This is a genomic window from Phocaeicola fibrisolvens (assembly GCF_025567125.1).
Taxonomy (GTDB): domain Bacteria; phylum Bacteroidota; class Bacteroidia; order Bacteroidales; family Bacteroidaceae; genus Phocaeicola; species Phocaeicola fibrisolvens.
The window spans coordinates 1-53,285 of record NZ_JAOQJI010000027.1 but is presented as its reverse complement, the minus strand read 5'-3'; the positions used below and the strand labels follow the sequence as shown (position 1 = coordinate 53,285).

Below are 53,285 nucleotides of genomic sequence, written 5' to 3'. Positions count from 1 at the left end.
CTCGACTTTACATTCTTGGGTGTAAAACTGGGTGTTTGTTTTGCAATTTGCTGATTTTCAGCGTTTGTTGCGGAGAGACAGGGATTCGAACCCGTGATACGCTTTTGGCGTATACACGCTTTCCAGGCGTGCCTCTTCAACCACTCGAGCACCTCTCCTTTTTCCAATCAGCCGGAGGCTCCTTTCAACGTTTTTTATCCCCTTGCTGATTTCAGTCACAAATGTATTCTTTTTTTTCGTCTTACATAACATCAAGCCTGCAAAAGTTTACTTTTGAAGTCGAAATTAATAAACTTTAAAAACTTTTCTCCGCATTTGTGAAGACTTTTAAGGCATTTTCCGTAGTCTGAGAAGCGATGTCCGACAAGGGTATCCCATAAATGAAGGAAAGACATTCTGCCACCTTCACCAGATTCGCACTTTCATTCCGCTTGCCACGATAGGGTACCGGAGCCAGATAAGGAGAATCGGTTTCGAGCACGACACGTTTCAAAGGCACCTCTTTCAGGACTTCCGGAAGACAGCTTTTTTTGAAAGTGACCACCCCGTTTATTCCCAGCATGAAGGATTCGAATTCCAGCAACCGCTCCGCATCTTCTCCGGTTCCGGTAAAACTATGGAAAATTCCCCGCAACGCCGTATGTTTATAGCCGGACAACACTTCCAGCAGTTCCGGATAAGCTTCCCGGCAATGTATAATCAAGGGCAGGCCGTATTCTAAAGCCCACTTCACTTGTTCTTCAAACACCCACATCTGCTCCTTGCGGAACGTCTTGTCCCAATACAAGTCGATGCCGACCTCACCGATTCCATAAAAACGATGAGAAGAAGTCAGATAGCCTTTCACTTTTTCCAGCCGTTTCTTCCAGTTTTCATCCACCGAAGTGGGATGGAGGCCAATCATCGGATAACAACACTCGTGTGCATCACACAGCCGGAGCATTGCCTCCACCGTAGTGTCATCAATATTAGGCATGAACAAGCGCGTCACACCTGCTTCGACCGCACGAATCACCGCAAGCTCACGATCCGCGTCAAACTCTTCCACATAAAGATGGGTATGGGTATCAATCAGGGCATTCATCTCTTTACAGTTTACGTTCCATCAAGTGACAGACAAACTTTTTCAGTTCCTCTTTAAGAGACGGCTCCACACTCACCTTCTCCAGCAGCAACAGCCCTTCTTCATAATATGCATCAATGCGAGCCTGACAAAGTTCCGGCACTCCTACCTTATTATATAGAGCTGTAACCGACCGGATTTTTTCTTCAGCCACATAGTCCGTAGCACGAAGCCAGTTCAGTAACGTTTCCTTATCTTCTCCTTCAGCCAGGCTCAAGGCGGTAATCAGCATAAAGGTCTTCTTATTGCAAAGAATATCTCCTCCAATCTTCTTTCCAAAGACAGCCGGATCACCATACACATCCAGGTAATCATCCTGCAACTGGAAAGCCAGTCCCATCTTAATGCCAAAATCATAGAGCAACTGCGCATCCTTTTCGGGAGCACCTCCCAAGATGGCAGCAATTTTCAAGGCTGCCGCAAGCAACACGGAAGTCTTCAGACGAATCATTTCGATATACTCGTCGACCGTCACATCCAGACGATGTTCGAACTCCATGTCCCACTGCTGTCCTTCGCATACCTCAAGAGCGGTACGGCCAAACACTTCCATCACCCTTCCCACGTATTCTGCCGGACATTGCTGCATCATGAACTGATAAGCAAGAATCAGCATGGCGTCTCCCGAAAGAATCGCCGTATTTTCATCCCATTTCTTATGTACCGTCGGTTTATTCCGGCGCATGTCGGCCTTGTCCATCAAGTCATCATGCAACAAGGTAAAGTTATGGTACGTTTCAATGCCTGCCGCCTGAGAAAAGATACGGGTCACGTCTTCCTTGTATAAATTATAAGCCAGCAGCATCAAAACCGGACGCAGACGTTTGCCACCCAGCCCCAGCACATATTCAATCGGGTCGTAAAGTCCCATCGGATTCCGCATATAAGAAAGGCTTCCAATATATTCGTGAATCTGCTGCAACAATTGTTCACTTGTCTGTTGTTTCATGGAAATGCAATTTTAAAATAAGAGAAAAAAGAAAGGCTGCAAAACGCAGCCTTCACTTTATTATAACGGTCAATAGATTACTGCAACTTAAAGGTTACAGGTACGGTATATTTCACACGTACAGGTTTACCACGCTGCTTACCTGGTTTCCATTTCGGCATCATCTTAATCACACGGAGCGCTTCCTTATCCAAGTACGGGTCTACACTACGCATCACCACCGGGTCAACGATAGAACCATCCTGGTTAACCACAAACTGGATGATTACACGTCCCTGTACACCGTTTTCCTGTGCAATAGTCGGATATTTGATATTCTTACTAATGAACTTCAAACATTCAGCCATACCACCCGGGAATTCCGGCATCTCTTCTACTACCTGGAAAATCTGCTGTTCTTCCGGTTCTTCTTCTTCCACTTCAACCGGCACATACTTGATTTCCACAGCCTGCGTGTTGTCATCCTCACTTGACTGGATGGTAGATTCCTCTACGTTTGCATCATTATCTGCAATCTGCAACACTTCTTCCATTTTCGGAGCTTCAGGAGGAGGCGGTGCCTGCTGCTGTTCCTGCTGTTCAGTGATAGGAATCATTTCTTCCTCAAAAATAGGTTCGACGATACCTGTTTCGGTAACAATCTGCTTGTCACGTTCTGTCCATTCGAACGCTACGAACATCGCTGCCAAGACCAGTATGAAGCCGAACAACAACCACGTGGTTCTTTTTCCCTCGAGGTCCGCTTTAGGCGATTTTTTGACTTCCATAAATGTGTTTATTAAAGGTTAATACTCTATACGCGACAAAGGTAACACAAATCCTTAAAAATTCATCTTCCGGAAGTAAAAATAATGCAAAACCAAGCATATTTTTTATTTCGCCTTGGCAATAAGCGGCAAATGCCTTATTTTTTTTCAGTTTTCACAAGGCGAAAACATACGTTTTCCATACAGGAAACGTACATTTCCCCAAGCAGAGACATACGTTTTCCAGCAGGGAAACATAAAAAATGCCAGGAGCCGTTTCCATCTACTCCACAACGTTTTTTAATCCATCTCAGTTTGTTCTTTCTTTCTGCTTCTCGCCAAACCACCACCCATAAACTTCCAGAAAAAGCATTCGAAATCCAAAGGATTTTCCCTATCTTTGTACACATTATCATTCACATACTCACTGAATCATGAAAAAAATTATTATTGCCATCGACGGATTCTCTTCCTGCGGGAAAAGTACCATGGCTAAAGACTTAGCCAAAGAAATCGGATACATCTATATAGACAGCGGCGCCATGTACCGGGCCGTTACACTGTATTGTCTGGAAAACAGATTGTTTAATGCCGACGGAAGCATTCAGGAAGAAGCGCTCCGCCAGCAGATGGGACAAATCCAGATTTCCTTCCAGCTCAACCCGGAAACCCAGCGCCCGATGACTTTCCTCAACGGGAAAAACGTGGAAGAACGCATCCGTACCATGGAAGTCTCCTCCCATGTCAGCCCGGTAGCCGCTCTCGGTTTCGTACGGGAGGCACTCGTACGTCAGCAACAGGAAATGGGCAAGGAAAAAGGGATTGTCATGGACGGGCGAGACATCGGTACCGCAGTCTTTCCCGACGCCGAACTGAAAATCTTCGTCACAGCTTCCGCCCAGATTCGTGCCCAGCGCCGCTACGAGGAACTCAAGGCCAAAGGACAGGAAGCCTCCTTCGATGAAATCCTGCACAACGTGGAAGAACGCGACCGCATTGACCAAAACCGGACAGTGAGCCCGCTCCGCAAGGCCGACGACGCCATCCTGCTGGACAACAGCGAAATGACGATTCCCGAACAGAAAGAATGGTTAAAGGAACAATTTGAAAAAGCCACCCATGCATCACATTGAAATAGATAAGGAGTCCGGATTTTGTTTCGGAGTGACCACGGCCATCTCCAAGGCAGAAGAAGAACTGGCAAAAGGAGAACCCTTATATTGCCTGGGCGACATCGTGCACAACGGACAGGAATGTGAGCGTCTGAAAAAACTGGGACTGATTACCATCAACCACGAAGAGTTTGCCCGCCTGCGGAATGTAAAGGTACTGCTGCGTGCTCACGGCGAACCACCCGAAACTTACGAACTGGCCCGAAAAAATCAGATTGAAATCATCGATGCCACTTGTCCGGTGGTATTGCGGTTGCAGAAAAGAATCAAGCAGGAATACGACACCACTCCCAACGGTCGGGAACGACAGATTGTCATCTACGGGAAAAACGGTCATGCCGAGGTGCTGGGACTGGTAGGCCAGACAAAAGGAAAAGCCATCGTTATCGAGAAACTGGAAGAAGTGAGCAAGCTCGACATGACAAAAGACATCCGGCTGTATTCACAGACCACCAAGTCGCTCGACGAGTTCCGCCAGATTGTCTCCTATATCGAGGAACACATCTCTCCGGAAGCCTCTTTCCAATATTTCGATACCATCTGCCGGCAGGTGGCCAACCGCATGCCCCACATCCGGGAATTCGCGGCCAGCCATGACCTGATTTTCTTCGTCTGCGGACACAAAAGTTCCAACGGAAAGATTCTCTTTCAGGAATGCAAGAAAGTCAACCCCAACTCCTATCAGATTGACAAACCGGAAGAGATTGACAAGAGCATATTGTCACGTGCACATTCCATTGGAATCTGTGGAGCCACTTCTACGCCTAAATGGCTGATGGAAGCGTGTAAAAAAGTTATAATGAACGAAGAATAAGGAAGAAATTCACCGCAAAATAGCAACAGTTTTTGTACTTTTGCTTCATAAAAATCAAACTAACAACTAACAATTATGGGAACTATTAAATGTATCGGTATTCTGACCTCCGGAGGTGATGCACCAGGCATGAATGCCGCAATCAGAGCCGTCACCCGTTCCGCTATCTACAACGGACTGAAAGTAAAAGGTATTTACAGAGGCTATAAAGGATTGATTACGGGTGAAATCAAGGAATTTAAGACTGAAAATGTCAGCAATATCATACAATTAGGAGGTACAATCCTGAAAACCGCACGTTGTCAGGAATTCCGTACCCCAGAAGGACGTCAAATCGCTTACGAAACCATGCAACGTGAAGGCATCGATGCCCTCATCATCATCGGTGGAGACGGTTCTTTGACCGGTGCCCGTCTGCTGGCACAAGAGTTTGACGTACCTTGCATCGGACTTCCCGGCACCATCGACAATGACCTGTTTGGTACAGACACGACCATCGGTTATGACACTGCCCTGAACACGATTCTGGATGCAGTGGACAAGATTCGTGATACCGCAACTTCTCACGAACGTCTGTTCTTCGTGGAAGTGATGGGACGTGATGCCGGCTTCTTGGCATTGAACGGTGCCATCGCTGCCGGAGCAGAGGCAGCCATCATTCCGGAATTCAACACGGAAGTAGACCAGCTGGAAGAATTCATCAACAACGGATTCCGTAAATCAAAGAACAGTTCCATCGTACTGGTAGCCGAAAGTGAAATCACGGGTGGAGCCATGCACTATGCGGAACGTGTGAAGAACGAATATCCGCAGTATGATGTTCGTGTCACCATTCTGGGACACTTGCAGCGTGGTGGACGTCCGACAGCTCACGACCGTATCATCGCCAGCCGTATGGGTGTAGCCAGCATCCAGGCATTGATGGAAGGCCAGCGCAACGTAATGATCGGTATCGAAAACGACCAGATTGTGTACGTACCGTTTGCCAAGGCTATCAAGAACGACAAGCCGATTGACCGTGAACTGGTGAACGTATTGCATGAATTGTCTATCTGATATTCCCTTATATCACATAAAAAGAAACCTCCTTTTCGGGCGCACCCGGAAAGGAGGTTTCTTTTTGGTTCCCTCAATTTGTGACTTACTTGTGGCGAAGCTTCCGGCGCGAACGCTTGTAATGGCTCCGCTTATAGCGCAGCCAGCGACGACGAATCTGCCAGGCACTCAGTCCGACAAACACCAGCAGAATCAGAATGACCAGCCCACTGTTCAGGTTGTCTCCTTTCACCCGCGACCAAATTTCCAGCACATCTACAGTCTTGTCGCCGAAATCGCGTATCATGGCACAACGGGCTATCACCGACTTGTCGGGATACTGGGTGTTCCGCAATTTCACGTGACGCGCTTCCGAACCGAAGAAGTAACTGGCATCCACTTCCTTGTTCAAAGTAGAATCAATGCAGGCCTCCATAATTTCCGGAGCGGCAATGGAACTGACGTATCCGTTTTCTTCCATGTTCCGCAAGGCAATGTCCGGACGACACAGGAAGTTGATGAAATAGCTGGCAGCCTTCGGATTCTGGGCATACTTGGGAATCACCCAGCCGTCGTACCACACGTTGCTTCCTTCTTCCGGAATGGTATATCCCAAATCCACTCCTACCTCCGCAGCTTCTTCGATGGCCCACTGCGCATCGCCACTCCAGGTCATGTTCATCCATGCCTTCCCCTTGGTCATCATCTCCTTGCCAAAATCGGCTTCCCAACCTGCCACATTAGGCTTCAGCAGTTTCAGATATTTTTCCACCGAGTCCATAGAAGCCGGTGAATAGTCGTTCATCAGACTGGCCACACTGCGAGTACTGTCTTTCAAGTCTTCCCGATGGGCATACAGTAACGCCATGCCATACGCATCCCGGTAAGAGTCCTTCATCAGAATTTTTCCTGCATACCGTTTGTCCCACAGACACCCCCAGGAGCGTAAATCCTGCGCAGAGACATATTTCTTATTGTACAACAGTCCGGCCGTACCCCACATGTAACAGACCGCATAACGGCTGGCCGGCTGGTCGCCCGGCACCGTCAGCTTGTCAATCTGCTGGCGGATATAAGGGGCTACCCCTTTCATGTAATTGGGTGAGTGAGCAAAAACAGTGTCGATGGGCAGCAGCAGTCCTTTGTGCAGCATGCGCTCGATAATGTATTCCGACGGACAGACCACATCAAAATCTTCATGCCCTTTTTCAATCTTGGTCAGCATGATTTCATTGATATCGAACGTCTGATACACAATGCGGATATCCTCTCCCGTCTGTTCCTTATAGTATTGCTGGAAATCTTCCAATACCCCTTCGCCAATGTAATCGGCCCAGTTGTACACCTTCAGCACATTCTCACGCGACTCCCCGGCATTGTAACAGCTTGTCAGCAGGGAGCATACACAGAGCATCGCCCACCAGCTCCACCTTTTCATCTTCTGTTTCATTTGTTCTTTGCTTTGTCAGCTCTACGGTTAATAATTATCAGCAGCACCAGAATCACCACAAAAATCACGGCAGACAACGGACGGAGTTCCGGTGTCAATCCTCCCTTGCGGGCATCCGCATAAATATAGGTAGAAAGCGTCTCCAGTCCCTGGTTGCCGATGGTAAACACCGTCACGGCAAAATCATCGATGGAGATGGTCAGTGCCAGCAGGAAACCGCTGATCATTCCGGGACGGATTTCCGGGATAATCACCTTCCACAAGGCCTGCATGGGAGTAGCTCCTAAATCGAGTGCTGCCTCATACAGGTTCGGATTCATCTGCTTCAGGCGCGGCAATACACTCAACACCACATAGGGCGTGCAGAAAGTGATGTGTGCCAACACCACGGTCGTGAAACCTTGGGTAATACCCAATGACACAAAAAGCAGGAACAAGGAAATACCGGTAATGATATCTCCGTTCAAAATGGGGATGGTATTGATGAATCCCATGGCTTTCCGGCTCCGGGCCTTCAGGTTATAAATGCCGATAGCGGCCACACTGCCCAGCAGGGTAGAAACCGTGGCGGCAATAAAGGCGATGGCAATCGTATTGACCAGCGCATTCATCAGGGAATGATGGGCACCCGTATTACACAACGAGCGATACAGGTTGAACGAGAAACCGGTCCAGTTACCCAGCACCTTGGCCTCGGTAAACGAATAAATCACAATAATCAGAATCGGGGCATACAGCATCAGCAGCAACACCCACAGATAGGTCTGCATCAATATTTTCTTTACCATACCTGTCCTCCTTTCTCCGACTCGTTCTTATCGTCGGCACTGAACAAGGAAGTGGCGGCAATCAGGAAGAGCATAATCAGTGAAAGCGCAGCACCATAGTTCCACAAGCTGTTGTTGATATTCTCCTGAATGGTGGTTCCAAACAATTTAATGTTGTTCATGGTGAGCAGTTCCGCAATGGCAAAGGTCGAGATAGTAGGCATGAACACCATCATGATGCCGCTCACCACTCCTGGCATGGACAGAGGGAAGACCACTTTCCAGAACACTTGAAACGAGTTGGCCCCCAAATCTTGAGCCGCTTCCACGTAACTGGGATCCATCTTCTGAAGCGTATTGTAAATGGGATAAATCATAAACGGGATGAAATTGTAAATCATTCCGAAAATCAAGGCCCCTTCTCCCAACGGAAGACTGGCAAAGTTGAACAAGGCCACGGTAGCCAGCGTACGTATCAGGATGTTAATCCACATGGGAAGGATAAACAGCATAATCAGCGTACGGGAATAGCTGGAACGGCTCCGGCTCAGAATCCAAGCCGCCGGATACCCCAGCACAATACACCCGATGGTAGTAAGCAGAGCAATGCCGATGGAATACACAAAGGTATTGACGGCTTCCGGATGCGCCAGAAACTTCCGAAAGTTATCCAAGGTAATCCGGCCCGTGTCATCCGTAAAGGCATAAATCACAATCAGGACCAGCGGAATAATCACGAAGATGATTGAAAAAATCAGGTAAGGCAAAGTCCAGCTTCTCCGCGACAGAAAAAACAAACGCAGCTTGTTCATCGTTCCTCCCGTTTTACACGTACCCGGATGTCTTCCGGAGCAATGGATATTCCCACATGGTCTCCGTCATCCCATACGTCGTTGGTATCGACAAACACATTCTCATCCCAGTCCGACCAGACGGTCAGGTGATAATGGTTTCCTTTATAAAGAATGAATTTCACTTCTCCCGTCAGTGCTCCGTCTTCGGCATCGTCCTGCAAGTCAATCTTGTCGAAATCCACTTCCACCTGCACTTCGCCCAAAGGCACTTGCTGCAAATCGACTGGAGCACATTCAAATGTACAACCAAGGAACTCCACATGCGTTTCATCCAGCAGTTTTCCATCGAAAGTGTTGCACAAGCGTTCCTTTTTCATAATATGAATGTCGTGAGGCTTCACCAGCAGGCCGACCTCCGTACCTGCTTCAAACGCATGATAATCCTGCACCACGAACTCATACCCTTGGCACAGCACCACCATTTCATAATGCACTCCCTTGAAGATACACGACTGCACCACACCGCGAAGCTGTGCCATGTCCGATACAGGAAAGATATACAGGTCTTCCGGACGAATCACCACATCCACCGGTGTCTGTTCCCCGAAACCTTCGTCCACACACTCGAAATCCCGGTCGCAGAAATGCACCAGTCTGTCTTTCACCATCACCCCGTTCAGGATATTGCTTTCGCCAATGAAATCGGCCACGAACGAATTGATAGGTTCATTGTAAATATCGGTAGGAGTACCAATCTGCTGGATACGTCCCTCGCTCATCACCACGATGGTATCGCTCAGGGTCAAGGCTTCCTCCTGGTCGTGAGTGACATACACAAAAGTGATACCCAATGACTTGTGCATCTCCTTCAGTTCCATCTGCATGTCCTTTCGCATCTTCAGATCGAGTGCAGCCAACGGCTCGTCGAGCAATAACACCTCCGGCTCGTTCACGATGGCCCGCGCAATGGCCACACGCTGTTGCTGTCCACCGGAAAGGGAATTCACGTCACGATACTCATAGTCGGTCATCCCCACCATTTTCAGGGCAGCCTTGACTTTTTTCAATACCACGTCTTTCGGAAGTTTCTTCAGTTTCAATCCGAAAGCAATGTTGTCATACACATTCAGATGGGGAAACAATGCGTACTTCTGGAACACCGTGTTCACCGGACGCTTGTGAGGCGGAGTCTGGGTAATCTCTTTACCCGCAATGCAAATCACTCCTTCGGAAGCCGTCTGGAAACCGGCAATCAGGCGCAGCAAGGTAGTCTTGCCGCAACCTGAAGGTCCCAGTATGGTTACAAACTCTCCTTTTTTAATGGACAGATTGATATGATCCAAGGCCGTTTTCTCGCCAAAAAACTTCGATACGCCCTTTACCTCTATAATCGGTTTAGTTTCACTTTGCATGATTTCTGAAAAATTGGTCCGCAAAGTTACATATTAATTCATTTTGCAGTACGATATCTCCGGCTTTTCTTCTTTATTTTTATTCAGTCCACAAAGGAATGTAAAAGAATTTACATATTTATGCAACATATTCATTTCAAACCCGAAAAATACATGTCGAGCAGTTTCCGTGCCGCAGAGAAAGAGGTAGCTTTTCCTTCCAACACTTCCTGTTCCTGCAAAGGCAATAAAGAGGCAATCTGCGGATTCTGATAGAAACTGTCGCGCAGATGCTCGTTGATGGTTTCGTACATCCAGTATTTAGCCTGTTCATTTCTGCGACGTTCAAAATAGCCGTTTTTGCGGACAAAATCAATGTAGGCATAAATCATGTCCCAGATTTCCTTGATACCGATATTGTAAAAACCGGAATAAGTCAGCACCTGAGGCGTCCAGCCCGATTCGGGAGCCGGGAAAAGATGCAAGGCATTCCGAAAATGAGTGGCTGCCAGCTTGGCTTTCTCAATGTTGTTTCCGTCGGCCTTGTTGATGACAATGCCGTCGGCCATTTCCATAATTCCTCGCTTGATGCCTTGCAGTTCATCACCTGTACCGGCCAGCTGAATCAGCAGGAAAAAATCGACCATGGAATGAACAGCTGTCTCACTCTGCCCGACTCCGACTGTTTCCACAAAGATTTTGTCGAAACCGGCGGCCTCGCACAAGATGATGGTCTCACGGGTTTTGCGGGCTACTCCTCCCAGTGAGCCAGCAGAAGGACTCGGACGGATAAAGGATTTTGGGTGTACAGACAGTTTCTCCATACGGGTCTTATCGCCCAGGATACTTCCTTTGGAACGCTCACTGCTGGGGTCGATAGCCAATACGGCCAACTTTCCACCTTTTTCTTCCAGTACGTGCAAGCCGAACACATCGATTGACGTACTCTTTCCGGCTCCCGGCACCCCACTGATGCCGATACGGATGGAATTGCCGGAATAAGGCAGGCATTTTTCAATCACCTCCTGTGCCAGCACCTGGTGTTCCGGTTTCACACTCTCCACCAGCGTCACTGCCTGGCTCAGCATGGTCACATCGCCTTTCACGATGCCTTCCACATACTCTGCTGCCGTGTACTGACGACGTTTGGGTTTCTTTCTCAGTTTCAGATAAGGATTAACAATGGAGGGCTGTTCCACTCCTTGATTGACAGTTAACCCCTTATAAGCTTCGTTGTTCTCGGGGTGTTCCATACTTCATTTATTTATCAGACGATTTCAGCCGGGCTTTCACACGGATGGTAATCATCGGTTGGTTAGGGTCATTGGTAATCATCAAGACACGTGGCGAACCTTTCACACGGGGAAGGTTCTGCGCCAACACGGTAATCTTCATTTTGGTAGATTCTCCCGGTTTCAGCACCCTCTTATTCAGCTTCACGGCCAAAGCCATACTGAACACCTGCATATCCTGAATATTCAAATCAGATTTACCCGTATTCGAAATGACAATGGTCTGCGACTTTTTCTGTTTGGGTTTCAGGTCTACAAATTCCAGTTCCTTGGCCGACAAGGTAATCTGAGGCGGATTATTCTTCTGCTGTTCTGTCAATTTGGAGAAATCGGGCAACAGGGCTACAGATACCGGAATTTCATTTTCACTTCCCACCTTATCACCCGGGAAACGGGACAGATACACAGAAGCACGCGTAATACCCAGTTTCGGAAGTTTCTCGGAGTCCAGTGTCACTCGGATTTTTCCCGTCTTTCCACGTCCCAGCTTTTCCGGCTCAGCCGTAGCTTCCAAGTAAGGAGGCAAATGCATCAATACAGGAGAATATGCTTTATTGGAAGTATTGGCAACCAGCAATTCAATCACCGGACGGTCGCCTTTGTTCACCGATTTAAAGTCCAGTTCATCCAGATTCAGGCGAATGGCTCCCACAGCATAAGGATGCGTAAACGAGAAGTTCTTCGCATCTGCCGTCACCTCTCCGTTGAAGTCGAGATAAATCGGCATAGGTGAAGCATTGCAGTACACACCCACATCTTTGTAGAAATGCCCGATGGCTTCTGCATCAAACACCACCGTAATCTCTCCTTTCCCTCCTGCCGGCACGGGGTCTTCCGTCCATTTCGCTTTGGCACAACCGCAAGAGGTCGTCACATTGGAAATGACCAGCGGCTTATTGCCTGTATTGGTAAACGAATAAATGACAGTGGCCGGATTTCTCCATAAGACATACCCCAAATCCTTTGTCTGCATGTCGAAAGTGATTTTGGGCTGTGCAAACAAAGAAAAACAGGCAGCCATACACAACAGGAAAAAAGTATATATACGTTTCATTGATTTTATTCTTTCTAAATTATGGAAACAAAGATAAAGAGAAAACAGGAACAAGCAAAATCAAGCCTGAAAATTTATTCTGTCCTGCTTTCTGCATAAAAAACCGGGCAGGACTTACCCACCCGGATTTGCTTATTCCACTTGAAGGCTACGCCCTTCCGTATGGCTTCCAAACTCCGGCGCATATACCGACTGTATGGTGGCCGTTCCGGCCTGATAGGTTCCTGCACGATCTACGTAGACCTCGTATTCTATCACGTAACTGCCTTTCCGCAAGTGGTCGATAAAGAATGAGGTAGCTGCATCTTCCGGAGCCTGATAATATCCCAGCCCATCTTTCCACACATAGCCGGACAATTGTTGCACAGGTTCCATGCAGGCAGCCCGTTCATCTTTCAGGCTGACAAAATCCATATCCCGGTCGGTACGGAAAGTCAATCGGACGGTCAACCGGTCACCCACATGCAAGAGAGACTTCCGGCTCAAGGTCTCACCTTTATATATATATTCACGTGACACCTTCAAGCCGTCTCCTTCAAACTGCTGAATCCGGTCCATATCTTCCAGGTATTGGGTATAAACGGCCCCCCATCCGGCTCCTTTTCCCGCATGACTTACTGTCAGATTCTTTACCTCTGTAGCTTTCCCTGTCCAAGTCTGACGGATATATCCCAGTCCGTCGTCCGGCGTCTCCAGCTGGATACCTGTCGCCTTTGCCTCCATCTTCCCTGTTTCTTGCAAGGCGGTTCCATCGGACAACAACGCATAGAGGGCATCTGCCGTAGCTAACGGGGTACTCCAGCATTGTACCTGCTTCTGCTTCAACAGCCAGTGCTTCATCTCGTTCAGCATCGTTTCATCCTTTTCCACCAGCTGAATGGCCTCCATGGCGGCCACCTGTGTCGGAATCCGATACCCGTTCCAGGCATACAAAGCTTTCGGTGTATCGAAATAACGTCCCATTTCTGGAGTTGCTACAGTATATTCCTTGATGGAATGTACCAAAACTTCCGCCTGCGACTTCTTTCCTTGCGCCTGCAGAATCCGGGCAATCAAAGCCTTCTCATAGATAGAGTATTCATTGGAACGGTTTTCCAGTTTTGCCACCATATATTCCTTGGCGGCCTGCTGTACCCGGCCAGCTGCCGCTTTATCCAGCGAAACAATATACAAGTATCTCACGGCCAGTTCACTGGGCAATTGAACTCCATTCTTTTTCGATTCATTCTCCTTGAGCTGCCGGTATTCCTCACAGAACGCTGCCTCCAAGTAATTTAAGGCTTTCAAGTACATATCCGACACACGTACCTCGCTCATCACTTGCATGAATTTCAGACGAGCCAGCAGTTCCGTCACCTGCGTGGTGACCATCCGGCTTCCCTGCATGCCGCCGAACCAGCTCCAGCCTCCATCCGACTTTTGCAAGGCCTTCAGCTTTGTTACGGCCTGATCCATACGATATTTCATCGTATTCAATTCGAACAGCAACCCAATCCGTTGCCGTTGTTCCTGCTCACTGGCCGCTTCCGCCAGCCAAGGAGTTTCTGCCAGCAACAGATTCTTCAAATCCGGATTCTGTTCCAGCTCACTCCAAAAAATCTCTTTCTTCATGCCCTGCTTCCGCCAGCTGTCAAACACCGTCTGAATCTGAGGATTCAATTCCACAATCTTCTGTGCCAGCGCCTGAGCATAATAAGCCGTAGCCCAAGAAAACGCATCGTCCTGCTGCGGATTGCTAACTACCGGAAGTGCCTGCACGGCATACCAGATCGGATTGGAAGTTAATTCAATGGTCAATCTGCGGTTTTCGGCCGTCTTGCTCTGCCCATTAAACCTGTCCTTCAGGTCCACCTGCTGAGACTGTCCGGCTTCCACCTGCAACGACTGCGTCTCAGTCATCCATTGCTTATCGGTCAGAACAGGCAGGTAGTGCTGTTCACCGTCACTGAACTCACCCGCTTCGGCCTGCATCCGACAAATCAAGACCTCACAATCCGTTTTCACTGGGAAAGCAAAACGTACACTGCCCGTTTCTCCGGCCTTTACTAAAAAATCCTGAGCCGACTGGTAAACCACGCTTCCATCCACCGGATTCACCAGCTCCAACCGGGCCTTTCCTTTTACCTCCTCGGTAGATAAATTTATCAACGAAGCTGCCAGTGAAGCCTCATCCCCCCGACGAAGGAAGCGAGGCAGGTTCGGCTGAACCATAAACGGTTTTTCGGTACGGGTTTCGGTCTGCATGAGTCCATAATCCATGTCCCGCGTATGGGCAAATCCCTGGAACTTCCACTGAGTCAACGCATCCGGTACGGTAAAGACCAACCGTACGGTACCGGTCGAATCGGTCCGCAAATCGGGATAGAAGAAAGCGGTTTCCGCGAAATTTTCCCGTAAAGTCAAATCCGGCTCTGCTTCCAATTCAAAATTCGCAAACTGAAGTTCCACTCTCTCTACACCATCATTTTGAGAAAATCCCTCTTCCGCCAAAGCCACATCTTCTTTCATCATCACATTCGGTACCGCTGCAGCTGCCTTCATCATGACTCCCGCACCTCGAATCATCTGCACATTACGTGTCAGACTTCTATACAGCTGCAAAGAAGGAATCCACAAGCGACTGTACAACTGCCAGTTATCCGGTACATAGACGGAAGACAGTGAATAGGTATAGAAGGGAGAGTAAGCCATTGCCACACTGTTCATCTGCTGGATGAATGGCATCACCGAGGGTGTATAACGCCTGAAAGTCAAATGGAAGTTCCATGGATTCTCCCACAAACGGTCGAGAGAAGCATCGTACAAAGTAGCCAACAGACGGGCATCTGCCGGCTTACCGGAGGCATCCAGAATCCGCATCGTCCAAGTTTCCTCCGTACCCGGACGCAGACGGTCGCGGAAAGTCTCCCATTTCAATGTCAGTTTCTTCTCGGGAACCGGACGCTTCAGAACCACCTGTTTGGAATACCAGATGCCCTCCTTCATAAATCCGAAGCTGACGGTGATTCCATCGCCATACTCCGGCCTCCAGGTATAGGAGAACGGGCGAATTTCCTCGTTCAACACCTGGGCCTCGGACACCAGCATCCGATTTCCGCTATATACATGATAAAACAGATGTACATTCTTCTCACTGCTGCCCACGTACAAAGTCACCGGCCGGTCGGCCTGCAGTTCCGTACCGTCTTGATAGAACCATTCCACAGTCTTTATCGGAGGAACGCTGTCACTCAAAGAGAAGAGTACCAATTCCTGTTCCGCGCGACAAAGACGTCCATGCGCATCACGGGCAGATACTTCCAGCACGTATTTCCCGGAAGCCAGCTGTTTCCACGCCTCCGGCAAGAAAGGCTGGCCCGACTTCACCGTATCCGACCATACCGTCTGCCCCTTCTTTCCAGTCTCCTCCAAGAGGTAAAGATGACAAGCCACCTCCAAGGCCACCGGCTGACGTTGCAGATTCAAGGCTTGCACCTGAATCTTCTCCAGCTTCTCACGAGCCACTTTTCCAGCCAATCCCTTTATCTGTAATCCAACAGCATGTTCACCCACCGGAAGTACCAGTACCCCTTGCTGGGTTTCTCCTGCCACATCCGTCACCTCCGCTTCTATCCGGTAATGGTAAAATCCGTCCCATCCCAAGGAAACCTCCGTATCCGGGCGCTCCAAGCAGACTTTCACCGCAAAGGTTCCGTCTGCCTGCGTCATCAGTTCCCCTTCCGCCAACAGCTTCTCTTCCGCATCCATACGCCAGAACCAAGCTTTCGAGCGAGTCAAAGTATAACGTATCTTACCGCCCTGTACCGGCGCACCCGAGAACTTCTTCGCCATTCCCTCCAACGTCAGAGAGTCTCCCATGGTATAGGCCTCCTGCACCTCCTTCCAAGTCACCTCAAACGTCGGATGTTTGTACTCTTCCACCCGAATAGCACAAGAAGTCTTGTCCGATTCAATGCGGAACGTTCCGGCCAATGTTTCCGTCGGCAACTGGAACTCTGTGGAGAATGCGCCAAAATCGTCGGTCGTCAACTCCTTTCGGGCGATTTCCTGATTGTGGGCATCCCGCAAAGCCAGCCACACAGTTGCCTCCTTACGTACCTGCACCTCATCCCCATTCTGCGTATAGGCCACTCCCGATACGTACACCGTCTGTCCTTTACGATAGAGTGCACGGTCTGTAAACAAATCCATCCGGTCGATAGCCTTCTGCGTGCTGCTTACGGTAGACAAGATTCTTCTGGACCAATAGGATACCTCCATAAAATCATCTTTCGCAGTCCGTGCATGCATCCACAACTGTGTATTCATATCCGGAACCACTACCTTCCCTTGCTTGTCTGTATGATACGTCTTGTATACCGTATAATTACCCGGCACCGGAATTGAATAGAACACCAGTTCGGCTCCTGCCACCGGCAACCCCGTTTTCCGGTCTACCACGTGACATTCGGTCTGCTTTCCTTCTATCGGGAAAGAAACTACCTGAAGCGAAGACAAATGCACCACATCGTATCCTGTCTTATCCTTATAACCATCGGGAATGGACTTCAACACATAAATTCCAGCTTCCGGTATCCGACAAGTCAAAATAGATACCGAGTCCTTATAATCAGGCGTCTCCGGCAAGTCCAACCGCACCTTATCCACCAGTGTGCCATATTTCTTAATTAACGCTGCATGGTCCACACTATTGGCAAACACAGAAGAAGAAGCCTTGAGATTCAATTTATACCATTCCAGCGTGGCCCCTGCCAGGTTCTTGCTAGTGACACGAAGTTCCGTTTCCACCTGCGGATAAGGCCGAGTCACCTGTACCGAAAGCGAAGGCATGCACACAATACGCTGCTTGTCTTCCAGGTCGGCTGCAAACTCCGAATCGGGATAACGCTTCAATCCCTCTTCAATCACCTTCATTTCAGACACAAAATCCTGCTTCCGGTGATAGAAATCTGCCCAGCAGATATATACCGCCGCACAGGCATCCAATCCAACATAGGTTTCCGCCCACGACTTCCACAAATCCACCGCCTGGGTGTCCGACACCGGTTGCGGATATCGCCATCCCCTGCGTTGCCAGCAGCTCAACCGATCCAAACGGGTCAGCAACTCGGCTTCACGATTGTGTACAGCCTTGTATTGTGCCAGCAACTTTTCATAATCTTCATACACGGCACATTGCACCTCCTTGCTGTCCTGCCCGTTCATCTTCAAGCGATAAATGACCTGCCGCAACAACAGGTCGTACATATTGTCACCGAAATAACGCTGGCTCCATTTTCCAATCTCCGTCATCGGACGAAAATCTACAGCCGATACAGACGACAAGGCCTCTTTTTCTTTTACTGCCTGATTGAAATAATACAGCACGCTATCCATCTTCTCAGGATAAAGCTCCAGTTTATAATATCCCGTAAGGAACATCAGTACGGCTTTCTGCAAAGGGTCGCTCTCCTTCATGGCCCAATCTTCCATATACTGAAGTTCCTTCTGCAAACTGTCCGGCGTAAGTTCTACCTGACATTCCACCCGTGAAAAATACGCCTTCAGCATCTGCGGAGTATTTTTCTCCTTCCTGGCCTTTTCATAAATCTGATTCACCTGCGCAATCAGTGTCTGCGGCAAATCCTTTTTCCGACTCTCTTCTACATTCTTCCACAAGCGTTCATAACTTTGGGCCACTCCAGCCAGTGGGAAAATAAAAGTCAGCCATACGATGGCACACAGTAAGAATAGTCTGTTCATATCCTTCAAATTAAAATTTCACTTCGGTTGTTTCTTATAAAGATAAAGTAGATTTCTTAAATTACTGCATAGTTTTTAATTAAAAGAAGCAAACGAGGTTACCTGAGGGCATAAAAAAAGAGAACCAAGTTCTCTACGAACCTGATTCTCTCCACATCGATATTTTTTAAATCTAAAAGTTATTTCTTCGGTGTATTTTCCAGTGTGGCAATCAAGAAATCATAGAATTTCTTCACCGACGGCACGTGGCAACGTTCTTCTGGAGTATGCGGACATTGCAACGTCGGACCAAATGAAATCATATCCAATCCCGGCACAATGGCACCAATGATACCACATTCCAGTCCGGCATGAATTACCTTCACTTCCGGTGCTTCTCCAAACTGTTCCTTGTAGGCATCCTTCATGGCATGCAGAATCGGAGAGTTCACATCCGGTTCCCAACCAGAATAGCTACCAGAGCGCTCTACATGCATTCCTGCCATAGAGAAGCAGCTTTCAATGGCTGTATTACGGTAATCCTTCATGGATTCGCGCGAACTACGTGTCAGCACTTTAATCGTAGCTTTTCCTTTGCCGATTTCCACAATAGCCAGGTTGGAAGAAGTCTCTACCGTATCTGGAATCGTCGGAATAAACCGTTCTACCCCATCCGGGCACGCATAAATGGCATCCACCAAGTTATCACGAATTTCATCAGGTACCATCATCTTCGGCAAGTCCACCCGTTCAGCCGTAAAGCTCAGGTTGTCTTCGATGGTGGCAAATTCATCGCGCCATACCTGCTCACATTCACCCACGAATGCCAGCACATCGTCTACTTCCGAAGCCGGTATGGTTATCACGACTTCACAATCACGCGGAATGGCATTGCGCATGTTTCCACCTTCCCATGATACCAGACAAGCCTCATCGTAGGCAATCACCTGGTTCATGAAACGTGCCATCAGCTTGTTGGCATTGGCATGTCCCCAGCCAATCTGAATACCGGAATGGCCACCCCGCAAGCCTTTCAAGGTCACTTTCAGTGCCACGTCTTCCGGATCGGTTTCTTCTTCCTTGTATTCCAATGTAGCAGTCAGGTCTTCCCCACCTGCGCAACCTATATAAAGTTCACCTTCTTCTTCCGAATCCAGGTTCAAAAGGATATCTCCTTCTACAGTGCCCTGCTTCAAACCGAAAGCACCATACATTCCTGTTTCCTCATCGGCTGTAATCAAGGCCATCAGCGGACCATGTTTCAACGACTTGTCTTCCATAACTGCCATGATGGCTGCCACTCCCATGCCGTTATCTGAGCCCAAAGTCGTACCTTTGGCCTTCACCCATTCACCGTCCACATAGACCGGAATAGGATCTTTCTCAAAATCATGCTGCGAATGTTTGTCTTTCTGAGGAACCATGTCCATGTGAGCTTGCAAGATAACCGCCTTCCGGTCTTCCATACCCGGAGCAGCCGGCTTGCGATAAATGATATTTCCGGCTTCATCCTGAAATGATTCCACACCCACCTGCTTACCGAAATCCAGCAAGAAGGCCTGAATTTTTTCCAAATGTCCCGACGGACGAGGAATTTGAGTCAACGAATAGAAATGCTTCCACACATTCTGCGGAGCCAAAGAAAGAATTTCGTTCATATTATTATCTGATTTTATCCGAAAAGCAAATCACTTCCCGGCTTGTTTCTTATTTACCAGCGGCAAAGCCACAAGGCCATAAATACCTAGCAAAATTAATAAAAAGGTTTGAATACCGTGCACCAACAGGGCAAATATTCCTGCATCATCCTTATCTACTCCGTACATCATCATCATGGTGATAACCGCAAAATGCCACGGACCGGCCCCATTGGGAGTGGGCACAGCCACCGCAATACTTCCTACTACGAACATCACCAGCCCCGGCATCCAGCCCAGCGAAGCAGAAAAGTCGAAACAATAGAAACTGACATAAAACTGCAAGAAGTAGCAAGCCCATATACCTATAGTATATAAGGTAAAGAGCCATGGCTTTTTCACATGACGGAGGGAGAGGCATCCGGCCCACACATCGTTCAAGATGCTCCGTACTTTCGTGAAAATAGCCAGTTTACGTATCAGGAAGAAAGCCAGCACTCCTGCGGCAAACAGGCAGGTCAGGGTGATGTAAAAATTAGTAGAAGTGAAAAGCCCCGTAAAGAATCCCATATTCGTACCCGTTTTCTCAAAGAAAGCCGCAAAAATACGCGACTGAAGCAACAAGGTTACCACCGTGATCAGTATCACACAAATACTGTCGATGAGCCGTTCGGTTACCACCGTACCCAAGGACTTGGAAAAAGAAACCCCGTCGTACTTGGCCAAAATACCACAGCGGGAGACCTCTCCCACACGAGGCACCACCAGATTGGCCGCATAGGAAATAAACACCGCGTACACGCTGTTCGACAATTTAGGGTATTCTCCCAAGGGGGCCAATGTCAGATTCCAGCGCCATCCACGAAACAGATGTCCAAACACGCCAAAGACCAGTGAAAAGGCCATCCAGCCGTAATTCATTCCTCCGTCGAGCACACTCCACACCCGTCGGAAATCGAAATCATGGTAAGTCCACCACAGAATGGCAGCTCCCAACACCAGTGGAAGCGCGATTTGGCAGGCTCTATTTATTATTTTTTTTAAACCTGTTCGTTCCAAAATCAATCGGTATATAAAGATTTATGTTTAACTTTGCAAGATACAAAGATAATACGAACATTTAAAACCTGAGGCATGAAATTAGTAAAACCTAAAAAGTTTTTAGGACAACACTTCCTGAAAGACCTGCAAGTGGCACAAGACATCGCCGACACGGTGGATGCCTGTCCGGCACTTCCCGTCCTCGAAGTAGGCCCCGGAATGGGAGTTCTCACCCAATATTTGCTAAAGAAAAACCGTCCGCTCAAAGTCGTGGAACTTGACTTTGAATCGGTAGCTTATCTGAGAGAGAATTTTCCGCAACTGGGAGACCACATCATTGAACAGGATTTCCTGAAGATGGATCTCCAGCAACTTTTCGACGGCCAGCCTTTCGTATTGACCGGAAACTATCCCTACAACATATCCAGCCAGATTTTCTTCAAGATGCTCGACTACAAGGACCTGATTCCCTGCTGCACCGGCATGATTCAAAAAGAAGTGGCCGAGCGTATTGCTGCTTCTCCGGGAAACAAGACCTACGGCATTCTGAGCGTACTGATACAAGCCTGGTATAGCGTAGAATACCTGTTTACCGTCCATGAACATGTGTTCAACCCACCCCCAAAAGTAAAGAGCGCCGTCATCCGCATGACACGTAACGAGACCAAGGAACTAGGTTGTAACGAAACACTCTTCAAACAAATAGTCAAAACTACGTTCAACCAGCGGCGCAAGACACTCCGCAATTCCATTTCGTCTATTTTGGACAAGGGAAACCCGCTCAGTGCCGACCCCATTTTCAACAAACGCCCGGAACAACTATCCGTTCAAGAATTCATCGACCTGACCAACCGGGTAGAGAAAGCATTGAAAGGCACGACAGAAAACGCCGGGTAAAGGTATACAAGAAATTACAGACTACGATAACAACCCTCATCAGGAGCTAAAAGGATGAACACCGAAGAACTAAAACTAGTCACAGAACTGATTGAGAAAAAAGACTCTGATCAGTTGAAGGAGGTCCTTAAAGATCTTCACCCGGCCGATATAGCCGAACTGTGCAACGAACTGGACGCAGAAGACGCCCGCTTCATCTACCTGCTGCTGGACAACGAAACTGCAGCCGACGTACTGATTGAAATGGACGAGGATGCGCGAAAGAAATTCCTCGAGATTCTCCCGTCGGAAACGATTGCCAAGCGCTTCGTCGACTACATGGATTCGGACGATGCCGTCGACATCATCCGAGAAATGGATGAAGATAAACAGGAAGAAGTGCTTTCACACATTGAAGACATCGAACAGGCAGGCGATATCGTCGACCTGCTGAAATACGACGAAGATACTGCCGGTGGTTTGATGGGTACGGAAATGGTGATTGTAAACGAAAACTGGAGTATGCCCGAATGCTTGCGAGAAATGCGTCTGCAAGCCGAAGATATGGACGAAATCTATTATGTGTATGTTGTAGACGACGACGAACGTCTGCGCGGCGTATTTCCTCTAAAAAAAATGATTACCAGTCCTTCGGTATCAAAAGTGAAGCACGTGATGAAAAAAGATCCGATATCCGTCCATGTGGACACTCCCATTGAGGAAGTGGTACAGACCATTGAAAAATACGACCTGGTAGCTGTACCGGTGGTCGACAGCATCGGCCGTCTGGTAGGGCGTATCACTGTCGACGACGTAATGGATGAAGTGCGTGAACAAGCCGAACGCGACTATCAGTTGGCATCCGGTTTGTCGCAGGATGTAGAAACTGATGACAACGTATTCCGCCAAACCACTGCCCGTCTGCCTTGGCTGCTAATCGGAATGCTCGGAGGTATCGGCAACTCCATGATTTTGGGAAATTTCGATACCACCTTTGCGGCTCACCCGGAGATGGCACTTTACATTCCCCTTATCGGAGGTACAGGAGGAAATGTGGGAACACAGTCATCCGCTTTAGTGGTACAAGGACTGGCCAACAGCTCACTGAATGCAGAAAACACTTTCAAGCAAGTACTAAAAGAGTCTGTGGTAGCCGTTATCAATGCGACCATCATCTCTATGCTGGTATACATCTACAATTTCATCCGCTTCGGAGCCACCGCCACAGTAAGCTATTCTGTGTCCATCAGTCTGTTTGCCGTAGTCATGTTTGCCTCCATATTCGGCACATTGGTTCCCATGACTTTAGAAAAACTGAAAATTGATCCAGCCATTGCAACCGGACCGTTTATCTCCATTACCAACGACATCATCGGTATGCTGATGTACATGGGAATCACCGTATTACTTTCTTAGACTTTTAAAGAAAAAGTACAAAGGCGTTTGAAGAAAAATGTGAAGATATTCTATTTCAAACGCCTTTATGTTTTCATCAACATAGCAAAACGTTTCCCTTGGCATCCAAAAGCATTTTTCTGATATCAAAAAACACTGAAAACCGTCTTTTCTCTTCTTTGTCAATCATAAAAAATCATCTTTTTTTTGCAGTTTTTGTCTGAAAAAGTATGAAAATCAGATTTTATTTCTTTAATTTGTAAGAGTCTTTTCTAAAATAGAGACATTAATATAAAAGAATTATACTCTTTAAAATCTATATACGATGGAAGTAAATGAAACCAACCGCCCATTAACCGAGGCTCCAATGGAAAACACTATTGAAACTCCGGTTCCTACTGTTGAAGAAACTGAAAAGGAGATGTACACACCTAAACAAACATTGGAAGAAGTGGTGCAACGCCTGAAGGAAATCAACGAAAAAAACGACCTGACAGACAAACAGGAAATCGATTCACTTAAACAAACATTCTACAAACTACAAAAAGCCAAAACAGAAGCGGCACGGAAAGCTTTCATCGACGGGGGAGGAAAGGCAGAAGACTTTATCCAGGAAGCAGAACCTGCAGAAGAGGAATTCAAAACTGTCATGAATGCCATCAAAGAAAAACGAAATGCCTTGGCAGCTGCACAAGAGAAAGAAAAGGAAGAAAATCTGACCAAGAAACTGGGTATCCTGGAAAGGATGAAATACTTGACAGAATCACAGGAAGATACCAACAAGATTTATGATGAGTTCAAGAAACTCCAACAGGAATGGAACGAAGTTGGACAGATACCTGTAGCCAAAGTCAACGAATTGTGGAAAACTTACCAACTCTACACAGAAAAATTTTACGACATGGTAAAGTTGAACAATGAGTTCCGCGAATATGACTTTAAAAAGAATCTAGAACAAAAAACACGCTTGTGTGAAGCTGCAGAAAAACTGGCTGAAGAACCCGATGTCATCTCAGCATTCCACCAGCTGCAAAAGCTACACCAAGAGTTCCGTGCCATCGGCCCTGTGGCCAAAGATTTGCGCGAAGCAATTTGGACACGCTTCAAAGCTGCTTCCACAGTAGTCAACAAACGTCATCAGCAGCACTTTGAAGAACTCAAGGAAAAAGAACAGCATAATCTTGACCAGAAGACCGTAATTTGCGAAATCGTGGAAGGCATGGAATACGATACGTTTACCACTTTTGCCGATTGGGAAGAAAAGACCCAGGAAATCCTGGCCCTACAAGCCAAATGGAAAACCATCGGTTATGCACCTCAGAAAATGAACGTCAAGATATTCGAGCGTTTCCGTGCAGCTTGCGATGAATTTTTCCGCCGAAAAGCCGCCTTCTTTAAATCCGTAAAGGAAACCATGGCAGCTAATCTGGAAAAAAAGAAAGCTCTCTGCGAAAAGGCTGAAGCCTTAAAAGACAGTACCAACTGGAAGGAAACTGCCGATATTCTGACCAAACTCCAGAAAGAATGGAAAACGATTGGACCGGTAGCTAAGAAACATTCTGATGCTGTATGGAAACGTTTCATCGGTGCTTGCGATTATTTCTTTGAACAAAAAAACAAAGCAACATCTTCACAACGGACAGAAGAAGTGGAAAATCAGGCTAAAAAAGAAGAGGTCATCAAGCGTATGGCCGCATTGGAAGCATCTGGAACCTCCGACGAAGCAACTGCGGAACAAGTACGTGCCTTGATGAAAGAATGGAATTCCATCGGCTTTGTACCTTTCAAGGAAAAGGACCGCTTGTACAAAGAATTCCACGGACTTGTGGATAAATTATTCGACCGTCTGCACATGTCGGCCACAGAAAAACGTTTGAGCAGTGTACGCACTGGAGGAAACAAAGAAAGTAACCTTTATCGTGACCGAGAACGATTGGTCCGCACGTATGAAGGATTGAAAAACGACATTCAGACATACGAAAACAATCTTGGCTTCCTGAATTCTTCTTCAAAGAAAGGAAGCACATTGGTAGCTGACATCACACGCAAAATTGAACGCCTGAAGAAAGACATGGAACTTGTATTGAACAAGATTAAGGCCATTGATGAAAGCCTGAAAGAAAAAGAATAATTACATAAAGGAGATAATTCCTTTTTTCATACTCCCGTTTCTGTTGATTGTTATAAACAGAAACGGGATTTTTTATATTCCACAAAAGACATAAATTATCTTTCACATTTATTTTCACATAAAGAATGACCAATCCCTCAAAGAAGACATCTCATCCTCTTTTCACTCAGATAAATCTTGAAAAATTATCAACTATAAATATCACATTTTACTCAATATTCATCATAGTGTCATAACTACATGAAAAAATTGATTTAAATAGCAATAAAACATGAACATTTTGAAAAAACCTCATTAAACATTTTCCTATTTCAAGAAAAAAGTCTAAATTAAACCCAAAATTTGGGAATAAATATCCACACAACACATGGCAAACAAATAAAATAGTAGCAAAACCTTATTCCGAATGATTAAAAACATAAAATAAACTATTCTTAATATGAAAATGAAATCATTACTAGGGATTATGCTTTCCCTAAGCATTCTGCCCGCTTGTCAGAATGACGAAACAAGTATCATCCAGAACGAAGTGAACAAGTATGGAATCACTTTCACTTCCATCATAGATGATTCCAATGCTTCACGAGCCTACGACGGATCATGGGAAACAAACGACGTGATCGGGCTTTTCATGCTTTCACACGAAGGACAGAATATGGTGAGTGGAAATGTGCCATATATTACGAAAAGTGGGAACGGTTATTTTACTGGACTGAACACTTCCATGAACTATCCGGAAGATGGAAGTGCAGTTGATTTCATTGCATATTACCCTTACAGTGAACAGGTCAGCGACTATAAAGCATACCCTATAGACTTGAGCAACCAAACTACACAAAATACCATCGACCTGATGACGGCTACAAACCTGACGGGACGCAACCAAACTTCTCCACAAGGAAACCTTCAATTCAAACACTTGCTGGCCAAAATGGTGTTGAACCTGAAATCTACAACCGGCAGTTCATTAAAAGGTATAAAAGCATCTATTAATGGGCTGAAAGTGAAAGGTACAGCCAATCTTTCCAGCGGTATCATTACGGCCACCAATGAAACTGCTACCATCTCTTTCTATATGAACGAAAACGGTACGCAGGCTGAAGCAATCCTACTTCCGCAACCCCTGACCGGGAAATTAAAAATTCAGCTGGAACTGAACGGACAGACTAAAGATATTGAAACAACGGTTACGGGAAACATCGAACAAGGAGCCAAATATATTTGCAATGTCAATATAAATTATAAAGGGGGAGAAATCACAACCGATCCTCAGGCAAAATATACAAGATGGACAGAAACACCATTGATTACCGAGTCTCAACTGGCCAAATCAAATATAAAATACATTACTCATTACACTGGAGAGTATTACCCCAGCAACACATTCAATGGAACTGAAATCCGAAATTACAGCATGCTTTATGATACCGATTTAAAGATAGCCTACTGGGTAGCTTATCCTCTGTGCAACTGGTACGTAAATGGAAGCGGAAAACGTACTGATGCATGGGACTATGACCCTCAATTATCTAAATCACTACAAGCCAACCTGTCAAGTTCATATCCTGCCAACGATTATGACCGAGGACACCAACTTCCAAGCGGTGACCGCCTGCGGTCAAACGCCATCAACAGCCAAACGTTTTACTACACCAACATGACTCCCCAAATAGGCAAAAAACTGAACCAGACTATTTGGGCAGATCTGGAAGATGCAGTCAGAGGATGGAGCAGCGCAACAGATACATTGTATGTCGTAACAGGAGCTATGCCTACAACCGCCACCGACCAGACTATCCAATATACTACTGACCGCGACGGAAATAAAATAGCCATACCTAAATACTATTTCAAGGCACTTGCACGAAAAGTAAACGGACAATATCAGACTGTAGGCTATAAGTTAGACAACATTTCGTACAGCGACAGAAACTTTAACATAGGACTTGTATCTGTCAAAGAATTGGAAGAAATGACTGGCTTTACATTTTTCCCAGATAAACCGGAAATCACTGAAAGCATAAAAAGCCAAAAGACTGCATGGAAATAATCTAATCATGTTCCTTATAAATATACAATTATGAAGATCTCGAATTTACTGTACATGGGGGCATTATCAACCCTAGCTCTAGTGAGCTGTACAAACAACGATGACAACAGCGAATGGTACGGAAGTGAAGGTATCGTCTTTACTACTGCCATTCAGTCAAGAGTATCCGGCAACACTTGGAATGCGAACGACGAAGTAGGTATCTACATGATGAACGCAGGAGGTACTATTGATGCAGCTACTGCACAAAACAAGAAGTACATTGCACAAACCAACGGTACACTGACAGCAGCTTCGGGCAATGGCATCTACCTTCCGGAAAGTGGAAGTGTAGACTTCATTGCATACTATCCTTATACCACAAGCGTAAGTGGTAACAAAATTGCAGTCAACGTATCAGACCAAAGTAAACCAGCCGCCATCGACTTGATTTACTCTAACGGAACTAAAGGAGTAGCAGCAACCACATCTTCCAACATCAGCCTGACGTTTACTCACAAATTGTCGAAAATGACCATCAACGTATCAAAAGACGCCACAATTGAGACTTTGAACGGACTGACTATCGACATGAACGGAATCAGTACAGAAGGAGAATTCAATTTAGGCAATGGAACGTTGACTGCTACCGCTGGCACCAACCAGAAAGACGTGGCCATGAATGTGAATGCAGAAGGTACAACCGCCACTGCAATCATTCTCCCAACCGCAGCCTCTACCGATCAGACTGCTGTGACTTTGAAATTCAACCTCGCAGGTAAATCATACACTTATACCCTAACTGATGCTTCAATCTTTGAAGAAGGCAAAAACGTTACCTTCAACGCCAACTTGTCCATCAACAATGGCAAACCAGTAGTAACTGTAGGTACAGCAACCATTGAAGATTGGACTGAAAAACCAGGTGGAGATATTAATGTAGATTTTGATGGTGAAGTTCAACCAGGTAAAGAAACCGTAGTATTAGATGAATCATTCGCTACCAGCCAAGGAAACTTTACCATTGAAGATAAACAACTTCCGGAAGGAGGAAGTTATGTTTGGAAACATGACGCAGGAACAACCACAGGAGGAACTCCTTATTACTATATGAAAGCCAGTGCATTTATCAGTGGTGCCAAAGCATCAGAAAGCTGGTTGATTTCTCCAGAAGTAGATTTGTCTACCGCTACTACTGCCACCCTGAGTTTCATGCATATCATTAACCATGCAGGTGATATGAAAACTCAACAGACCTTATGGGTTACCGAAACATCTACAGAGAACTGGCAACAAGTAGCGATTCCAAACTACCCTGCTGGAAACAACTGGGATAAAGTTTCTTCAGGAAATATAGACTTATCTGCTTATACTGGCAAAAAAATCAAGTTTGCCTTCAAGTATGTAAGTACAACTGCGGCTGCAGCTACATGGGAAGTTTATGATGTGAAAGTCATTGCCAACGGAGAAGGTGGCGGAACAGTTACACCAGAACCGGATCCAGAACCAGGGACGGAAACTGGAAATGCAGACTTATTTATTTCTGAATATGTAGAAGGGTCAAGCAACAACAAATACATTGAAATCTATAATCCGACTAACGAAGTAATCGATTTGTCTGCTTATGCAATTGATTTAAATACAAATGGAGGAGCATCGTGGAGTAAAGATGGCACAGGATATTCAAATTATAGCGAACTATCTGGAACCATTGCAGCAAAATCAACCATAGTTTACAAAAATAGTAACGCTACAATTTACCCAGGAGAAGCTACTGTTTGCAACGCAATCAATTTCAATGGAAACGACCCGGTTGGTTTATTCAAAAATGGAGTCCTTATCGATATTATTGGAACATTTAATGGCGGTAGCGCTGATTTTGCTAAAGATGTGACTTTACGTAGAAAGTCTAATGTGACAGCGCCTTCTTCTACGTATAATGCATCTCAATGGGAAACTCTTTCCAAAGATGATGTGAGTGGATTAGGAAATCACACTATGGACTAATATTTTCATTTTGAATTCCTCTAAAAAGAGAACATGAAAAAGCTTTATAAAACTTTTTCATGTTCTCTTTTAACCCCTTATAAATTACACTAAACTAACAATTAATTTTTTATGAAACACAAATTACTGTTCTTCATGGCATTCTTCCTTCCTTACCTTGCCTTTGCACAAGGAAATGTGAACGTGAAAGGAAGTGTGATCGGAGCAGTAAGCAATGACCCCGTTCCCGGAGTCATCGTGACGGTAAAAGGACAAAACCGTCAAGTTAGAACCGACGCGGATGGAAACTTTACCATCCGGGACATCAAGCCGGGAAAATACGTCATTCAGCTTAACTCCGTAATGATTACGCCCAAGAGTGTATCCATTGAAGTAGAAGACTTAGGCGTAACTGAACTAAAACCTATCCGAGTAACTGAACTGAACGCCAACGAAGATGTATCCATGATTGGTATCATTGATGCAGGCATGGTAGACGATGATGTAGAAACTTCCGGCCAGGATGTAAGTTCTACCGTTATTTTATCTAACGATATTTTCCTGAACAAGGCGGCTTATCAACTGTCACCAGCCCGTTTTTCTCCACGCGGCTACAACAGCACACAAGAAGTGAAATACATCAACGGAGTAGAATTCAACGACCAAAACCGAGGTGTCTTCAATTATGCATCAGTGGGAGCGTTGAACGATATGACCCGCAACGGAGACGTGACAAACTTCACCGCACCTTCTTCTTTTACTTTTGGAGAACTGGGAGGGACCGAAAACATCAACATGCGGGCTAGTACTTACACTCCAGGTGGAAAGTTAACTTTAAGCTACACGAACCGAAATTATTATCTCCGGGGTATGTTTACCTATTCTACCGGATTAAAAGACAACGGATGGGCGTTCACAACTTCCATCGGTGGACGTTATTCCAATGAAGGTAATATCGATGGTACATTCTACAAGAATGTTTCTTTCGCTTTTTCTGCCGAAAAGCAATGGCTGGGTGGAAAGCACAGCCTGTCTATGGTGGCTTTCGTTTCGCCTGTACAACGCGGACAGCAAGGAAGTTCCTACCGTGAAGTATATGAACTGACAGGAAACTACCTTTATAACCCGAACTGGGGATATCAGAACGGAAAGAAAAGAAATGCCAAGGTGGTAACGGCCTTCGACCCGACAGCTATTATTTCACACATTTGGAAAATCAATGACAACATGACGCTGACCACAGGCGTAGGAGCACACTATGCCCGTTATGGAAATACAGCATTGAACTGGTATAATGCCCCAGACCCACGACCGGATTATTACCGTTATTTGCCGTCATATTTCGAAAACGAGGAAACACAGGCTAGATACAAAGCCTTATGGAGCAGCAATCAAACGGATTTTACTCAGATTAACTGGAATGACTTGTACCTGGCTAATGCCAACAATATCCGTAATGGCAATGGAGCTGCTGTCTACATGGTAGAAGAACGCCGCAGTGATTTATTGGAAACCTCATTCAACTCTACCCTGAATGCACACATGAGCCGACACTTTGACATTACGGCTGGCATAGGGGCAAGATATACCCAGTCACGCCAATTTAAAACCGTAAACGACCTCTTGGGAGCCGAATACGTATTGGACATCGACAAGTTTGCAGAACAGGATTTCTCCGGAGACCCGGATAAAATACAAAATGACTTGAACCGTCCACAAAGAAAGGTGTATGAGGATGGCATCTTCGGTTACAACTACAACCTGAACATTTACTCATTGAACGCATGGGTAGTTAACCAGTATCATTCACGTTATTGGGACTACTATTATGGTATGAAACTGACTTATACCAGTTTCCAGCGTGACGGTAAAATGCGTAACGGACGTTATCCTGACAGCTCCTTCGGAAAAGGTGCACGCCACCAGTTTACCGACCTGACAGTAAAAGGAGGATTGACCTATAAATTCAACGGACGTCACATGATCAATGCCAATATCAGCTACGGAAGCGAAGCTCCTCTGCCCAACGAAGCGTACGTATCACCACGTATCACCGACCGTACAATCGATAATATGAAGAGCGGACGCATTCTCTCTGCTGATATCAACTACATCTTCTCTACTCCTCACCTGGCCGGACGTATCGGAGTATTCCAAACCAATTTCTACGACCAGATGGAACGTAGCAGCTACTACGATGGCATTGAAGGAACATTCATCAACCACGTGCTTTATGGAGTGAATCGGATCCACAGAGGAGTTGAACTGGGAGCTACTTATAAAGTAGATGACCACTGGAGCTTTGACTTGGCCGGCACCGTGGGTGAATATTACTATAGCAATAATCCGGACGGTATAAAGAATTCAGAAAACGGAAAAATTGTCGCACAAGAAAAAGTATACATGAAAGATGTATATGTGGGTGGAGTTCCACAAATAGCCGGTACATTCGGAATTCGTTACTTCATCAACTATTGGTTCCTGGGAGCCAACCTGAATGGATTTGCACGCAATTACATTGAAGCAGCACCACTCCGCCGCTTGGCATCAAGTTACACTTCTGTCACACCGTATAACCAATACTACGATGCTTTCAAACAACTGACTACACAAGAACGTTTCCCAGCAGCCTATACACTGGATTTATCTGTAGGAAAAATCTTTTATCTACCTGGAAAACAGTCTATCAACTTTAATCTCTCTCTAAACAATGTACTGAATAAAAAAGACATTTGTACTGGAGGATATGAACAAGGCCGTTTCGACCTTGAACATCCGGAACGCTTTGGAGGAAAATACTATTACATGCAGGGAATCAACTGCTTCTTGAATGTCAGCTACCGTTTTTAATCAATAACTTACATAAAACTCAGAATATATGAAACTCTTAAAAAATATCAGTCTGCCACTCATTGCTTCACTCGCTCTTTTTGCCTGTGAACGAGACTACGACGCTCCTCTCCTGACAGAACCTGAATATACAGGCCCGTCAGCTAATATTACGATTTCCGAACTTCGCACACAAACGGCTGCGGCTACTGAAGACACTCCTGTCATCATTTCGCAAGATCAGGTACTGAAAGCAGTAATCACCGGCAACGATGAATCGGGAAACATCTTCAAGAAAATCTACCTGCAGGATGAAACGGGTGCCATTGAAATGGAAGTAGACCAAAGCAGTGTATACAATTACTACCCGGTAGGTCAGACCGTTTATGTAGACCTGAACGGACTGAGCATCTCCGTATATGGTGACGAACAGCAATTGGGTCACCCGCAAGGCTATTTGTATCGAACTCCATGGGAAGATTTTGAGAAACACGTAAGTAAAGACGGATGGGCTAATCCCGAAAATGCAAAACCTCTTGTAATCGATGACATCAGCACCATCAATACAAACCCTGATGCATACAAATTCAAACTGATTCAATTTACTGGAGTAACTTTCCAAAACGGAGGAACTGGAATCTTCGCTCCTGAAAGCGGTTATGGTGAAGAAAACATTACCGACAGCCATGGAAATACACTCATGATTCGTACCAGCAACTATGCCAGCTTTGCTGGCAACAAACTGCCAACAGGAAAAGGTAACGTAACAGGTATTTTAGGACGATTCAGAGGTACATGGCAGCTCACGCTACGCACTGCCAGCGATGTCAGCGACTTTACTGGAAGCAGTGAAGAAGGTGGTAATGAAGGAGGAGAACAAACACCCAGCAGCGAAAAAGTGCTATTCCAGGAATCTTTTGGAACTCCTGAAAAGAGCGGGAACTACTGGCCTTACCTCAGCGATTATAAAGGATTTGACAATCCTGCCAGCATGTTTGAGAATACTTCGGAAGAAAAAGCCTCTGTTCGTATCGTCAGCAACCTTACCAATGTTTGGTTCCCAGGAAATAAGGACGTAGCTATTGCCATTAAAGGTATCAATGCACAAGGCAATACCTCTGCAACATTAGAATACCAGGTAGGCGCTAACGTATATAATGCTGGTGAGAAACAGGATTTGAACACACTGAAAGTCAAATGCAACGGACAAGAGTTGAGTATCCCGAGCAAAGAAGTTACAGGCGATGCCAAGCAAGGAAACACTCCTTTCAAGATGACTATCGAAAATGTCACAGTATCCGACAATACGACCTTGGAATTCTATTGCACAACTACTGACAACGCCTATGGATTGCGCCTATACAATGTAAAACTCTATGTTCCAGGTAGCAGCACCTCCGGCAACGAAGAAGGAACCACCATTGAACCCACACCCGAGCATTAATACCAAACAACAGAAGTTATGAATAAACGATTACTCATTTTCACTTTGTTCATCGCTTGTGTGTATACTCTCCGTCTGTCTGCACAAGACAGACTGGGAGTATATGCAGCCGCATTCTATAACTTGGAAAATCTTTGGGACACAATTGACGACCCCAACAATAAAGGTGACGATGATTTCACACCTGAAGGAAAATATGAATGGACTCAGTCCAAGTATGAACAAAAATTACAGAACATTGCCAAAGTGATTTCTCAGCTAGGAAAAGATTATTGCCCGGCTGGTCCTGCCATCATCGGCGTGGCTGAAGTAGAAAACCGAAAGGTATTGGAAGACTTGACCCACACAACTCCTATCGATGGAATGGGATATGAAATCGTACACTTTGAGTCACCCGACCACAGAGGTATCGACGTAGCAGCATTATACAACCCAAAATTGTTTAAGCTAATTGACGCACGTACTTATCCCTTCCACAAACCGGATATGCCCAACTACAAGACCCGTGATATCTTGTTGGTAAGCGGTATCTTGGCAGGAGAACCCTTCCACCTGATTGTCAATCACTGGCCTTCACGCTACGGCGGTGCTGCCTCCTCTCCGCTAAGAGAATTTGCAGCCAGCATCGTGAAGCATATCGGTGATTCCATCCATGCACAGAATCCGGAAGCCAAGGTGCTGATTGTGGGTGACTTGAACGATGACCCATATAACAAAAGTTGCAGTGAGGTACTGGGTGCCAAAAAAGATATCAAGAAAGTAAAAGCTAACGGATATTACAATGCCACATGGAAACTATACGACCAAGGTATCGGCTCTCTTTGCTATCAGAATCAGTGGAATCTGTTCGATCAGCAGATAATATCCGGCAACCTTATTGGAAAAGACCGTACTACACTGAAGTTCTGGAAAAGCGAAGTATTCAACCGTCCTTTCCTTATCCAACAGGAAGGAAAATACAAAGGCTATCCGCTCCGAACCTTCTCTGGTACAACTTTCCAAAACGGTTTCAGTGACCATCTTCCTACTCTGACTTACTTTGTCAAGATAATGAAATAAAATATTTACCATAAAAAAAGCCGTTCCAGACTTACTACTGGAGCGGCTTTTTTATTTCAGTAAACCTTCCTTTTATAACGACTTCCAAACTGGCCACGAAAACTCGCTTACTATTCCGCAGTAATTGCCCTCAAACAAACAACACTCTCTTACTGCCCTATAATATAATCTCCTCTAAATCATCCGGCACATATACCTTCCCGCTAAACTGTGAAGCAGCTTCTGCCGTATAACGTTCTTTTCGAGTAGCAAGCGTTTTATCCTCCGTATGATACAACAGCTGTTTTTTCACACCCAGTTGGGCTGCCAGCCGTCCGGCATCAAGTGCCGTGCTGTGATGTTTCTCGTAAGGCTTAAAACGCTCCCGGTCTTCATACAAACAGAAGGCCTCACACAACAACCAGTCGGCTTCTTCGACATAATGCCGGTTACATTCATTGTAGGGTTCGTCGCCCAGACAGACCAGCGACTGTCCGTCGGGCAAACAAGTACGAAAACCAAACTGCTTTTCTTTTGTAGAAGCAATATCAAAGCATTCTACCTCCAGACCAATGGCCTGAAATTTTCCTCCATTCTCTACTTCACACAACAGAATGTCCTCTCCCAAGCGGACTACAATCTTTTTCGGTAAAGTCATCCGACAAATCCAGTCGAGCACCTTCACCACCTTGTCATGGCCGTACACACGTAATTTTCCTTCGTACTCTCCTTTCTGCATGGCCTGTGCCACCACACGAATCATCCAAATCACTCCTAAAATATGATCGGTATGGGCATGCGTTACAAAAATCTCATGAATCCCATTCAAAGGTATATGGGCTTTCTGAAGCTGCTGCAAGATACCGTTGCCTCCTCCCGCATCCACCAGAAAAAAATTTTCTCCTCGACAAAGTGCGAAACACGTATTGTAACAGTTCACTACGGCAGCATTTCCCGTACCCAACATGATTAATTTCATTGAATTCTCCATAATTATTTCCTCTAAAAAACAATGCAAAGGTACATTTTTTCTCTTTTAGATTTTTAACACATAAAGAAAATTACCATTATCCCCCACTATTTCCCCGACAGCAACCCTATAAAATTCCTCAGGCGTAAAATACAATAAGTGACCTATCCTCGTTGCTTCATTCACACGACTTAAATCCTTGAATATTCGTTACTTCAATTCTACCATGATTTAAAAAAAATCCAAAAGGAAAATCACCCCGAATACATATTGTATGAGATACAAAAACAACAAATCATGATATTGTACGAAAGAAGATATTTATTCCATTGAACAATAAGCTTTTACAATTAGGATTTTCCTATTGCATAATTCAATTAAAAAGACGTTCTTTGCAAAGTAGACAGAAAAATGCTTATGGAATACACAAGACAATTGGCCAACAACCACATCTCAGTAGATTGCGTAGTCATCGGATTCGACGGAGAGAAATTAAAAGTGCTACTCGTCAAACGTATGGGAGAAGAAAGTGGAGAAGTTTTCCACGACATGAAGCTCCCAGGAAGCCTTATCTATATGGATGAAGACTTGGACGATGCGGCCAAACGGGTACTTCAGGATTTGACTGGCCTAAAAAATGTAGATCTGATGCAATTCAAGGCTTTCGGTTCTAAAGACCGTACCAAGAACCCGAAAGATGTACATTGGCTGGAAAGAGCGGAAAAAGCCAAGGTAGAACGAATTGTCACTATAGCCTATCTTGCTTTAGTAAAAATAGACAAGGCATTAAATAAAAATTTGAATGAATACAAAGCTGAATGGGTAGCGCTCGAAGAAGTAAAAGATCTGGCGTTTGACCATAACCTGATAATCGCAGAAGCCATGAGGCTCATCCGTCAGCACATAGAATTCAATCCATCGTGCATTTTTGAGCTGCTGCCAAGAAAATTCACAGCCTTGCAATTACGTATGCTCTACGAAGTGGTATACGGAAAACAACTGGATGTGCGAAACTTCCACAAAAAGATTTCCATGATGGAATACATCGTACCTTTGGAGGAATATGAACAAGGAGTATCTCATCGTGCCGCACGGTATTACCGCTTTGACCGGAAAATCTACAACAAGACAAGAAGATAATCAAAAAACAATATAAACATGTATTTATTAGGTTATGACATAGGAAGCTCGTCGGTCAAGGCGAGTCTGGTCAACGTAGAAACTGGAAAATGTGCAGCATCCGCCTTTTTCCCGAAGACAGAAGCACCCATCCTCGCCGTGAAACAAGGATGGGCTGAACAAGACCCACAAAGCTGGTGGGAAAATCTGAAACTGTCCACACAGGCTGTACTGTCCACTTCAGGAGCCAAACCAGAAGAAATCAAAGCCATCGGTATTTCTTACCAGATGCATGGACTGGTTTGTGTGGACAAGAACCAACAAGTGCTCCGCCCTTCTATCATCTGGTGTGACTCCAGAGCTGTACCTTACGGACAGAAAGCCTTTCAAGAGTTAGGAGAAGCACAGTGCCTTTCTCACCTGCTCAACTCACCGGGTAATTTCACGGCCTCCAAACTGGCATGGGTCAAAGAAAACGAACCTGACATATATGCAAAAATCTATAAAGTAATGCTTCCGGGCGACTACATCGCCATGCGCCTGACCGGAGAAATTTGTACCACTGTCTCTGGATTGTCGGAAGGAATGTTCTGGGATTTTAAAGAAAACAAGGTAGCCGATTTCTTGCTGAATTATTACGGTATTGATGCTTCCCTTTTGGCCGATATCCGCCCGACCTTCTCCGAACAAGGAAAACTGACCGAAAAGGTAGCAGCTGAACTGGGACTGAAAGCAGGCACTCCCGTAACCTACCGTGCGGGAGACCAGCCTAACAACGCCCTGTCACTGAACGTGTTCAACCCGGGAGAGATAGCTTCTACCGCGGGCACATCCGGAGTGGTATATGGTGTGAACGGCAGCGTAAACTACGACCCACAATCACGTGTCAATACCTTTGCACACGTCAATCACACCGCTTCACAAACCCGTTTGGGCGTCCTGCTCTGCATCAACGGCACAGGCATCCTGAACTCTTGGATGAAGCGTACGCTCGCTTCCGACCTGAACTATGCAGAAATGAACGAAGTGGCTGCACAAGCTCCTATTGGTGCAGACGGTATCAGTATCCTTCCGTTTGGAAACGGTGCAGAACGCATGTTGCAGAATCAGGAAACAGGCTGTTCCATCCAAGGTATCAACTTCAACCTGCACAACCGCAGTCACCTGCTGCGTGCCGCACAAGAAGGAATTGTGTTCTCCTTCCGTTATGGCATCGATATCATGAAAGGCATGGGCATGGATGTGAAAAAGATTCACGCAGGACATGCGAATATGTTCCTGAGCCCGCTCTTCCGTGACACCCTGGCCGGAGTAACCGGAGCCACCATTGAACTGTATGACACAGACGGTTCCGTAGGAGCAGCCAAAGGAGCAGGTATGGGAGCAGGCATCTACCGCGACCACGTAGAGGCTTTTGCTACTCTCGACAAACTGGCCGTCATCGAGCCGAAAGCATCCGATGAAGCAGCCTACGCCGACGCATACGCACGTTGGAAAGAATGTCTCGAAAAATCAACAAAAAATAAAATCATCCATTAACTTTTAAACGAAAATATTATGGCAACAAAAGAGTACTTTCCGGGTATCGGAAAAATCAAATTTGAAGGTGTAGAAAGCAAAAACCCGATGGCTTTCCGTTATTATGATGCAAACAAAATCATCATGGGCAAACCAATGAAAGAATGGTTGAAGTTTGCTATGGCTTGGTGGCATACCTTGTGTGCTGAAGGCGGCGACCAATTTGGTGGCGGTACAAAAACCTTCCCTTGGAAAGGAAATCCTGACAAAGTACAGGCTGCAAAAGACAAGGCTGATGCAGGTTTTGAATTCATGCAGAAAATCGGTATCGAATACTACTGCTTCCACGATGTAGACTTGTGCGACGAAGCTGCTACCATCGAAGAATACGAAGCAAACCTGAAAGAAGTCGTTGCTTATCTCAAGAAAAAACAGGAAGAAACAGGTATCAAACTGTTGTGGGGTACTGCCAACGTATTCGGTCACGCACGTTACATGAACGGTGCAGCTACCAATCCTGATTTCGACGTAGTAGCCCGTGCCGCCGTACAGATTAAAAATGCCATCGATGCAACCATCGAACTGGGTGGTACAAACTATGTATTCTGGGGTGGACGTGAAGGTTACATGTCACTGCTGAACACCGACCAGAAACGTGAAAAGGAACACCTGGCACAGATGCTGAAAATGGCTCGTGACTACGCCCGTGCCAAAGGCTTCAAAGGAACTTTCCTGGTTGAACCCAAACCGATGGAACCGACTAAACACCAGTATGATGTAGATACAGAAACCGTAATCGGCTTCTTGAGAGCACACGGATTGGACAAAGACTTCAAAGTAAACATTGAAGTAAACCACGCCACACTGGCCGGTCATACCTTTGAACACGAACTGGCTGTTGCTGTCGACAACGGCATGCTGGGTTCTATCGACGCCAACCGCGGTGACTATCAAAACGGATGGGATACCGACCAGTTCCCTATCGACAATTATGAACTGATTCAGGCCATGATGCAGATTATCCGTGGCGGTGGTCTGGGCAACGGCGGTACCAACTTCGATGCCAAGACACGCCGTAACTCTACCGACCTGGAAGACATCTTCATCGCACACATCGCCGGAATGGATGCCATGGCCCGTGCATTGGAAAATGCAGCCCGTCTGCTCGAAGAATCTCCTTACAAGAAAATGTTTGCTGAACGTTACGCTTCATTTGACAGCGGAAAAGGAAAAGACTTTGAAAAAGGCAAGCTGACTCTGGAAGATGTTGTAGCATACGCAAAGACCGCAGGCGAACCGAAACAGACCAGCGGAAAACAAGAATTGTACGAAGCTATTGTAAACATGTATTGCTAATGAGCTAAAAATTTAGCGCTCAACCGGCATGCCCGTCGGTGAAGTTTATCTTCCCCCCGACTGGGTATGCCGGTTTTGTTTTCCCTAAAAACTTATTCATTATGAATTACACAGAAAAAGGAAGCAGAGCCTATCTGTTTTCCATCGTACTTGTAGCCGTTCTCGGAGGGCTACTGTTCGGTTATGATACGGCTGTCATTTCTGGAGCAGAAAAAGGCCTCCAGGCTTTCTTCATTAGAGCAGACGATTTCATCTATACCGATACCTGGCACGGAATCACTTCCTCAAGTGCTCTATTGGGCTGTATTCTCGGCAGTGCGCTTTCCGGCTATTTTGCATCCCGTTTTGGAAGAAAGCTGTCTTTGCTGGCTGCGGGAGTGATGTTTTTCCTGTCCGCCTTGGGCTCATACTATCCGGAATTTCTTATATTTCCCTACGGAGACCCTTCCTACTCTTTGTTGGTAGCATTCAACTTTTATCGTGTAGTTGGAGGAATAGGTGTAGGATTGGCTTCGGCCATCTGCCCGATGTATATTGCCGAAATTGCGCCAAGTAACATCCGAGGAACATTAGTTTCCTGGAACCAGTTTGCCATCATCTTCGGCCAGCTGGTAGTCTATTTCGTCAACTTCCTCATCTTAGGCGACCATCTGAACCCGGTAGTCGAAATCGTAGACGGCGTGAACCGCATCATGAATCCAGAGGCTGCAGCCTGGAGTATTGAAACCGGATGGCGTCTGATGTTTGTCAGTGAAGCCGTACCTGCCGGTTTATTCACTCTTCTGGTATTATTCGTACCCGAGACTCCTCGCTACCTGGCCATGACCGGACGAGATGAAAGAGCCCTGTTCGTACTAAGCCGCATCAACGGACTGACACAAGCCAAAGCGATTCTCAATGACATCAAAGCCACAGCGAATGAAAAAACTGAAAAACTTTTCACTTACGGCTGGATGGTCATCTTCATCGGCATCATGCTGAGCGTATTCCAACAAGCAGTAGGCATCAACGCCGTACTCTATTTCGCTCCGCGTATTTTCGAAAGTATGGGCATGGGTAACCCAATGGTACAAACTGTATTCATGGGAATTATCAACATCCTGTTCACACTGTTAGCCGTCTTTACGGTAGAAAAATGGGGACGCAAGCCACTACTGATTTATGGTTCCATCGGCATGGCAGCAGGTGCCTTCGGAGTGGCTCTCAGCAACGCGGTTACAGGACTATCCCCCATGATACCAGTTATCAGCATCATGGTCTACAGTGCCTCGTTTATGTTCAGCTGGGGACCTATCTGCTGGGTACTTATTGCTGAAATCTTCCCCAATACCATTCGTGGAGCTGCCGTAGCCATCGCCGTAGCCTTCCAATGGATATTCAACTTCATTGTCTCCTCCACCTTCCTGCCCATGTATAACATGAGTGCCGGAGAGATGGGAGATAAATTCGGCCACATGTTCGTATATGGACTCTACGGAGCAATCTGTATCCTTGCTGCCCTCTTTGTATGGCGGCTGGTTCCAGAGACTAAGGGCAAAACACTGGAAGACATGACACGTTTATGGAAAGAAAAACAGAAATAAACGCCTATATGCACAAAAAAAAGACATTCAGTTAATTTCTGAATGTCTTTTTTTGTAGCGGGACCCGGGATTGAACCGGGGACCTCATGATTATGAATCATGCGCTCTAACCAGCTGAGCTATCCCGCCATTCATTAAAAAACCGCCAGGCGTGGAAGCCACCCAACGGCTAAATCATTCTTCGTAGCGGGACCCGGGATTGAACCGGGGACCTCATGATTATGAATCATGCGCTCTAACCAGCTGAGCTATCCCGCCATCATTTCGTGATTGCGGGTGCAAAGATAGAGCAAGTTTTTGAATTGCGCAAATTTATCGTCTCTTTTTTATGTTTTTTCCCGCAAAAACTCAAAATAAGAAAGGTTACACATCCAAGATAACAAACTATACACTTCTTCTCCTGCTACCTGAATGACCTAAATCAAAGCAAAGCCACAAAAAAAATCCTCCAATCATTATGGAGTGAACAAAAAAATACTTTAATTTGCCGCCGTTGCTGAAAAATACAAATAAAAACACTAGAAACGTCATGAAAAGAAAAACACAAATTGAATATCCACTAAACCCATCTTCGAGTATCATTATATGGAATGCCATCAGTACAACTGCCGGTCTGCAACGCTGGTTTGCCGATCAGGTCACCAAAGATGGCAAAACTTATACGTTCCGCTGGGGAAAAACTGAAACCCGCCAGGCCATTGTGGTCAACAGCCGACCAGAATTTTTCATCCGCTTTCACTGGCTGGACGACGAAGAATCCAAAAGCTATTTTGAAATGAAAATACACTATAATGAACTGACTACCGACCATAGCCTGGAAATCACAGACTTTGTGGAACCGGGTGAAGAAGATGACACACGCAGCCTCTGGGACTCGCAAATTGAAACTCTAAAAAGAGTTTTCGGGGTATAAATCTATAAAATATACAAAACTTTACTTTGCTGTCCGTTTTTTGTGCTACTTTTGCATGCTGATAATATAGGAAACGGAATGCTACGCATAAAAAAACTTGATATATTCGTCTTAAAGAGTTTTCTACTGCTCTTTTCGGGGACATTCTTTATCTGCCTCTTCATCTTCATGATGCAGTTTTTATGGAGATATGTCGACGAACTGGTAGGAAAGGGGCTGGAAATGAGTGTCCTTGCCCAGTTCTTCTTTCTATCGGCACTGACGCTGATTCCGTTGTCCCTTCCATTGGCTATTCTTCTGGCTGCCCTGATGACTTTCGGAAACTTTGGAGAACGATATGAACTGTTGTCCATGAAGGCAGCAGGTATTCCCTTGTTGCGCATTATTCGCCCAGTAGTACTTTTCTGTACCTTTCTAGGGGTCATGTCCTTTTTTTTTCAGAATGTAATCGGGCCTAAAGCACAAAAGGAACTTTGGACGCTGCTTGTTTCCATGAAGCAGAAATCACCGGAAGTAGATATCCCTGAAGGAGTGTTCTACAGCGACATCGAAGGATATAATATCTATGTCAAGAAAAAAGACCGGGATACAGGTATTCTGCAAGATGTACTTATCTATAATTTCTCTGATGGATTCGAAAATGCCCATATCATCTGGGCTGCAGAAGGTAAACTGGAACTGACTGCCGACAAAAAACATTTGTATCTGCATCTGTACAATGGTGAACAGTTCGAGAACCTGAAATCGCAGTCGGTCATTTCGCGCAATGTACCCTACCGTCGAGAAACATTCAAGGAAAAACATACCTTGATTGCTTTTGATACCAATTTTGAAATGGTAGACGGAAACTTCCTGAACCAGCGTTCAGACATTAAAAACATGCGTGAAATTTCATTGGCTATCGACTCGTTGAACATGTACGCCGACAGCGTAGGACAGGCCATGTATTCAGATGCCATGAAAACAACTTATCGGAAACCGATACTCTCAAAAAATGATTCCACAAAAATCAAGCAAGAGCATCTGACCATCATCAATACAGACAGCATTCTCAACAGTATGACGTCTGCCCAACGCCTAAAAGCGCTCAATACAACAGAAATGCGCCTTTCTTCTCTTATTTCGGACTGGAGCATGAAAAGTTATATGACAAGGGATGCAGACAATAACATCCGCCGCCATCAGTCGGACTGGCATAAAAAAATTACCTTGTCACTGGCTTGTATCATCTTCTTCTTTATCGGTGCCCCACTGGGTGCCATCATCCGAAAAGGAGGACTGGGTATGCCGGTCGTAATCTCTGTATTGATTTTCGTGCTCTACTACATCATCGACTCCGGAGCTACCCGTGTGGCCAAAAGTGGAGAAATGAACATCGTACTGGGAACATGGATGAGTACAATCATCCTGGCTCCACTGGGTGGATTCCTGACCTACAAATCCAACAAAGATTCTGTGGTATTCAATATTGATGTATATGCAGCCTTCTTCCGGAAGATACTGGGCATCAGAGTTTCACGTCATATATTCAAAAAAGAAGTCATTATCCATACACCAGACTATAATAGAATCAGCCACGATTTGGACACACTCTGCCAAGAATGTGAAGCTTACGAAAAGACTCACAAACTGCTGGGGCCACCAAACTATTATCAGATATTTACCAACAACAAGCACGACGATGCCATCAAAGAAATCAGCCAACAAATGGAAGGCCTGATTGAAGAACTGTCCAATACAAAAGACAGCGTATTGCTGAACTTATTGAACAATTATCCGTTCTTATCGATAAAGGCTCACAAGAGCGTATCGGACAACCGCTGGCTCAACCTCCTGATTGGCATCATTGTTCCTGCCGGAATACTTATTTGGCTGAATATCTGGCGTTACCGTGTGCGTCTGGACAAAGATTTAAAAACCATTGTCAAAACCAACCGTGACATACAAGAAAGAATCAAGAAATCATTCTAAACTATCATATCATTATGGAGAAAATCAAACTGAATACAATTGAAGAGGCAATCGAAGATTTCCGCAAAGGAGAATTCGTCATCATCGTAGACGACGAAGACCGCGAAAATGAAGGCGACCTGGTAGTGGCTGCAGAACTGATTACCCCGGAAAAAGTAAATTTCATGCTGAAACATGCAAGAGGTGTACTTTGCGCCCCTATCACTATATCTCGCTGCGAGGAACTGGACTTGCCCCATCAAGTGTCTAACAACACTTCCGTACTGGGTACTCCGTTTACTGTGACCATCGACAAGCTGGAAGGATGTACTACCGGTGTATCGGCAGCCGACCGTGCGGCTACCATCCGCGCACTGGCCGATCCTACTTCCAAACCGGAAACTTTCGGACGTCCGGGACACGTGAACCCGCTGTATGCACAAGACAAAGGTGTGCTCCGCCGTGCCGGACATACGGAAGCTTGTGTAGATATGGCCCGCTTGTCCGGACTCTATCCTGCCGCAGCCCTGATGGAAGTGATGAACGAAGACGGAACAATGGCCCGTCTGCCGGAATTGAAGAAGATGGCCGATGAATACGGCTTCAAACTGATTTCCATTGCCGACCTCATTGCTTACCGCCTGAAACAGGAGTCACTGGTAGAAAGAGGAGTGGAAGTAGACATGCCAACCGAATACGGCCACTTCCGTCTGATTCCTTTCCGCCAAAAGAGTAACGGACTGGAACATGTGGCCCTGATCAAAGGCACTTTCGCTGAAGATGAACCGGTGCTGGTACGTGTACACTCTTCCTGCGCCACGGGCGACATCTTCGGCTCCATGCGCTGCGACTGCGGAGAACAGTTGCACAAGGCCATGCAGCAAATCGAGAAAGAAGGAAAGGGAGCCATTATCTACCTGAACCAGGAAGGGCGCGGCATCGGCCTCATGGAAAAAATGAAAGCCTACAAGCTGCAGGAAGAAGGCATGGACACGGTAGACGCCAACCTTTGCCTGGGACATCAGGCCGACGAACGTGACTACGGAGTAGGCGCACAGATTCTTCGCGAAATCGGTATCCACAAGATGCGTCTGCTCACCAACAACCCGGTCAAGCGCGTGGGACTGGAAGCTTACGGACTGGAAATCGTAGAAAACGTGCCCATCGAAGTGACTCCCAACAAATACAACGAGCGCTACCTGCGTACCAAAAAAGACAGAATGGGACATACCTTACATTTCAACAAATAATCAAGACGTATGGAAACAAACAATTTAGTAAAAAGTTATGCCAGCAAGGCTGCGCAGACCGCTTTGTTTCGCAGTGTATACATTTGGATGACGCTGGCATTGGTCATTACGGGCTTTGTAGCCATGTATGTGGCCAAATCGTACACCCTCATTGAGGCCATGATGCAGAATTCCATCTTGTTCTGGGGCTTACTGATTGCCGAAGTGGCCTTGGTGATGTATCTTTCTGCCCGCATACATAAAATCAGCTTCACCACGGCTACCCTCCTGTTCATCGCCTATTCAGTTCTGAACGGGGTCACGATGTCTGTGCTCTTTCTGATTTATACCCTCAGTTCCATTGCCACGACCTTCTTTGTGACAGCCGGAACATTCGGAGTAACGGCCTTATACGGTTATATCACCAAGAAAGACCTTACCCGCATCGGCAGTCTTTGCCTGATGGGAGTAATCGGACTGATTATCGCCTCACTGGTGAACATCTTCCTGCACAACACGATGATGGACATGATTATTTCCTACATCGGCGTGCTGCTCTTTGTGGGACTTACAGCCTATGATTCACAGAAAATCAAGCAACTCCTGTCGCACGACGACATTGAAGTCAACGAAACCACACAGAAGATAGCCCTGATGGGAGCCTTGACTTTGTATCTCGACTTCATCAACTTGTTCATTTATCTCCTCCGGATACTTGGAGACAGAAAATAAACCTTTTTCGAAGCTAATTTCTTTTATATGTGAAAGAAATTAGCTTCTTTTGCAAAGAATTTCCAACTTTAATAACACAATAACATGAACCAACTTTCAGATCGTTTGAACAGCCTGTCGCCTTCGGCTACACTGGCTATGTCACAGAAAAGTAGTGAACTTAAAGCTCAGGGGGTTGACGTCATCAACCTGAGTGTGGGAGAACCGGATTTCAACACTCCTGACCACATCAAAGAAGCGGCCAAAAAGGCCATTGACGAAAACTACTCTCGTTATTCACCCGTAGCCGGCTATCCGGCACTGCGCAACGCCATCGTGGCAAAACTGAAAAATGAAAACGGTCTGGAATACACCGCCGCTCAAATCAGCTGTGCAAACGGTGCCAAGCAGTCTGTCTGCAACACCATCCTGGCACTGGTCAACAAAGGTGACGAAGTGATTGTTCCGGCTCCTTTCTGGGTAAGCTATCCGGAAATGGTGAAACTGGCTGAAGGTACTCCGGTCATCGTACGCGCAGGTATCGAACAAGACTTCAAAATCACTCCGGCCCAGTTGGAAGCTGCCATCACTCCCAAGACCCGTGCCCTGATTCTTTGCTCTCCGTCTAACCCGACAGGTTCTGTCTATTCAAAGGAAGAACTGAAAGGACTGGCAGAAGTCATCGCTAAACACGAACGTGTCATCGTCATTGCCGACGAAATCTACGAACATATCAACTACATCGGCAAACACCAAAGCATCGCTCAGTTTGCTGACATCAAAGACCGTGTAGTCATTGTCAACGGTGTATCAAAGGCATACGCTATGACGGGATGGCGTATCGGTTTCATCGCTGGTCCGGAATGGATTGTAAAAGGTGTGAACAAATTGCAGGGACAGTACACTTCAGGACCTTGCTCTGTATCACAGAAAGCCGCTGAAGCTGCTTACACAGGCACACAGGCTCCGGTAGAAGAAATGCGCAAGGCATTCGAACGCCGCCGCGACCTGATTGTGAAACTGGCAAAAGAAATCCCGGGATTCGAAGTGAACGTACCGCAGGGAGCCTTCTACCTATTCCCGAAATGTGATTCTTTCTTCGGAAAGAAAGACGGCGACCGCGTAATCAACAATGCCGATGACTTGGCTATGTACCTGCTGGAAGTAGGCCACGTGGCTTGCGTAGGCGGTACTTCTTTCGGAGCGCCTGAATGCATCCGTATGAGCTACGCCACTTCCGACGAAAACATCGTGGAATCTATGCGTCGCATCAAGGAAACTTTGGCCCGCCTGAAATAACATCGTCAGAATAATATGACAAAACAGCTCTGGGGAAAGATTTCCAGAGCTGTTTTTTTATGCCCTCCAAAACGCCTAAGCGTTTCAAGTAAAACGCTTTGACATTTGAAAGGAAACGCTTCGACGTTTGATCTAAAACGCTTTGACGTTTTGAATCAAACGTCGAAGCGTTTTACCCCGAACGCCCTTACGTTTTTTCACAGGTATCAAAAGTCTTCAAATGTCTTCTCAAAACCACAAAAAAAAATAAGGGAACCCGAAAAGAGTTCCCTTATTGTGTGTCATACAGACGATGCGATTATCCCAGGTGAATTGCTTCAGAAGGACAAACGTCAGCACAAGTTCCACATTCTGTGCAAGCGTCCGGATTGATTGAATATTTATCACCTTCTGAGATTGCTCCTACCGGGCATTCATCGATACAAGTACCGCAAGCGATACAATCGTCACTAATTACGTAAGCCATTGTTGTAAAAAAGTTAAGTTATTATTAGTCCTAATTTGATAGTGCAAAGTTAATCTTTTTCCAATCAGTTGTCACATCCAGTTTGCATTTTCTAGCCAATTTATATCCCGTCTAAATAACATCAACGCATTAAAGACTGGTACATTGCCTGTTGTATCCGTGTCCGGATATTATAGCGAACCAAATTGTTCGGTCCAAGTGCAGAAGGATACGTACGATTGCTCAAGAACACAAAAACCAATTCATGCTCCGGGTCCACCCAGACACAAGTACCCGTATATCCAGTATGTCCAAACACAGAAGCCGGAGCTTCAGGCGTACAAGGACTATTCTCCGGATGGTCCACATCGGGCTTGTCAAATCCCAGTCCCCGACGGCTGCTGCGGGATTTCAGAGTCATGAACAGTTCGCAAGTTGCCCGGCTCAAATACCTCCGGTCTCCACAGACTCCTTTATCCAACCACATCTGCGCAATTTTTGCCACATCGTGCGCTGTAGCAAACAAACCGGCATTTCCGGAAACCCCTCCCATGAAAGCTGCTGCCTCATCCTGCACAAAGCCTTGCAGCAGCCCCCCACGGAGATAATCCTCCTTTACTGAAGGGACAATCTCTTCCTTCGCAAACTTACGCAAAGGACGGAAAGCCGTATGTCTTAATCCCATCGGAGTATAAAATACACTGTCAAGATATAAATCCATCGGCATACCTGTTATTTTCTCTACCATCTCTTTGAGAAGCATGAAATTCAGGCAACTGTAGCGATAGGATTTTCCCTTCAGGGGAGCTTTCACAATCTGTTCCATGACGTGCTGGCTAAACTCCGGTTTCAAGAACAGGCTATCGGCCACCTGAAGCGAATATTCAGCCGACGGAGTATGTGATACCCACTCCGGATTATAACGAAAATCATTGCAAGCATACACATTCTCAGCCAATTTCAAAGTGTGATTCTTATCGGGCTTCTTCCGGAACAATTCTCCCTTGCACGACTTCATGTCGACAGCTTCTTCATAAAAAGGCAGATAAGCAGGAAGTCCAGACTCATGAAACAGCAAGTCTTGCACCGTAATACGCGATTTATCCGTCTTCTTTAAAACAGGCAAATAATCAGATACCCTATCGGTAAGTCCGAATTTACCTTCATCATACAACTTCATAACTGCCAGCAGAGTAGCTGTCACTTTCGTCAGTGAAGCCAAGTCATACAAACTGTTTTCCTTGACCGGATTCTTTCCTTCATACGTATAATATCCAAAACATTTGTTATACACGGGCAATCCTTCCCTCAGAACCATCACATGGCAACCTGGATAGGCTCCCAGCCGGATACCTTCCTCAGCAATGCTGTCAATATGTGCCAAAATGGAAGCATCCATTCCCAAATCTGCCGGACAATATTTTCGGGGAGCATCCGGATCGATTGTAATCCCACTGCCTGCCTTGAACATTCCAGCCAGTGGAATGGAAAGACGTCCGTTGGCACAAGCATTACCTAAAAACAGGTCGGCCACCTCACGCTGAAGGTAAGCCTCATCGGAATGAGCCAGAACAACCGTCGACGCATGACGGACCGCTTCTGGAATCTTCTCCAGCACCTTCATATCTTCAAAACATACTAGAGCCAACGGCTTGTCGGCAGCCAGATTTTCCAATAAAGAAGCATAGGGTTCTACCTCTTGCGAATGCAAGGCCACCAAAATCCGCTGCGCCGGACGCAAACGGGTAGCAATCACCTCCAGCGAATCGGCATCGGCATGTATCCAGCTGAGTGGAAAGCCCTGATGCAACTGATTATAAAATGGATAAGCTTCCGAAAGAGAAGAAGATACACTCAACAAGACAGTACCCGACACTGACAAATCGAGCGGGAGCAAGGCGGAAGAATCTTTTAAAACCGTTACTGCAGCCTTAGCCAATTCTTGCTGAAGTTCTGATAACTCCGGCGTCTGCAATTTTTCTTCAATGCCATCTTCTGCCACATCATGCCAGTCTGAAAGTCCCAGTGCATACTTAAAAGTCAACACCTTCCGACATTTCCTGTCAATTTCTTCCTTTGACAATGTTCCTTTTTTTAGAGCTGTCATCACTCCATCAATCTCTTTCTTCAAATTACGAGGAGCCAGCAGCATATCATTCCCAGCCATCAATGCAAGTGCACAGACATCGTCATGTCCTGCAATTCCTTTCATTTCCAACGCATCGGTCACCACCAACCCCTGAAAACGTAATTCCTCTATCAGAGTATGCATGATGACTTGCTGAGAAATAGACGCAGGTTCCTCTCCCAGCACCGGTGCATGAAGGTGCCCCACCATTACCCCTCCGATGCCAGCCTCTATAGCCTTACGAAAAGGATAAAGTTCGATACTATCCAAACGAGAACGGTCGAAACTCAATTCCGGCAAAGCCTTGTGCGAGTCGATTTCCGTATCTCCATGCCCGGGAAAATGTTTGCATACCGCCAGCACTCCCCCTTCTTCCAACCCTCTTGTATAGGATACCACCTTATCGGCCACCCGCTTTGGGTCACTACCGAACGAGCGAAAATTAATTACCGGGTTCTGAGGATTGTTGTCTACGTCTGCGACAGGGGCGAAATTCACCTGTACTCCTACTGTATGACACTGACGAGCCACTTCTTTTCCATAGGCATACAACAATGAATCATTCTGTATGCATCCTAGTACGCGATTGTAAGGGAACGAGGGGGTACCTTTCAACCGCATTCCCAGTCCCCACTCTCCATCGAAAGTCACCATCAGTGGTACAGAAGCATACGACTGGGCATAATTGGTCAGCTGTACCTGCTTCCGAGCCTCTCCACCGGTAAACAACAATCCACCCACAGCATAATCTTCAACTGCCTTACGCAACACATTTTTATTATACTGAGTAACGACCGGCTGAAGAGTATAGATAAACAACTGCCCGACCTTCTGTTTCAGGGTCATGCGTTCCATCTGCCTGTCTACCCATTTACGGCAAGCCGCAGTGTCCCGTATCCCGTTCAGGAGTGCAGGACCTTGCGCGGAAATCCCCGCTACGGCCAGCAAACACAGTACCACACTGCATAAAACTTGTCTCTTCATATTTTCTTCCTTTTAATTTTTCTGCATCTTAACCACCATCTTTCCGACGAAAGCTGCATGTTTCCCCATCTGCTGTACAGGCACTTCCACCCCGTCAAGATTCTTATAAAACTTGGGGCCGTCAAAGAAAGAATGAGAATGTCCTCCCAATACAATATCAATATTACGAGTATTTTCAACCAGTTCCACGTCAGAGTAGGGTTCTCCCTTCCAGCCCAGATGCGACAAACAAATCACCAAATCACAATGTTCCTGATTCTTCAACAAATCGGCCACACGCTGTCCTTCGGAAACCGGATCTTCAAACTTCACATTCCCATAATTAGCATGTGCCACAAGTCCGTCGAGTTCAGCACCCAGTCCAAAGACTCCGATACGGATACCGTTCCGCTCGATAATTGTATATTCTTTCACCAATCCTTCGAGTACTGTTCCGGTTACATCATAATTGGCACAAACTATCGGGAACTTCGCCATTTTGAACAAACGAGCCATGTTGTCCAGCCCAAAATCAAATTCATGATTGCCAATGGTGCCTGCATCATATCCCATTTCATTCATCATCTTGATTTCCACTTCTCCTTTGAACATATTATAATAAGGACTTCCTTGTGAAAAGTCACCCGAATCAAAAAGCAACAAATCCTTATGTTCTCTCCGTTGTTCCTTGACAAACGTTGCCCGACGTAACATACCCGCTTTCCCGGCCAACACTGAATCCGGGAAATAAGTCGCAAACGGTTCTATACGGCTATGCATATCGTTGGTGTGAAATATATACAATTCTTTTACCGACTGAGCCGCCACCACACCAGCCAACAGACACATCAGCCACAAGCAATATATTTTTTTCATATTTTTTCCCTTTCTATTCAATTGGATGCATTCACTTTTATTCTCCCTTCCACTTGTGAAGACACAAACTGTCCTTTCTGCTCACATTTCTTCACATAATCCAATAACAAACTTCTCAACAAGGCATCTTTCGGAAACAACTTCGACTGTGCATTCCGAAACGCTTCCATCTTATCGTTTCCTTCAGCCAGATAATCGATTGTCGCTACCGTATAAACTTTCTTTGCTTCCACCGGACGACCGTTTACCCTTGCCTCCAGCAAATGTCCTTGTTCATCAATCTGCAACGTAGCCCCGCTAAGTCCTTCACCGTGAACGGAAGCAATCTGCTTGAAAAGTTCTTCGAGCGTAGCACCATCCATGGTAAGCACACACAAGGCGTTTTCAAAAGGTGCAATTTCATATATTGTGCCAAACGTAATTTCCCCTTCGGGCATCGCATTCCGGATTCCTCCCATATTCATGACAGCTACATCCACCGGCTTGCCAACAGCCGTTTCTCCAGCCTGACGAAGCACATCGGCAATCAGGTTCGACAAAGGAGATTCAGGACGGAAAGCACTCATACTCATAGCCGAATGTCCGATAACAGGCGACATGATGCTATCCACCTTCTGCTGATACGGTCGCAATATATTGAATGCCTCCGCATCTGAGTGATTATCGTATTGACGGGTAATGGCCACACGTCCTCCTTCCACACCAACCAGCGAATAGCTGGAACTACAACTGCCCAACAGCCAACCAGCAAGCATACCGATGGCCATTCCTCTTACAATTTTAACTTTCAGGTAATTCATAAAATCATATTTATTTGAAGTCAAAAGTAGCGAAAAAAGAAAAACTCACAAAGGAATGGCAAATACGATACAATTCCGTTCTCATTTTTTAATAAAATAGCAGAGAAACATTTGGCTACCTCATGGAAAATCACTACTTTTGTCCCGCTTTCGCGCAATCGCTGTCAAAGAAGAGTTACTTGATATGTTGCGTTGTAACGATCAAACAATTTAATTTATTACAAAACATGGATTTAATTAAAATTGCAGAAGAAGCATTTGCTACTGGCAAACAGCATCCTTCATTCAAAGCTGGTGATACTATCACAGTAGCATACCGTATCGTTGAAGGTAGCAAGGAACGTGTACAGTTGTATCGCGGTGTTGTTATCAAAATTTCAGGTCACGGTGAAAAGAAACGTTTCACTGTTCGCAAGATGTCAGGAACAGTAGGAGTTGAACGTATCTTCCCGTTGGAATCTCCGGCTATCGACAGCATCACTGTCAACAAAGTGGGTAAAGTTCGCCGCGCTAAATTGTATTACCTGCGTGCACTTACCGGTAAGAAAGCCAGAATTCAGGAAAAACGTGCAAACGCGTAATTCAGTCTATTCCCTGAAAACAGACAAAATAAAAGAGGGTGTGTCAAAATGCATACCCTCTTTTTTTATGACAACGCCCCGACTTTCCCAAGCCGAGGCATTGTTATTACCTAAAGATTTTGTATCTTTA

38 protein-coding genes and 3 tRNA genes are annotated in these 53,285 nt (G+C 45.9%); 21 read left to right on the top strand and 20 right to left on the bottom strand.

The genetic code is table 11. From position 1 onward, the window contains the following. Window positions 1-70 precede the first annotated feature (70 nt). The 4 genes from OCV81_RS11550 to OCV81_RS11535 all read right to left on the bottom strand — a co-directional run bounded on the left by OCV81_RS11550 (window position 71) and on the right by OCV81_RS11535 (window position 2,839). A tRNA-Ser gene (locus OCV81_RS11550) sits at window positions 71-158 on the bottom strand. A 137-nt stretch (window positions 159-295) separates the two neighbouring features. Continuing rightward, window positions 296-1,084, bottom strand: coding sequence for a TatD family hydrolase (locus OCV81_RS11545; RefSeq protein WP_148330131.1), 789 nt, complete (start codon window positions 1,082-1,084; stop codon window positions 296-298). A gap of 4 nt (window positions 1,085-1,088) precedes the next feature. Then, complete coding sequence (locus OCV81_RS11540; protein WP_148330130.1) at window positions 1,089-2,072, bottom strand: polyprenyl synthetase family protein; 984 nt, start codon at window positions 2,070-2,072, stop codon at window positions 1,089-1,091. Window positions 2,073-2,149: 77 nt separating this feature from the next. Then, the gene (locus tag OCV81_RS11535) at window positions 2,150-2,839 is read right to left on the bottom strand and encodes an energy transducer TonB (protein ID WP_148330129.1); all 690 of its coding nucleotides are present in this window, start codon (window positions 2,837-2,839) and stop codon (window positions 2,150-2,152) included. 413 nt (window positions 2,840-3,252) lie between these two features. On the opposite strand from OCV81_RS11535, the gene cmk reads away from it, so the two are divergent. The 3 genes from cmk (at window position 3,253) to pfkA (ending at window position 5,860) form a co-directional block, all read left to right on the top strand. Continuing rightward, a complete protein-coding gene (cmk, locus tag OCV81_RS11530; protein WP_148330128.1) occupies window positions 3,253-3,951 on the top strand; it encodes a (d)CMP kinase in 699 nt (232 codons plus the stop codon). After that, on the top strand, window positions 3,938-4,804 hold the full coding sequence (locus tag OCV81_RS11525) for a 4-hydroxy-3-methylbut-2-enyl diphosphate reductase (RefSeq protein WP_148330127.1): 867 nt from the start codon (window positions 3,938-3,940) through the stop codon (window positions 4,802-4,804). The genes cmk and OCV81_RS11525 overlap by 14 nt, the downstream gene beginning before the upstream one ends. Window positions 4,805-4,879: 75 nt before the next feature. Continuing rightward, a complete protein-coding gene (gene pfkA, locus OCV81_RS11520; RefSeq protein ID WP_148330126.1) occupies window positions 4,880-5,860 on the top strand; it encodes a 6-phosphofructokinase in 981 nt (326 codons plus the stop codon). Between the two features lie 85 nt (window positions 5,861-5,945). Here the strand turns inward: pfkA and OCV81_RS11515 are convergent, their stop codons facing one another. The 9 genes from OCV81_RS11515 to OCV81_RS11475 form a co-directional block, all read right to left on the bottom strand. Beyond that, complete coding sequence (locus OCV81_RS11515; RefSeq protein WP_394802538.1) at window positions 5,946-7,289, bottom strand: ABC transporter substrate-binding protein; 1,344 nt, start codon at window positions 7,287-7,289, stop codon at window positions 5,946-5,948. Next, on the bottom strand, window positions 7,286-8,077 hold the full coding sequence (locus tag OCV81_RS11510) for an ABC transporter permease (RefSeq protein ID WP_072543439.1): 792 nt from the start codon (window positions 8,075-8,077) through the stop codon (window positions 7,286-7,288). Before OCV81_RS11510 ends, OCV81_RS11515 begins: the two co-directional genes overlap by 4 nt. Next, on the bottom strand, window positions 8,071-8,868 hold the full coding sequence (locus OCV81_RS11505) for an ABC transporter permease (RefSeq protein WP_148330125.1): 798 nt from the start codon (window positions 8,866-8,868) through the stop codon (window positions 8,071-8,073). Before OCV81_RS11505 ends, OCV81_RS11510 begins: the two co-directional genes overlap by 7 nt. Continuing rightward, window positions 8,865-10,262, bottom strand: coding sequence for a polyamine ABC transporter ATP-binding protein (locus OCV81_RS11500; RefSeq protein ID WP_148330124.1), 1,398 nt, complete (start codon window positions 10,260-10,262; stop codon window positions 8,865-8,867). Before OCV81_RS11500 ends, OCV81_RS11505 begins: the two co-directional genes overlap by 4 nt. A 131-nt stretch (window positions 10,263-10,393) precedes the next feature. Beyond that, the gene (gene meaB, locus OCV81_RS11495; RefSeq protein ID WP_022354775.1) at window positions 10,394-11,494 is read right to left on the bottom strand and encodes a methylmalonyl Co-A mutase-associated GTPase MeaB; all 1,101 of its coding nucleotides are present in this window, start codon (window positions 11,492-11,494) and stop codon (window positions 10,394-10,396) included. 7 nt (window positions 11,495-11,501) lie between these two features. Beyond that, complete coding sequence (locus tag OCV81_RS11490) at window positions 11,502-12,587, bottom strand: DUF1573 domain-containing protein (protein ID WP_022354774.1); 1,086 nt, start codon at window positions 12,585-12,587, stop codon at window positions 11,502-11,504. A 132-nt stretch (window positions 12,588-12,719) separates the two neighbouring features. After that, entirely contained in the window at window positions 12,720-18,329 is a 5,610-nt protein-coding gene (locus OCV81_RS17925; RefSeq protein WP_148330123.1) for an alpha-2-macroglobulin family protein, read from the bottom strand. A 179-nt stretch (window positions 18,330-18,508) separates the two neighbouring features. Then, window positions 18,509-19,966: an aminoacyl-histidine dipeptidase gene (locus OCV81_RS11480; RefSeq protein WP_022354772.1), complete on the bottom strand. Its 1,458-nt coding sequence runs from the start codon at window positions 19,964-19,966 to the stop codon at window positions 18,509-18,511. Window positions 19,967-19,996: 30 nt separating this feature from the next. Next, complete coding sequence (locus tag OCV81_RS11475) at window positions 19,997-21,004, bottom strand: lysylphosphatidylglycerol synthase transmembrane domain-containing protein (protein WP_148330122.1); 1,008 nt, start codon at window positions 21,002-21,004, stop codon at window positions 19,997-19,999. A gap of 75 nt (window positions 21,005-21,079) precedes the next feature. Here OCV81_RS11475 and rsmA point away from each other — a divergent pair, with 75 nt between their 5' ends. The 8 genes from rsmA (at window position 21,080) to OCV81_RS11435 (ending at window position 34,735) form a co-directional block, all read left to right on the top strand. Then, window positions 21,080-21,883 carry a 16S rRNA (adenine(1518)-N(6)/adenine(1519)-N(6))-dimethyltransferase RsmA gene (rsmA, locus tag OCV81_RS11470; protein WP_022354770.1) on the top strand — a complete coding sequence of 268 codons (804 nt, stop codon included), beginning with the start codon at window positions 21,080-21,082 and terminating at the stop codon, window positions 21,881-21,883. A gap of 54 nt (window positions 21,884-21,937) precedes the next feature. Continuing rightward, complete coding sequence (gene mgtE, locus OCV81_RS11465) at window positions 21,938-23,278, top strand: magnesium transporter (protein ID WP_022354769.1); 1,341 nt, start codon at window positions 21,938-21,940, stop codon at window positions 23,276-23,278. A 304-nt stretch (window positions 23,279-23,582) separates the two neighbouring features. Continuing rightward, entirely contained in the window at window positions 23,583-25,388 is a 1,806-nt protein-coding gene (locus tag OCV81_RS11460; RefSeq protein WP_148330121.1) for a DUF349 domain-containing protein, read from the top strand. A 439-nt stretch (window positions 25,389-25,827) separates the two neighbouring features. Continuing rightward, window positions 25,828-27,438, top strand: a complete 1,611-nt coding sequence (locus OCV81_RS11455; protein ID WP_148330120.1) for a fimbrillin family protein — start codon at window positions 25,828-25,830, stop codon at window positions 27,436-27,438. A 30-nt stretch (window positions 27,439-27,468) separates the two neighbouring features. Then, complete coding sequence (locus OCV81_RS11450; protein ID WP_148330119.1) at window positions 27,469-29,424, top strand: fimbrillin family protein; 1,956 nt, start codon at window positions 27,469-27,471, stop codon at window positions 29,422-29,424. A gap of 111 nt (window positions 29,425-29,535) precedes the next feature. Next, window positions 29,536-32,253, top strand: a complete 2,718-nt coding sequence (locus OCV81_RS11445) for a TonB-dependent receptor (protein WP_148330118.1) — start codon at window positions 29,536-29,538, stop codon at window positions 32,251-32,253. Between the two features lie 28 nt (window positions 32,254-32,281). Further along, complete coding sequence (locus OCV81_RS11440) at window positions 32,282-33,676, top strand: DUF5689 domain-containing protein (RefSeq protein ID WP_148330117.1); 1,395 nt, start codon at window positions 32,282-32,284, stop codon at window positions 33,674-33,676. Between the two features lie 18 nt (window positions 33,677-33,694). Further along, window positions 33,695-34,735 (top strand): endonuclease/exonuclease/phosphatase family protein, encoded by a 1,041-nt coding sequence (locus tag OCV81_RS11435; RefSeq protein ID WP_148330116.1) that lies wholly within the window; start codon window positions 33,695-33,697, stop codon window positions 34,733-34,735. Window positions 34,736-34,892: 157 nt separating this feature from the next. Here the strand turns inward: OCV81_RS11435 and OCV81_RS11430 are convergent, their stop codons facing one another. Further along, complete coding sequence (locus tag OCV81_RS11430) at window positions 34,893-35,705, bottom strand: MBL fold metallo-hydrolase (protein ID WP_148330115.1); 813 nt, start codon at window positions 35,703-35,705, stop codon at window positions 34,893-34,895. A gap of 390 nt (window positions 35,706-36,095) precedes the next feature. Here OCV81_RS11430 and OCV81_RS11425 point away from each other — a divergent pair, with 390 nt between their 5' ends. The 4 genes from OCV81_RS11425 (at window position 36,096) to xylE (ending at window position 41,260) form a co-directional block, all read left to right on the top strand. Continuing rightward, complete coding sequence (locus OCV81_RS11425; RefSeq protein WP_148330114.1) at window positions 36,096-36,824, top strand: NUDIX hydrolase; 729 nt, start codon at window positions 36,096-36,098, stop codon at window positions 36,822-36,824. 18 nt (window positions 36,825-36,842) lie between these two features. Next, window positions 36,843-38,342, top strand: a complete 1,500-nt coding sequence (locus OCV81_RS11420; RefSeq protein WP_148330113.1) for a xylulokinase — start codon at window positions 36,843-36,845, stop codon at window positions 38,340-38,342. Between the two features lie 18 nt (window positions 38,343-38,360). Then, window positions 38,361-39,677, top strand: a complete 1,317-nt coding sequence (gene xylA / locus OCV81_RS11415; protein ID WP_148330112.1) for a xylose isomerase — start codon at window positions 38,361-38,363, stop codon at window positions 39,675-39,677. A gap of 101 nt (window positions 39,678-39,778) precedes the next feature. Beyond that, the gene (gene xylE / locus OCV81_RS11410; RefSeq protein WP_148330111.1) at window positions 39,779-41,260 is read left to right on the top strand and encodes a D-xylose transporter XylE; all 1,482 of its coding nucleotides are present in this window, start codon (window positions 39,779-39,781) and stop codon (window positions 41,258-41,260) included. Between the two features lie 55 nt (window positions 41,261-41,315). Here xylE and OCV81_RS11405 read toward each other — a convergent pair. Both OCV81_RS11405 and OCV81_RS11400 read right to left on the bottom strand, forming a co-directional pair. After that, a tRNA-Met gene (locus OCV81_RS11405) sits at window positions 41,316-41,389 on the bottom strand. Between the two features lie 55 nt (window positions 41,390-41,444). Next, a tRNA-Met gene (locus OCV81_RS11400) sits at window positions 41,445-41,518 on the bottom strand. Between the two features lie 271 nt (window positions 41,519-41,789). On the opposite strand from OCV81_RS11400, the gene OCV81_RS11395 reads away from it, so the two are divergent. From OCV81_RS11395 to OCV81_RS11375, 5 genes are all read left to right on the top strand, one after another. Continuing rightward, window positions 41,790-42,173 carry an START-like domain-containing protein gene (locus tag OCV81_RS11395; RefSeq protein ID WP_022352858.1) on the top strand — a complete coding sequence of 128 codons (384 nt, stop codon included), beginning with the start codon at window positions 41,790-41,792 and terminating at the stop codon, window positions 42,171-42,173. Between the two features lie 78 nt (window positions 42,174-42,251). Continuing rightward, on the top strand, window positions 42,252-44,144 hold the full coding sequence (locus OCV81_RS11390; protein WP_148330110.1) for an LptF/LptG family permease: 1,893 nt from the start codon (window positions 42,252-42,254) through the stop codon (window positions 44,142-44,144). A 14-nt stretch (window positions 44,145-44,158) separates the two neighbouring features. Further along, window positions 44,159-45,373: a bifunctional 3,4-dihydroxy-2-butanone-4-phosphate synthase/GTP cyclohydrolase II gene (locus OCV81_RS11385; RefSeq protein ID WP_148330109.1), complete on the top strand. Its 1,215-nt coding sequence runs from the start codon at window positions 44,159-44,161 to the stop codon at window positions 45,371-45,373. Between the two features lie 9 nt (window positions 45,374-45,382). Next, a complete protein-coding gene (locus OCV81_RS11380; RefSeq protein WP_148330108.1) occupies window positions 45,383-46,084 on the top strand; it encodes a Bax inhibitor-1/YccA family protein in 702 nt (233 codons plus the stop codon). Between the two features lie 84 nt (window positions 46,085-46,168). After that, entirely contained in the window at window positions 46,169-47,362 is a 1,194-nt protein-coding gene (locus OCV81_RS11375; protein ID WP_148330107.1) for a pyridoxal phosphate-dependent aminotransferase, read from the top strand. 298 nt (window positions 47,363-47,660) lie between these two features. Here OCV81_RS11375 and OCV81_RS11370 read toward each other — a convergent pair whose 3' ends face one another. From OCV81_RS11370 to OCV81_RS11355, 4 genes are all read right to left on the bottom strand, one after another. Then, the gene (locus tag OCV81_RS11370) at window positions 47,661-47,828 is read right to left on the bottom strand and encodes a DUF362 domain-containing protein (RefSeq protein ID WP_007557742.1); all 168 of its coding nucleotides are present in this window, start codon (window positions 47,826-47,828) and stop codon (window positions 47,661-47,663) included. 121 nt (window positions 47,829-47,949) lie between these two features. Continuing rightward, window positions 47,950-50,919, bottom strand: a complete 2,970-nt coding sequence (locus OCV81_RS11365; RefSeq protein WP_148330106.1) for a glycoside hydrolase family 3 N-terminal domain-containing protein — start codon at window positions 50,917-50,919, stop codon at window positions 47,950-47,952. Window positions 50,920-50,931: 12 nt separating this feature from the next. Beyond that, the gene (locus OCV81_RS11360) at window positions 50,932-51,774 is read right to left on the bottom strand and encodes a bifunctional metallophosphatase/5'-nucleotidase (protein ID WP_022352864.1); all 843 of its coding nucleotides are present in this window, start codon (window positions 51,772-51,774) and stop codon (window positions 50,932-50,934) included. Between the two features lie 17 nt (window positions 51,775-51,791). Next, window positions 51,792-52,574 (bottom strand): 5'-nucleotidase C-terminal domain-containing protein, encoded by a 783-nt coding sequence (locus tag OCV81_RS11355; protein ID WP_262640336.1) that lies wholly within the window; start codon window positions 52,572-52,574, stop codon window positions 51,792-51,794. Between the two features lie 227 nt (window positions 52,575-52,801). On the opposite strand from OCV81_RS11355, the gene rplS reads away from it, so the two are divergent. Next, window positions 52,802-53,155, top strand: coding sequence for a 50S ribosomal protein L19 (rplS, locus tag OCV81_RS11350; protein WP_022352866.1), 354 nt, complete (start codon window positions 52,802-52,804; stop codon window positions 53,153-53,155). Window positions 53,156-53,285: the final 130 nt, after the last annotated feature.

Excerpts from the sequence above, each read along its gene's own strand:
- OCV81_RS11545 (WP_148330131.1), bottom strand. The coding sequence starts at position 1,084 with ATGAATGCCCTGATTGATACCCATACCCATCTTTATGTGGAAGAGTTT.
- OCV81_RS11540 (WP_148330130.1), bottom strand. The coding sequence starts at position 2,072 with ATGAAACAACAGACAAGTGAACAATTGTTGCAGCAGATTCACGAATAT.
- OCV81_RS11535 (WP_148330129.1), bottom strand. The coding sequence starts at position 2,839 with ATGGAAGTCAAAAAATCGCCTAAAGCGGACCTCGAGGGAAAAAGAACC.
- cmk (WP_148330128.1), top strand. The coding sequence starts at position 3,253 with ATGAAAAAAATTATTATTGCCATCGACGGATTCTCTTCCTGCGGGAAA.
- OCV81_RS11525 (WP_148330127.1), top strand. The coding sequence starts at position 3,938 with ATGCATCACATTGAAATAGATAAGGAGTCCGGATTTTGTTTCGGAGTG.
- pfkA (WP_148330126.1), top strand. The coding sequence starts at position 4,880 with ATGGGAACTATTAAATGTATCGGTATTCTGACCTCCGGAGGTGATGCA.
- OCV81_RS11515 (WP_394802538.1), bottom strand. The coding sequence starts at position 7,289 with ATGAAACAGAAGATGAAAAGGTGGAGCTGGTGGGCGATGCTCTGTGTA.
- OCV81_RS11510 (WP_072543439.1), bottom strand. The coding sequence starts at position 8,077 with ATGGTAAAGAAAATATTGATGCAGACCTATCTGTGGGTGTTGCTGCTG.
- OCV81_RS11505 (WP_148330125.1), bottom strand. The coding sequence starts at position 8,868 with ATGAACAAGCTGCGTTTGTTTTTTCTGTCGCGGAGAAGCTGGACTTTG.
- OCV81_RS11500 (WP_148330124.1), bottom strand. The coding sequence starts at position 10,262 with ATGCAAAGTGAAACTAAACCGATTATAGAGGTAAAGGGCGTATCGAAG.
- meaB (WP_022354775.1), bottom strand. The coding sequence starts at position 11,494 with ATGGAACACCCCGAGAACAACGAAGCTTATAAGGGGTTAACTGTCAAT.
- OCV81_RS11490 (WP_022354774.1), bottom strand. The coding sequence starts at position 12,587 with ATGAAACGTATATATACTTTTTTCCTGTTGTGTATGGCTGCCTGTTTT.
- OCV81_RS17925 (WP_148330123.1), bottom strand. The coding sequence starts at position 18,329 with ATGAACAGACTATTCTTACTGTGTGCCATCGTATGGCTGACTTTTATT.
- OCV81_RS11480 (WP_022354772.1), bottom strand. The coding sequence starts at position 19,966 with ATGAACGAAATTCTTTCTTTGGCTCCGCAGAATGTGTGGAAGCATTTC.
- rsmA (WP_022354770.1), top strand. The coding sequence starts at position 21,080 with ATGAAATTAGTAAAACCTAAAAAGTTTTTAGGACAACACTTCCTGAAA.
- mgtE (WP_022354769.1), top strand. The coding sequence starts at position 21,938 with ATGAACACCGAAGAACTAAAACTAGTCACAGAACTGATTGAGAAAAAA.
- OCV81_RS11460 (WP_148330121.1), top strand. The coding sequence starts at position 23,583 with ATGGAAGTAAATGAAACCAACCGCCCATTAACCGAGGCTCCAATGGAA.
- OCV81_RS11455 (WP_148330120.1), top strand. The coding sequence starts at position 25,828 with ATGAAAATGAAATCATTACTAGGGATTATGCTTTCCCTAAGCATTCTG.
- OCV81_RS11450 (WP_148330119.1), top strand. The coding sequence starts at position 27,469 with ATGAAGATCTCGAATTTACTGTACATGGGGGCATTATCAACCCTAGCT.
- OCV81_RS11445 (WP_148330118.1), top strand. The coding sequence starts at position 29,536 with ATGAAACACAAATTACTGTTCTTCATGGCATTCTTCCTTCCTTACCTT.
- OCV81_RS11440 (WP_148330117.1), top strand. The coding sequence starts at position 32,282 with ATGAAACTCTTAAAAAATATCAGTCTGCCACTCATTGCTTCACTCGCT.
- OCV81_RS11435 (WP_148330116.1), top strand. The coding sequence starts at position 33,695 with ATGAATAAACGATTACTCATTTTCACTTTGTTCATCGCTTGTGTGTAT.
- OCV81_RS11430 (WP_148330115.1), bottom strand. The coding sequence starts at position 35,705 with ATGGAGAATTCAATGAAATTAATCATGTTGGGTACGGGAAATGCTGCC.
- OCV81_RS11425 (WP_148330114.1), top strand. The coding sequence starts at position 36,096 with ATGCTTATGGAATACACAAGACAATTGGCCAACAACCACATCTCAGTA.
- OCV81_RS11420 (WP_148330113.1), top strand. The coding sequence starts at position 36,843 with ATGTATTTATTAGGTTATGACATAGGAAGCTCGTCGGTCAAGGCGAGT.
- xylA (WP_148330112.1), top strand. The coding sequence starts at position 38,361 with ATGGCAACAAAAGAGTACTTTCCGGGTATCGGAAAAATCAAATTTGAA.
- xylE (WP_148330111.1), top strand. The coding sequence starts at position 39,779 with ATGAATTACACAGAAAAAGGAAGCAGAGCCTATCTGTTTTCCATCGTA.
- OCV81_RS11395 (WP_022352858.1), top strand. The coding sequence starts at position 41,790 with ATGAAAAGAAAAACACAAATTGAATATCCACTAAACCCATCTTCGAGT.
- OCV81_RS11390 (WP_148330110.1), top strand. The coding sequence starts at position 42,252 with ATGCTACGCATAAAAAAACTTGATATATTCGTCTTAAAGAGTTTTCTA.
- OCV81_RS11385 (WP_148330109.1), top strand. The coding sequence starts at position 44,159 with ATGGAGAAAATCAAACTGAATACAATTGAAGAGGCAATCGAAGATTTC.
- OCV81_RS11380 (WP_148330108.1), top strand. The coding sequence starts at position 45,383 with ATGGAAACAAACAATTTAGTAAAAAGTTATGCCAGCAAGGCTGCGCAG.
- OCV81_RS11375 (WP_148330107.1), top strand. The coding sequence starts at position 46,169 with ATGAACCAACTTTCAGATCGTTTGAACAGCCTGTCGCCTTCGGCTACA.
- OCV81_RS11370 (WP_007557742.1), bottom strand. The coding sequence starts at position 47,828 with ATGGCTTACGTAATTAGTGACGATTGTATCGCTTGCGGTACTTGTATC.
- OCV81_RS11365 (WP_148330106.1), bottom strand. The coding sequence starts at position 50,919 with ATGAAGAGACAAGTTTTATGCAGTGTGGTACTGTGTTTGCTGGCCGTA.
- OCV81_RS11360 (WP_022352864.1), bottom strand. The coding sequence starts at position 51,774 with ATGAAAAAAATATATTGCTTGTGGCTGATGTGTCTGTTGGCTGGTGTG.
- OCV81_RS11355 (WP_262640336.1), bottom strand. The coding sequence starts at position 52,574 with ATGAATTACCTGAAAGTTAAAATTGTAAGAGGAATGGCCATCGGTATG.
- rplS (WP_022352866.1), top strand. The coding sequence starts at position 52,802 with ATGGATTTAATTAAAATTGCAGAAGAAGCATTTGCTACTGGCAAACAG.